Raw genomic sequence first — 43,376 nt, forward strand, 5'->3', positions numbered from 1 at the left:
CCCCCTGTTTAAACGTCGGATCGGATTCCACCAGCGCATCAAACTGCTCATCAAGTTCCCGCAGGCGCGCCAGCCACCGGGTGAAGATTTCCGTCGCATCCGGCACCACAATGGCATCCGGTACGTCCAGTTCTGACAGGTTGATCACGTCATAGCTGCTTGCCATAAATCGTTATGTCTCCCGTTCTGACAGGTAAATTGGTTTCCTTGTTGATCCCCTCGATATCCAGTACACAGCCGGACTTCCCTTCAGGAAAGGAAACAAGCACACGGGTTACCTTCAGCCGCGTCTCCCACCGGGCCAGTGCGGTCGCAGACGCGGCGATTATTTGTAGACGGGTCATATCATCCCGTGGGTTATCCACCAGCGAAAACAGATCACTGCCATAGTCACGGACAAGAACCCGGCTCCCGATGGGCGTGGTCAGTATGTCGCTGACGGACTGGCGCAAATGGGCGACGCCGGACAGGCGTTTTCCGGTCCGGTTGTTTACACCGTTCATGATTAAATTCCGTTGCTGATTCGCCGGATGGCGGGAGGGTTAACCGAAGTAGGACGGGCCTGTTTTGTCCTGCTTTTCTGATTTTTTCGAAGCCGCTGCGGGTTTACGAATGTCCACGACAAGGTTGTAGGTGTAGCTGAATCCTGCTGACGTCAGAGAAAAGACCAGAGACTCAACCACCCAGGCCCGATCCTCACGGGAGCCAAAACCGGAAGTCGTCACACCTGCCTCTGCTGTCAGCGGAACATGTTTGGGGCGACATGGCCCCGTGAGCGTCATTTTCTGCTCGTTACGTTTCGCCTGGGTTTTCCTGGAGTTTGCCTGTTGCTCGGCAGTGGTTTTCTCCGACTGGGTATAGGGATTGATCATCGCCGGGCCATCATGTTCAACCGTGGAGGTCTTTGTCGTACCATCCTCCTCGTCGTAATAACGCACACCGATTTTCTCTTTGGCTTTTCCTCCGCTCCCCGTAGCTTTCCCCGTCGAACTCCCCCGCTCACCTTCACTGTAGGACCAGTTTGATACTTCATCCGGTGTGATGGTTATCCCGCCAGTCTGTTTCCCTGAAGCCGTTACCGTGGCTCCCTGCTGCAAAAAAAGCCAGTAACCGCCTGATGGTTTGCTCACTGCATTGTAGTCACGTGCAAGCCTTGCGAGCAGGTTGGCATCAGATTCCGCCACCTGATCGATGTGGCTGATATGAATATCTTTCAGTGCGTCGGCCACGCGGGGAATAAGCCCGTTGTCGGTGGCCACGGTTTTGACAATATCGGCAAGGCGAAGGTTATCCCAGCTCCGTGTCTTCTGGCTTGTCACGTCTCCGGGTTGTTTCTGTGCATTCATCGGCGCGGCGGTCGCATACAGCTCGATACGCCTTGGCGGGCCACCGCTCGAGACGCCACTGACAACAAACCAGCCTTTATCGATCAGTTGTTCATTGAATCCCAGAGCGACCTGAAGCCGGGCACCTTTGGTGGGAAGCGCCAGCGTTTCAGAGATGAGACTGATTTTCAGTTCATCTGCTTTTGCTGTTGCCCCACCATAATCCGTCAGGGTCAGTTCACTCAGGCACTCTTGCAGCACCCGGGTTATATCTTTCCCTTCGGCCTGTATGCTGAATGCCGGCGCATATTCCGGCCTTGCTGTCTGATCTGCCATATTAATCCCATAAACTAAATGGCGATTCCGCAACGGGCATCACCAGATCCGGCAATGTGATGTACAAGCCGGAAGGATACACAGCCCCCTGCTCCGCCAGCCCCTGATTGGCCTCCAGAACCTGAGTCACTGAGTCTGAAAGATTTTCAGTACCGTAATGCACGGCGCAAATCGCATCCAGTACGTCCCCGTCACGGGTTTGATAGATCGTCGGCATAGTGTTTCAGCGTCATCGTCCAGTTTTTATTTCGGTGACCGCCACCCGGTAAAAACTTACTCGTCGTGTCTGAAAAGTCGGTCACCACCCACCACCCACCACCCCAGCACATCACCTTCTCCGCTGACAAGCTGCTGGGGTTTAGCCTGATCGGCAAGATCAAGTAAATCATTCACCCCTTCCACGCCTTTACGGAAAAAGGCGTGAGACTGCCCTTCAAGCCTGACAGTACGCCCGGGCTTTCCGGTGTACTGAAGAAGGTCCTGTTTGCCAATGCGTTCCTGTTCACTCCAGCGCCAGCTGGCCTCACGGGTGAGCTGATGATAAGCCGTTGTATCAATCGAAAAGGCAAAATTCCCCAGCATCATCATGACGCGGGCTTCCTGCCCACCCCGTAATGCGCTGGTACTGCGCTGACCGGAATCTTCAAAGATCGGGATAATTTCACTCACCAGAGAAGTCCCCCATCCAGAAGGCTGTTATCACCATTAAAGGCAGAATTGTTTTTCGTCACCGTTGTCACTTCATCTGCAATGGCTTTCTCATCCTGTCCCGGCGCGGCATTAATTTCGAATCGGTATTCGAATTTTCGGTTGTCTGTGACCTGCCTGGATGGTGGCTGTTTATCCAGATTGTCCATACGCTGAAGCAAGGTATCCCAGTACCCGATATCTCCCCCCGACGAATCAGAGGGTGGTTGCACTGAACGCCCCTTGTTCCTCTGTAGCGCTGTATTCCAGTTTAAAAGCGTATCGCCGCCTTCCGGTGTCAGGTATTTATCAAGCGATTTATTAAATGCCTCTTCATCATCACTAAAAAAGCCCCGCGTTGAGGCGTATGACTTTTTAACATCGTCAGCGAGGTCTGGATTGTCCTTCAGTTGCTGCTCAAACCATTCTCCCTGCCCTTTGCGTCCCGCAGTCATTCTGGCGAAATCCACCGACCCAGTCATAGCCAGTGACTTCAGCACATCCTTTTGATCGCTCCTGTCATCTGGCAACAGCCAGGACAGCTTTTTAGCCAGGGCGTAAATAATTTTGCCGACAAAAACCACCCCCTGCCCGAAAGACAGAACGCCGGGATAGAGATCGTTTCGCAGAAAAGTCACAATGCGCCTGACACCACCACCTTTGAACCAGTCGGCAAGATCATCCGTCAGGCGCCTGATATCAGGCGCCAGTTCATTTCCCAGTTGGCCGGAAATTTCTGCGACCGCAGAAGAGAAAACAGTGCGGAGATTATTGATAGCCTGATTACCCGCAACTGCCCCATCAGCGCCCTCTTTGGTCACAAGGTTGTAGCGCCGCTGTTCGTCCATCAGGTCGCGGTAGCTCCGGCCAGACTGCTTGATAAGCATCAGCAGTTTGCTCGCTTCCCCGCCAAAAAGAGAATCCAGTGCGAAGGAAGCTTTTGACTCATCCTGAAGGCTGAGCGCCCGTTCAACAATTTTGTCGAATTGCGCCATATCACTGAGCCCGGCAAAATCACCTGCTTTGAACCCGAGCGTTTCAAAGGCATCCTGCAGCGAGCTCTGCTTACCGTTCTGTTTATACTCCCCGGATTTGTGCAGATACTCTTCAAAGAGATCGCCAATGTTTTCCGCATTCATGTCGTACTGCTTCGCCAGAGAATCCCAGGCATTAAACGTGGCCACGTCCACGCCGTAACTTTTTGCCACATTCGTGCGGGTTGCCGTTTCAGCATTGGTGGCAGCTGGCGCTATCAGTGTGCCAAGTGCTGAAGCCACCACGCCGCCACCGCCAATAGCCAGCCCGGATCCAAACATCCCGCCCACCTGCCCGGCGATCCCCAGACCGCGCCGGAAAAGGCCTTTACCGGCACCTTTGAACGCCTGAATGCGTTGTGATTTTTGCATCTGCACATTCAGTTTCTGTTGCTCAGCCTCCGTTTTGCGGATTTCCCTGGAAACATCGGTATAGCGGCGCTTCAAATCGCCTAGGCTTTCACCGGCCAGTTTGGCGCGTTTGATTTCTGCTGCCAGTTTGGTCTGGTCTTTTGTCAGTCGCTCAGACTGCTTTCCGACATCTTTCAGGCTTTTTTGCAGACCATCTGCAGATCGTTTCCATGAATTATCCAGGTTTCCGCCAAAGGTAATGACGGCCTTAAGGTTCTGGCTTATTGCGCCCACGGTTCATCGTCTCCAGTTCGTCGGTCAAAAAAACAGAGAAAGTGCTGAACGGCATATCGAGGTATTCCGCCATCGGGAAATGCAGCTGCCGCCCCAGAAATCTTATTGCCCGGAGGAGTCCGCCTTCGGTCGCTTCGCGGGCGGGAGCATAAAAACGTTAAAGGCATCCGTGAGCTGTGCATAATCTGCTGCTGTCATCAGCCAGAGATCCTGTTCACTGAGATTGCACAGCAGCGCAATCATGCGGGCTTCTTTCTCTTCTTCGTTGCCGCGGTCTTTGGCATGAGTGATGCGATCTCGAACCAGCGGTTCACGCATGGTGACCTCATCGATCACGACCCCGTTATCAAGTGATACAGGGGAATACAGTTTTATAACGCGGGTTTCACCAGGAAAGCTCATAGGGTGCTCCATATAAAAACGGCCCGCAGGCCGTTACAGTAGTGGGATAACAGTGAAATCAGAGACGCACTTTGGCAGCCAGACCTGAAAGGACATCAACGCCATTCACCCGGCGGGCGAAACGCTCTGTATCAATGGCAAACAGTTCTCGCCCGTCCAGTGACTGACGGTAGTAGCTGACAGCAATATCAACCGTCACGGCATTTTCGGAAAGCGTGTCCTTCCCCCGCGCATCCGGCGTGACGGTCTGTACAAACCCCTCAATTTCCTCAACCGTACCGCGCGCAGTGCCGTTACCGAGATAGCCCTGATAAGCCGTAAAGCGTGAACGGCTGCCACTGACAAAACCGAAGCTGGCCAGCATGTCCGTATCTATCCCATAAAATTTAACCTGACAGGTCAGTGCTTCCATGCCGTCATCAACCGGGGTGGGCGCATCCTGTGCGCCGGTACGCATATCCGTTTTAACAATTGCCAGAGACGGCGGCGTAAATTCATGCGCCCCCTGAATACGGATCCCCTGCCGGAAGAAGGTCCAGACGCGTAGTGTGTTTTTATCGCTCATGCTGCAAGCATCTCCTCAAGCGCATAGTTATTGTTCACCCGGACGCGCAGGCTGATAAGTTCAGTCGGCGATTTCGGACCAAAGTCATAGTTGATGTACAGGACACCCGACGCCATGGTTTCCGCTGTGTTCAGTTCTTCATCCAGCCAGGCCCGCCCACCGAATATGGCGCCAAGACCGACCAGTTGCCGCATATAGGCATTGATGGTGCCGATAATGTCATCCGCATTTTCCCGGTCTAGTGGACGGTCAACATACTCCAGCATGGTTTCCTGAATGCTGTCCTCAATAACATCAGCAGTACGGCGGACAGATTCAAAACGCCATTGAGGATTGGTTGCACACAGGCGGTTCCCCCAGTGTTTAAACCCCGCCCGGCGGATAATGGTGGACACGTTCTGCATGTTGAGCAGGTTTGCATCGCAGTTCTCATCCCCGAGGATAAATTCATCGATCTGCTCAACACCGAGGATGTTGTTGATGTCCTGGTTCGACTTGCTCCACCACCAGCCTTTTTCAAAGTCAATGCGGGCGCGTAATCCGGCAGCAAACGCAGAGTATGGGCGATAAACCAGCTGGCCATCTGCATCACTCGCCTGGACCCGCGGGCGCAACAGTTCAGTTCGTGCGCCATAGGACTGGCGACGCTGTACCACTTCCTGCAGCGTCGCACCGGAGGCGCAGTCAACATATGCGACGGCGCGCAATTTCCCGGCCACGGTTTCCAGCCCCTTACCAACCGCATCGTCCTCACTGAAACCCGGTGCAATCACAATACGCGGCTGGTACGTCGTAACAGATTTCGCTGATGACAGGGTGCCGATCCCCTTCAGTACCGCCGCGCGTCGTTTTGCCTCATCGTTTTCATCCGCAACACGCACCACCACCGTCAGCGCATTACGCTGATCGTTAATATCAGTCAGTGCCTGTTTAAGCGTACCTTTTTCACCCAGGCGGGATAACAGCGTGGTGCCGACAACCGCAACCGGCGTATTGAGTGGAAAGGGTTCATCTTCACCCCCCGCTAATTGCAGGCTGAAGGGCTGGACAATCCCGTCACCGCGCCCGCTCGCGCTGACTTTTGCGCCATCAACACCACCGACAGCCTCTGCAACGTCTCCGGGTTTAGCCGTGATAACACCGTGCTCATCACAACCCAGCGTGATGTTCAGTGTCAGCGATTCAGGATCCCAGCTTGCTGACGTCACAACCGCAGCAGGATTTTCGGCTGCCGGCTGTCCGGCCAGCGCAGCGACATTGATGACATTGCCTTGCCGCCCCTTAATGGTTGCAGTGAAGTCGATAACGTTATCGAGAATGGGTGTACCGGATGATCCCGATGCGGCGGTTCCGCCCGACGCATCCGGTGCCGTTCCTACCAGGCCGATAATGGCTGTCTGGATCGTGGTAACCGCCACCGTACCCGAGGTGAGTTCAATAGTTTCAACGCCATGTAACTGAGACATGCTTTTTCTCCAGGCATAAAAAAAACCTGCCGCAGCAGGTCACATTTTCTGATTGGGTTTATCGGTGAGCCCACCGCTGTCGCCGGGGTGATCGTGGTTGTTAAATACTTCACGTATCTTGCTCATACTGCCGGATTTATCCGTTATCTCCTTTGACGCGCCGATATTTCCTGCAACCAACGTGTCAGCATTAATCTGGGTTTTGCCCTGGACCGTCAGGGTATCCGTAATTTCAACCGGACCATCCAGCGTACCTTTACCGACAATTTTGTAGGTTCCACCATCAGCCAGCGTAATCGTCAGGGCATGCGCTTCCCTGTCATAACGGATCTCAGTCCCGTCGCTGTAACGGGTAATGTGCTCGCTGTCGCTTCCTTCCGGCACCGGCAGCTTTCCCGTATTCCAGCCGGGAAACACCCGTCCGTTGTTGAGTTCTCCGGCTTCGGACAGGACCGTAACCGCATCCCCCACGGCATATGGATTTGAATCAGCGCGGTTTGTTCCGGAAAACCCCTGGCACAACGGCAGCCAGGTTGTGATGATATCCCCCAAATCCACCCGGCATTTAGGGATACTATCGTGCCTGACGGAGTGAATAACACCGCGCCGGACAAGGTTCGCCAGTCTGCGCTGCAGGTCGCCTGCTATCTCACTCATCGGGCGGTGCCTCCCAGATAAGCTGATAGTCATCCACGTGATTTCGCCCCGTATCAGGTGCAACACCCAGCCAGGCCTTCTGCAGGGGCATGCCAGTATGTGCAAAGGGATCAGCACCAAATGCAGCCGCCTGGGTGAATGAAATACGCCAGACCAGATAATCATCCATTCGCGGATCAAACTCATCACGTTCAGCCGTGGTGAATACCGCAGGCTCAATATGGCCCAGACCAAACTGCTGTCCGTCAATCCATTGGGTGATATCGGCCGCAGCGGTTCTGACAAAAATTTCAGGCTGGCTCACACCCGATCCGGCGGCATCCACCACCACGAAGAGATCACAGGTTAAATTAACGCTCAGTTGTCCCTCATTTCCTCCTCCCTGTTCCCAGCTGTTAATCGAGAAATACACCGCGGGTGTGGTCAGCCCCGAAAAGCGGGGAACATTTCGTTCCGGATACGCACCGGCATCACGCACCCATCCGATTTTTTTTAATGCCTCAGTCACAGCATCATGATACCGCCCCAGCAACAGTGGCTCGGCCATCGTTCGTTACCTCAGACAGAAATACGGGCCTTTACGCGCCCGCGAATGTCGGTTTCAAAGTGATGCATAAAAATCTCCATCGCCTGGGCAAATGCGTTGTCCTCGACGTAGTTCAGCATCGGTTCGTAGATATCCATTTCTGCTTCGCGTGTCCGGCGGGTCAGGGGATCACGAATAACCACCGTCCGGCGATTATCCCGTTTTGAACGGGACACCTCCCCGTTTTCAAACGACCGTTCGCTCAGCAGATTACCTTTCGGGGAAAATCCGGCGTTTTCGGCCTGGCGGCGCGCTTTAATAAAACGCCCCGTGTTGCGGTCACGCCGGGTATGGTGCGGTCGCAGCCGCCCGTTGATTCGTCCTTTAAGGTCTTTCACCTTAATGGCATTCAGCCCGAACCAGAGCCGGAAATTATCCAGCTGCGATCCCCTGTCCAGACGAAAAGACAGCAAACGGCGCCGGACCAGATCCATACTGCGTGGGGCCAGACCGTCTTTCAGATCCGCCATCGCTTTCTTTCGCAGCGTGGCGGCAGTACGCCTGAGCGCGCGCGAGTATGCTGCACGGAACTGTTTTTGCGTCGCACCAATACTGTCCGCAATTCGCCAGATAACATCCACATCAATATCGACGGGTAAATCCCGCCGCAGTCGAGACTCCCGCGCCATATCAGCTCCATTTATCGATCTGAGGCTGTGTTTTTCCGGGTTCCCCATATGCCAGCGTGACGCGGGTCCGCCCTTCTTCATCCGCGCCGATATGTGTCACCCGGTAAGGGATGGTGTTGATCACCACACCGTCATGTTTTTCGAGACCGGAAATATCCGCAGTCATTGCACTGAACGCCGGGGAATGGTTCTGAATTTCCCCGCCGCCCGGTACACCCGACAGCGCATCCGGTGATTCAAAAATCACGGTCACCAGACGCGGGCCTTCACCCGTTTGCAGGCATGCAGGCACTTCTTCGGCAAACGCCCGGTTAATCCGGGCATCTGCTTTAGCCAAACGTTCCCGGAACCGGCTCATCAGAACCCCAGGCGGACGGCAACATCAGCATCATCCGCCTCAGCTGCTCCCCAGGCGGAACCGACAACCGGATTTGGCGTTGCATCATCGCCTTTTGCCACCGTCAGCTTGCCGCCAGCCAAATACAGTTTCTGGCCTGCCGAAATTTCTTCTGCCGCTTTAGGCAACACAAAAACACCGGCCATATGCAGTGTTCCCCACTCGCCAGCAGGAATATCGCTGTGTGCCACCCCGGCAATTCCGCCGACCGCCACCAGCGCACCGGATGAAACGGCATCAACACCCGCATTGTGATAATCCAGTGTGGTACCGTCCTGCTGATAGTTCTTCGCCATGTTTTTTCTCCATAAAAGGAAAAGGCGACCAGCGCCGCCTTCAGGGATAAAAAAACCGCCAGGCGGCGGTCATTATTTTTTGGTGACTTTAACCAGCCCGCGCCAGTCGAGCGGAGCCACCCCCGCATCAATGCGCACCTTGAATGCGGCGCCGTCCACAGTGAAGCCCTGCTGCTGTTCCAGATATGGCGTGTCGATACCGTCGAGATACGCCACTTCAATGGTGTCGCGCCCCTGCGCAGCGGTCAGGTAATAATCGGTCGGGCTGCTGTCATCCAGGCGGGCCTCAGAAGCCACGGTCACAAAGTTCTGGATCGGGTTAACGATCCCGCTGTTCGCGTCTGCACCCGGTACACTGGCGGATTTAATCAGCTGATTTGCCCGTGACTCAATTGCCACTGGCGTCAGCATGTAGGCCGGACGAATATTCAGACGGCGATCGCCGGATTTTTGCAGCAACATTGCCTTACGCGCAGTATCCAGCCCTTCAATAGTCAGATCGGCTGTAACAAGGTTGCCGTGATCGGCGTGGAACAACGGCTTACCGTCCGACATTTTCGGGTTGCTGGTCAGTACCGCCCAGACCAGATCGCCGACAGTGGCTCGCGCAGCAAGCCCCATTGCCTGAGGGATACGCGTCAGCATATCCAGGTCGTCGTTGATAATAGTCTGGCGGTCAATGCTGAAAAGCTCACCATAGGTGGCCAGTGCAATAGGCTCACCACGATCTTTAATGGTGACATATTTATATTCCGCCCCGGCGCGAACCTTACGCAGCGATGCCAGTGATTCCAGGCCAACGCGGTGCGCGGTTTTGAAATCGGTCAGTGTGCCTTTACGGGTCCACTGTTCGAATGTTTCGCTGGCCTCATCCCAGCCAAGCAATGCCGCCTTATGCGCCACATCCATCAGGATATTGCCGAAATCGCTGCTGCTGTGGGTGAACGCCAGCCCAACCATCGCCTGTGCTGTACCGACACCAGAAATACCGATACCACGATCCACCAGCGAGGCGCGGGCCAGTTCGCGCAGGGTATACCCGTTGTAGGCGTTATCTTTTTCCGCCTGCGCATAGCCCGCACGGTTCATTACCGCCGCACGAATGGAATCACCAACAATGTTCCCGTTACCCGCATGGATGTGAACTGCACCCGGTCCAGCACTCGGGGTAGTCCCTGCCGCCAGCACATTGAGCAATTTGGTGCGAGCCTGTTCCGCTGAGCAGGAAATATCCGTGATGCATTCTGCTTTCAGCGAGCCGAAAGCAGGAAACGCATCAAACACAGCGGAAACTGCGCTGACTCGTTCAGTATTCGCCGCCTGCATCTGCTGCTGGAGCTGGGCGGCCAGCGCGGTAATGTCGATATTTCCTGCCAGCGGTTGCTGGGTGGGTTGCTGTGCCGGTGGGTTATTTGCGGCCTGCGGCGCCGGGTTTTGTGCGGGCTGCGGCTGACTGACAGGAGCTTCGGCACGCGGCCCAAAAAGGTTGTTAATCTGTTCTGGCATATTCTGGTAATCCTTCAGTTTATTTTGATTCACACAGGCCGCGGCCTGCAGTTCTGGTTCAAGCGTGTCAGCGAAACCTTTTTCCACCGCCTCCGCGCCAGTAAGCCAGGTTTCAGCTTTCAGCATCGCCTCCAGTTCTTCCTGCCCCAGCCCGGTCTTGTTCATGTAGGCACTGAGCATCAGCGCTTCATTACGATCAAGCCAGGCAGCGTAGTCACGCATATCATCGGAATCCCCGGCGATCCCACCCCACGGCTTATGCACCATCAGCCAGGCATTCTCAGGCATATGCACCGTGGCACCGGGCAGGCAGACAATCATTGAAGCCATACTGGCAGCCACGCCGTCCACCCAGATATCCAGCTTCGCCTTCAGACGGGACAGGGTGTTAAAGATGGCAAATCCCTGCATCACATCGCCGCCCGGACTGTGGATATGCAGATCGACGGCGCTGGCCTCAAACACTCCGGCCTCCTTACAGTCGGAGACAAACTGCTGAGCGGTAATCCCCCAGCCGCCGATCACGTCATAGAGAAATATTTCCACACGCCCGGCAGCCAGGGCGCGTATCTCATACCAGCACTGACCGTTTGCGGCATCGATACCAGCCACACTGGCGCGGGGATTAATCATCGTCCCGCGACGGGGCGGGCTTATCATTTGCTGCATCAGGGAGCACTCCTTTATCGTTGGCGGGGTCTGAGTCGAACACCAGCCCGTTTTCTCGGTTGAATTGGGTTTCCCGGAGACGCTGACGTTTCACCTCCTGCGGATTCTTGCCACGTGCACGCGTCCATTCGGCTTCTGTACCTGCCCCTCCACGGACTATCGCCTTCCAGGCAGCCGCCTCTTTTCCTGGATCAATCCATGGCATGACTGGCCCAAGATAGAGCGCGTTGTACAGGGATTTTTTGTCGACATCTTTGGGGATGGTAACGCCGCTGAGCAACGCCATTGCCAGCCAGTTTCGGTATACAGGACGGCTTTGCTGCCCAACAAACCACTGCTGCAGCACGTTGTAACCTTCAAAACTCTCTACCAGCTCCTGCCGCTGTGAACTGTAGGTACCGTTGTAATCCCGCGCGATACTGGAATAACTGCCACGAGTCCCCGCAGCCACAGCGCGCATCTGACCGTTCCTGAACTCATACAGATGAACATTCGGGCGATTCGACTCAACCATGCCCAGATCCTCGCCTGGTTTTAGCTCGTCATAAATCATCCCCGGCGCAATATCGTAATGGCGCTGCCCACCTGGTGTTGAAAACTCAGTTTCTGTATCAAGAGACTGAGCATCCCCACGTTTGATATAGAAACCCAGAGCCGCCGCAATACGTGCCGCCACGCGCTCACTCTCTTCATAATCCTTAATATCGGAGAGCCGGGTGATCACGCCATGGATGAGGCTGATCCCCCTTAGCTGGTGAAGCCGTTTACGCATAGCCAGGTGCAGCATGCTGTCAGCCGAAATAGTTTTTAAATCAGCATTGAGTCCGGCAAAACTGGCTGGATGGTTCTTATAAACTCTGTAGCCCGTCGGTCGCCCCCAGGCATTGACAATAATCCCCTGGCGGATCTGCTGCCCGGAGGTACTGTTCAGGTTAAACGGCACAAAGTCCGCTTCCAGCAGTTCAAGAGAAAACGGTACCTGGGTTGAATGCTGCAACCCGGCTACATTTCCCCGCACCATCTGTGTAAACACCTCGCCATCACGCAGTGCTGAACGTAACAAAAGCCGCTCAGCTTCCGGTCGGGTAAACATCCCGGTCACTTCCGGGCGAACCGACCATTCCGCCCAGAGCGCGGATAGCTGGCCAGCAAACTCAGAGTGGAGATTACCCTCAAGATCAAGCGGCTGCGGTTCAACGTGGATCCCGTGAGCACCGATACCCCGATCCTCCATCTTGTCAAAAAGACCAATCACCAGATCATGGTTTTCATCCAGCCAGCGGGCCTGCTCTCGTAACGAAGTACCGGCTGCAAATACAGCGGTGTCCGCCGACCGGGATTCACGTTTCCCCTTGTGCAGACGAGTCGGATTTGCTGCCTCATAGGCTCTGAGTCTGAGTCGGTTTTGTGCGCGTGATGCTGCCCACCCGGGCGATATTGCGCCCAGTGCCTTTTCAAAAAATCCCATGATTTGCCTTACAGAAAGTTAGCGAGTTTGAACGAGCCGCTGCGGTTTGAGACAGCGCGCCAGCGCCTTTCCCAATATTCAAGCTCGTCACGCAGGGCTTTTGGGTCATGGTTGGTAATTGCCCGGCCATTAACCCCCGTGAATGACACGCTTTTACCGTCCAGAGAATCCCGGTAAGCCTGGCGCACAGTTACCAGCATCTGCTGAATTTCTGATTTCGTCACAGCCAGCCTCCGTTGTCACTGACACCCAGCCAGCCACCAGAAAGCGGGCTGGGCTGTTCAGTTACAGAAACAGGAGACGAACGTACAGGTACCGTTTTTTTCACAGCAATCTCCCTGGGGCGATCCCCGTCTATGATGTTTGAATTACTCTCCTGAGCGGCAGCCCAAGTCGGGGGCTGTTCCCAGTCCCGGATTTTTTCATAACCACGCAGGACAGCGACGGCATGGGCATAACAGAAAAGGTCAAAGGCTTCGTTATTACCTTTTCCGGGTTTGCGCCATTTTCCGTCCGTACCGCGTTCTTCGTAGGTCAGTTCTTCGTAGAACCACTCCCCCAGCCAGTCAGGAAAATGGATATACCCGGCACCGGGTGTTTCACGCTCAAGGTTGTTACTGAGCTGATCTTTCAGCAGGTCTGTCTGCAACAGATATACCGGAACCTCACCACGCGCATCCGCCCGGCGATCGCTTCGGCCTGTGTTGTCAGGGTGCGTTTTGGTAATGATTTTCTGGCGTCGGGTGCTGTCACCTTTTATCAGGTAAACCCGTTTACCCAGTCCGTCACGACGACACTGGCGCCAGAATTTATAGGCGTTATCCGTTACCCCATCTTCCCCGCCGCTGTCGACAGCCATTGCAAGAATGGGCATCCGCCGTGAAGGGTCTGACTGCAATGCATAGGTTTTTTCGAGGACATCCGTGATGAGCAGTTGCCAGTCTTCCGGATAGGATCCGGGATGCACCTGCTGTGCCTCACCATTTTCATCACAACGCAGGGACTGGCGGATGTTATAGCGGTCCACCAGCCAGCGTTCGCCGTTTTCACCGTACCCGATGATCTGGACGACAAAACGGCGCTTCTTCCCACCCTGCACATCCACCGACGCCAGAAGAAAACGGACTTTCGGCGGCACAAGTCGTTTGCCATAATCTTCTGCCCGCAGCATCAACACGTCAGCACGTCGCTGCTCACTGGCTGCACGGGGAAGATAAGGAAGCCCCCAGTCAGTATTAATTACGGTCTTGAGCGTTTCTTCGCTTCCGGTGGCCTCATAGTCCTGTTCCGCCGTCAGTAATTTGTAGACCAGTTGCGCCCATGTCTGGTATGCCGCCGCTGGTCCCTCCATCCAGAACGAGGCAATGCGCGAGCGTCGGGCTTCTCCGGTGATGTTGCCCTCACGGTCGATAGTTTGTCCCTCTCTCAACCAGACACCCTTTCCGTTCAGTTCCCGCTTCCTGTCGGCGGTAATCATGCCGCTACAATGCGGACAATCAATATGCGCCGCTTCACTGGCCTTTACCGGGTCAGACGTTTCCCGGTAGCCTGTCATCGCTTCCATGGCTGGTTGAAAGTATTCCCCGCAATGTGGACATGGCCAGTACCAGCGGCGACGATCGCCGCGGTTATATAAAGACAGGATCCCGGTCGTGGGAGGGGCTTCGTGAGGTGACTTTCTCCGCCACTTCGTATTGGTGATTTCCCTGCCCGGTGAACTCTCGACCAGCGTCATCCCCGCCGACATAAAGGTGGTGGTACGTTTTGAAGCAAGCGAAAATCCATCCCCTTCCCCGTCGATATCTTCCGGGAAGCGATCGTAATCCGTCAGCGCCACACACTTAAAATCTGAGGATGACATGATGTTGATAGACGGCCAGCCTATCTTCAGGTAGTTCCCGGCAAGGAAAGTCCGGTCATGCACGTTGTTGTCATTGCGTGAGGGACTCAGCCGGCATGCCACCTCCGGGCTGACACGAAATGTTCGGGCCAGACGTTTTTTGGAGTGTTCGCGCGCTTTCTCTTCCGTCATCTGAATGATGAGCATGTCAGACGGATCGCAGACAACGTTGTACACCACCCAGCCATCAATCAGACCAATGGTTTTACCCGTTCGGGCAGGGCCAACAAAAATGACAGCATCATATTCTCGTGATGCCAGGCAGTTCATCGGCTCCACAACATAAGGGGCTAGATTAGGATCCCACTCAACGGAGTTACCCACGCCGACCGGAACACGCATATATTTATGTACGGCTTCGGCTACAGGCATTCGACGCGGTGCTCTGATGATCCCGGCAGTGTTTTTTCTTAGCTCCGCCGCCGTGGCCTGTCGCATGGCTTACTCCTCTTCTGGCGAACTGTCCTCCTGTTCCGGCGTATCTGCCTGCTCAACCTTCAGGGCTATCTGATCCCGCAGGTCATCGATGACTTTTTGCACCCGAACGACAGCTGCGGGCGTCATCGCACAATCACGTTCAAGAATATCCGGCAGCGTTTCCAGCACCTGAACGACGGCTTTTGCCATCGATGAAAATTCTCGGGTCACTGTCGATGCCGGGATTAACTCACCTGTTTCCTGCTGGAATTTAAGCCTCTCGCGTTCAGACTGAAACCATGCCTTACGATCCGGCGGCAACATCTTATCGATATCCACCAGCTCGGGTGCCGTGGTACGGCCCAGCAGTTCCCGAAGAATATCCACGACAGAATAAAGCTTGAGACGAGAATTACTGCCAGGAGCAGGCTCAATGTTATTCAGCTTGCTGGAAATCGTCTGACGATGAAGATCGGTCACCGCTGCCAGCTGATTGATATTGAGGCGAAGGTTTTTCAGTTCGTTATCCATGATGATGAACAATATTTAACCATTTCGACATCGTGAATAATTTCACGACCGAAATATCAACAAGTTAAGGGAATGATGATGATGCCGATAAAATGCAAAAAACTAGCCGTTTTCCGCGTGTCCTCGCCCCCTCGGTGTTCAGAATCGCCAGGAGGACCCGCACAAATGATAGTAATTATCAATTGATAAGGTATAAAAAAGGCCGCTAAATGCGGCCCATTGTCGTTAGTTCTGCTGATGTTTTTTCAGTAGCTGTTCTTTCTTTTCCCGATAGCTATCTGCCTCTGAAATAATCTGTTCGGCAGTCTTTCCATTCAATATTACTAAACGCATTTTATCGGAAGAATAACTGCCATCGTTATTAATGATGGCCTGAGTATCGTAATAACTTAAAGTATCCAGAATTGCTGATTTAAGTTCTTCTTTCTTTGCATCAGAAAGTGACTCAATAACCTTCTCGCCAGAGTAACGCAAAGACTCCTGGCTTGAACCATCAAACTTTGGCGAGTTATCACAACCGGCAACGAGCAATGATAATGTTAACGCAATTACATATCTGATTTTCATTTGGTGACCTCATCCCTAACGGTAGGAGAAGCCTAACGAATAATCACGATGTATCATATAGTATTATCGCAGGCACTCAGTGAATGCCTGCTGTAATGCTCTATGAGTTGGGTTCGTTAAATGATATGTTTCCAAATATAACCATAAGGAGATGAAATGTTTAATTTTCTCAAAACACTCAATAGACTCATCAATCAACAAACCACCCAAGAAGTACCGCAGGAACATTCAACCGAGCAGCTTCTTCAGTGGGCTACTGGGTGCATGTTAGAAGGTTTGCCGGACGAGTTTTATGAAGCGAGAATTTTCTGTTTCCGCAACATTGACAATGAAGGACGTACCGCAATTGCTTCAATACATGACGTCAAGTTAACCATGGAAAGCGAATACACTCCTTTCTCTCCTCCCGATGATCTTTACGCCACACATTGCATAGAGAAAATTCTTGTTGGAAATAACTGGAGCCAAGCAACTATAACTTTCAACCCAGAAACGACAACATTCACATGGCAATAACTATCTCTGCTTTGGCGAGGCTTTGGTGTTTTCAATTTCCCGTATTCCGGCAAGTTGGTTGTTCCCCTTCTCAATGATGGCCAGCAACGGCTCAATCCAGAGAACCACCTGACAATACGTCATTGAGCTGGCGGCAAAGGCACTATCAGCGGCTGCGTTAGCGTCCCCGGAATCGGCGTGCATTGCGCTGGTACGTAAACGGTTCGCGTAGTTGAGCAACCCACTAGAGACATCAGCAGGAACAGGCAGATCACAGGTTTTTTCACGTCGTAGAATCTCCCGATATTCGATAACTGTCTTTTCGGTGCCAGCATCTATCAACAAGTTAAGACGGTTGGCGTTGTCCGCTATCTGGTTAAACCGGTTGAAGCTCAAAGCCTGCGTGGTTATTACCGTCGCCTGTAGTGCGTTGTCGCTGCGCAGTACCCGGTTATCACTCTCGGACGTGGCCAGTACCGCATTGCTGCGTACTAGCAGAACAGAGAGCACCGCAATGATGGTTACGACGACCACCAGCAGGATCACGACAATCGTAATTTGTTGATCTTCATCAGAATACGCCCGAAACTGACACCGGAATGCCAGGGTTAAGCAGTCCAAATCCATCATCCAGCTTTTGTTGTTTTTCGCCCCACAGGCAAACCTCACGCTCAATCTCGCGGCGGGTGATTAATCCTTTCCACTGCTTACCACCGGCATATGTCCAGCGCCGCAGTTGCTCGCATGCGCCTTTCGAATCACCCTGGTTGATTTTTCGTGAGGTGTTTAGGCTCGATTGAGCCATATCACGGTTAAATAGCAAAGGAATCTTAACAGGAGCAATTACATTGATGGAGTGGATAAACGCTTTGATGAACCATTTCGCGCTTCATCCATTCCGTCTGTGGGTGCTTCTTTTTGTTATCGCGTTCACAAAATCTACGTTCCTCATTTCAGCGGTATTCCCGCCAGCATCTGTTATGGTGGCCACTGTAATTTCAGTCGGCAAGACGACGCTTTCACCATGGGAAGCAGGAATTGCGATCATGATTGGCGCATGGTGCGGGACAATCGTTAATTACCATCTTGGTATAATGGCGGGACATCTACCTTGGCTTGCACGCATAACGTCGCGTCATGTCGATACAATAGTACGGGTTCGCCGTCAGTTGCAAAATAGTTCTGTGTCGATACTTTTCACTTCACGCTTTATTGCCGTGCTACGTTATATTGTGCCCATGTTGGCTGGAATGTTGCGGCTTCATCCAGCGAAAGTGTATGCAGTCAGTTTGATCTCCGCGGCGAGTTGGTCAGCCCTTTATGTTGGAGGTTTTAGTCTCGTATTGCCTCTTTTAAGCTAAACCGATCATACATACCTTTCTGTCGCTGTAGTTCTTTCATCTCGTTATAGATGCAATGCGCGTTACTTAGGTTCTCTACGTTCAAGACCTGACTCCTTCAAGCAGTTAGCCTGTACTGATTTGTTGTGCGCCAGAATGTCCCGCTTCGTCTGCTTATCCAGCACGGCAATATCGTGCTCAGTGAGGTAGATGATGCTTACCCAGTCACAGGCCGTGTCCGTTACTTCAGGTTTTGCGGGTAAATCTTTCGCGCAACTCGCGGTCAACATCGTCATCAGGAAGATGATTAACAGTCTGCTGTACATCCCTGGCTCCTTTTGTTGTTTCTACCCGGCGTTCGGCTACCGCTTCAGTAGCTGCTGCACGTTCTTCAGTGCGCTGCTGGTCCGCTTTTGTTTCGGCGATACTTGTACCGCGTGATTTACCCAGACCAAAAGCACCTGCTATTGCAGCCAGCACAGCAACGGCCAGGCCGATAATCATTTCAAGTCCCATAGTGACCTCATACCAGTGCGGCTTTTGCTTTGGAGTAACGTTCACGGCGGTCGTTAATGCCGTTCTGCCCGCCGTTAATAATCTGCGTTACACGTTCCACATCACCCGAATACATCAGGCAACCGCGTAACGTGAAGTACCACGCCGCCGAACGAGCTGCATGTCGCTCTTGCGTTAGCAGTTCCGGCGTACTGACAAGATCAAGCTTCAGTGCTGCACCGCATTTGGTGTAGTTCTCACGACCAGTGATTTGAAGCAGTCCACGACCGCGATATTTCCAGCCGTCACCCTGGCTGTTATTCCCCATGCGGTCACCGTAAACCAGATTGGCTATTTGCGGCTGGTGAGCGACCTGCTTACCATCGACACGCCCCAGCATTTCGCACTGATACGGCGTCAGACGCTTACCAAAGGTTTTCTTCAGCCCCTCAACCGAGTAGTTGAAGCTTTCTACCAGCGAGGTAAAGCCATTGGATTCGTGCCCGACTTGTGCAATGAACATGGCTTGATCATTAACCGCTGTAATTCCAAACTCTTTCATTGCCGCATCAATATGCGGAAACCAGCGTGCAGCCCCCCCGGCGCTGATACCAGCCGCCTGCTGAAATTGTGATTTGTTCATATGTGTACCGGATTAAACCACTATTAATGGTAGGGATTAGAATTCACCTAAGATGATGAAATTCAATTTAATTTAAGTCACAATGAGACTTAAGATAAATCCTAATGGTTTCATCTTCTTTGCGGGTTGTGGCGATGTCGTTGCGACTCGCTTTTTTATTTGTGAACAGCATCAATGAGTCGCGCTACGTTACCTCTGACGGCGGCCAGCACAGACAGGAAAATAATGTTGGCCCCAATAGTGGCCCACGATGAGTAAGGGTAGATACCGCACAGATACGCCAGCGGTACGGCACTATAAATGACCGTAAGCAGCCAGGCTAAGCGAGATATCCAAGGTCGATGCCGGGAATCACCGCGACGGTAAAACATCAGGGTCAACACTACCCCAGCGCAAAGCAGCGCATTGATTGTTGCCGATGGGTCATTTAGTACCACCTGAACCTCCCCGGCGCGTTATCAGCGCCACCAGCGAGCCGACATCCTGATTATTCAGGAACGTCAGGATTTTGACGGCTAAAGCAGAAACGATTACGGCGCCAATGGCATCCAGTGGTTTATCACTGTATCCGGTCGCCTGAGCCAGCTTTGAACCCACCAGCCCGGAACAAAGGATCCCTGCGATATACGACACCAGAAAATACGCCAGCCGACGTGTTGCGCTCAGGTCAGCAGCCGTTGCAATGTAAAATACCGCTCCGGCAAATGCGCCAAACACCACGCCGTAATCGGTTCCGGACAGGAATCCATAGACACTGGCACCCGTCAGGACACCACCAGCCAGCCCAGTACCGGAAATCGGATCGGACATTTAGCCCCCTCTTAATTGCTGTGAGTCCTCTCAGGAATGAGGGGAAATAGGTTCAGGCTTCACGGGCTAGATTTATCAACAAAGCACGTAGCGGATGATTCCCGTGAGCCTGAAATGAAAAAGGCCGCCATGCGGCAGCCTCGAAGTAAGTACGGTTGTTTACATTGGTGGAGTGATTGGGCCTTGTAGCACTTCAGCTTCACCGTTATGGCAAATGTCATCGCCTCTGGTTAGATGCCAGACTCCGGTCACCGTCCTGCCGGTTTCAATGTCTTCAAATTCTTCAGGAGTGAAGTACGCCACCTGTACAACACCGACATACTGAATCCAGTAATAACCTTCTTGCATATACGCACCCATCCCATCCTAGTTACTGAGCAGTATATGCATTGGACAATGCCGCTGGCGTTAGAAATTCTACATGTTGAATTAAGCAGCAAACTCGTAGCGTCAGCCTTTAAGCGCAGTACGCTCAATTCTGCGTGCTCACCTTATTGCTGTGAGTCCTCTCAGAACGAGGGGAATAAAAAAGGCCGCCCTAAGGCAGCCTATAAAATTTTTGTTTGAATTCACCACAATGACGGATTGCGTTTATTGTGATGAGGTTCTATGTAGACAACGTACTCATGAGAGGAATCAGCGGCCCGAGTAACTGGAATCTGACACCCGGTGCTCATATTGATGAACTCAGTTCCCTCAGGAACCATCACCGAACCTACATTTGCATTTTTGTAGAATGCAGTAAGTTTGATAGACCTAGTTTTCTGGTTTTGCATATTACAGCTCCTTGTAAGGCGGCATCACTTCTTGTGACAAAGATCACATTATCAAGGGTACGTTTTTTAATCAATAAAAACCCGCTCAGTGCCGGATTCTTATGTTTTAAGTCCGTGTCTAAGTGACCACTCTTAGCAGGTTACGATACTTTTTGCGTACGCGGTAACGTTTTTGTAAGATTGACAATATTGTGAGCTAATTCGTTGAGGGAACATATGTTTGGCCGAATTTCTTTGACTACAAAATCCTTGTCTTCTTTGCAGCTTGACACCAGCAACCCAAGACTTCTTGGTTATAAAAAACAAGGAAAGTTACAAACTGAAAAAGAAATAATTACATTAATGATGACACGTTACGGTATACGTGAATTAGTAAATTCCATTCTATCTAACGGGTTTTATCCAGATGAGGTTCTGTATGCAATACCGAATAAAGAACACCCTAGCAAAAGAATCATTGTCGAAGGAAACAGAAGGTTAACTGCCTGTAAAGTAATACAAAAACCAAGTTTACTTAAAGATACTCCTTTTTCATATCTCATCACAAAAATTGAACGCCACCCTAATTATAACCTCGCAGTAGAGACAATAAAAAAATTACATCTTATTGAACTGGGTAGCCGTTCTGAGGCCAGAACATATATCGCATCTAAACACACTAAAGAGTCTATTAAGAAGTGGAGTGTTTACACCCAAGGTGCATACTATATTGACTTGCTATTAGAATTTCAGGACATTAATGCATTAAGAGCATCAATTAATAATAGCGTTGCCGCAACCAGGATTAAAGGTGTTATCTTATTCACACGATTAACAGATCAAATTCTAACACTACCTACCTTATCAACGGAAGAAAAAGAAAATCTACTTAATGATATTGATAACATTAAGACAGAAGCAGTCTTTCGATTGATTCAAAGAAAAGATTTTAGGCGCAACATCGCAAAAATCAACCTTAGTTCAGAAGGCGACATCATTGTAAAAAACATTAGCAACACTGCTTACAATCATGTTCTCGCAAGATTAGCTAGAGATGCTAATTTCACAAAGAAATTATCTACACGTCAAGAAAATGACAAAGACATTTCCGCTTATTTAGAAGAATTAAGGGAAATCAAATATCAATTTACCTCACCGGAAGATGTTTACTTAACGGATGACAATGAAAACGATGAGGCGACATTTGATATTTCAAATGAGGATGAGAATGATGAAACAGACTCAAATGAACAGGAACCCCAAAATGATGATACTATACCTTTACCCCTACCACCAACAATAAAAATAGTTAAGAAAAAACAATCGGTTTCACCATTAAAAAAAACAACACCTTTGACTAACATTCATAATAAAATCGATGATTTAATATCAGAAGCACGAACACTGAATTGTTTTAAATACAAACACAGCGCAATATTATTAAGTAGAACATTATTACAAGTTACCATGTCACATATTATAAAATCATCTGATTTGCATGGCCATTATATGGCTGAGGCAAATCGTAAACATGCCTACCTCGAACTGGATAATTTACTTGGCTATTTTTCTAACAATTTGAAAGGTATCTTTCCGAATGAAAGTGATGAAAGTATGTACAAGCTCATTCGTTCTGAGCTGAATAGTTACAAAGACACTGGAAAGACGATAGCTAACCTCGTCACGCACAATGACATACATCCGCTTACTTTACAGGAAGTTACGCACGCGCAAGTTAAATTACAATCTCTGATGGATTATTTTTTAGGCAATATTATCAGTGGCCATCGAGCCGCTTAGTATGTATAATCAGTAATATTAAAATGTTTGAGGTTTTTAGTATGCTCACTTATGACTCTAGCCAATTGAATTTATTAAAGAAAAGAACTTTTAGTTCACAATTGGGCATACCTCATATTTCTCAAGATGTTTCTCCGCTCAGATATCCAGGCGGCAAGGCAAAGCTATCAAGATTCATAGCTTTATTTATCGTATCTAACAAACTTAACGGCTGTACATTAGTCGAACCTTTTTGTGGAGGAGCGGGCGGCACCTTACCACTTTTGCTATCGGGGTTAATAGATAAACTAATCTTAAATGATTTGAACCCTTGTGTCGCATCATTTTGGCGCTGTTTAGTTAATAACCCAAGTTCATTAATAAACTTAGTCGAATCAGAGAAAGTAGACATTGAAGCGTGGCATCACTGGAGAAATATTTATTTTAATCCAGAAAGTCACACAGATATTGAGAAAGGGTTTGCAGCATTTTTCCTTAACCGGACTAATCGTTCAGGAATGCTGCATGCGGGGCCAATTGGAGGGCGTGAACAATCACATGAAAAATACACCATTGATTGTAGATTCAATAGACCAGCATTAATAAAACGTATTGAAATAATCTCTCAATATTCAAAAAAAATAAAAGTTACGGAGCAGGATGCCTGTGATTCACTAAACAGAAAAACAGTAGATGATTTAATTTATGCTGATCCTCCATATGTACAAGAGGGGAAAAATATATACAATAAATTCTGTTTTACAGATGATGATCATACTCGCTTTGCGAAAAAAATAAAAAGAAGCAAAGCACATTGGCTCTTATCGTATGATGATCATCCGTTAATACATAGACTTTATTCATCAACTGGGATAAACATTGTGGAATTATCCTATGCGATAAATAAAGCTAGAATCGGTAGAGAACTTCTGATTGCATCTGCAAATTCCCGGCAACCTGTTTTAAGGGTACATGAAGATACAGATGCGCAGATTTATGGTCATTCTGTGGTATAAGAACTATTGCTCTTATACCGTTTTCAATATCATACAGTGTACCCCATTGATAAACCCCAATGCTGTTTGCATATCTTTTCTTACCGTCCCATCTGAACATTTTCTTTTTTTTGCAATCACCCTTAACGAAATACCCACAACAAAGTGGGCAATGACCAACTCATATTCATCTGGCTTGTACTTGCGTAATCTAGATACACAGCCATCAATTAAAATACCTTCATCATCGTTACATTGAAGTCGTGACTTTTTGCCATGTGGAAGTAATCCTTTAAATCCTGCAGCAATTGGTTGCCAGTCCACACCGCTACTGTCAGCTGCAGCCCATGCTCCCCAACGATCCATCACTTCATACATATCACGCATCAAACATCTCCTTACGCCAGAACACCAAGCCCATAAGCTCGGTCCAGCACTTTCATTATCATTACCGGCTGAGGAACATATTTTTGCTCAAACTTCACCGGGTCGTTATGTAGTTGCGTATGGCACTGACGGCACAAAGGGATCGCAAAAATATCATGCGCCTTCGTTGCCATCCCTCCATGCCCCCAGCCGATTAAATGGTGTGGGTCATCTGATGGTTTGCCGCAGCATTCGCAGGGCTGTGTTTTAACCCATTCCAGATATCGGGGGGCCGTCCAGCGGATCCGCTTTGGGCGTTTCATATAGGTTTGCGGGGACTCAAGATCGACCAGAACACCAACTACAGGTTTGAGCGCAGGCACCTGCGCTGATGGCATGTTTACGGTAAACGTGCTGGCTTTGGCTGTAATGATGCTGGTGGCGGTTACACCCGTTTCGATATCGCATTCACGCATGACTGACTGATGTTCCTCCGAAGGAATACGAAGCGCCCGACCGGCTACTGATTCGGGAATTGCGTCGGTAACCCCCATACGTACCGCCCACCAGCAAAGTTCCGCCAGCGACAGTTCTCTGGACGGATCCTGATTCAGCGCCACCATGATGCTGTTGATAATCCAGTTAATAACATTACGTCTCGCCAGCTCTGCAAGTTGCTCGCTGTAGTGGTCACGCAGATGGCTATCACAATGCCCACACAGAAGAACCGATCCGGGTTCATGATGTAGGATGGTTAACTCATGATAATGGTAATCACTGTGTGGCCACTGGCAGCAGTTACCGCCATAACGCATAAGCCAGTAATCAAGACCACCTAACCCACCAGCAGCCTTTGTAACCTTTTCGTCCAGGAAGAACGGTCGCAGGGACTCGTCACACGCAAGCGGCTGGCGAACGTCAGGAACGCGGTCTGCAGGCAAACGCTCCATACCTGCTGGCTGGCTTTCCACCAGCACGCGTTCACAACTGAATAATGACATCAGCTCACTGCCCGGCTTGAGCAGCACAATTCCAAGCTCACGTGCAACCACGGGTTTTAGCAGCGCCCTCATTCTGCTATCTCCCCGATAATTATTTGTCCCTTCTCTCCCCATAATTTAGTGACACGTGAATCCCAGATGTGAGCGTCATCTTCGTAGATGGCATCCATCAGGGCTTTCATCATGTTGTCGAAATCAGGTTTAGCCTGGTGTGGTTTACCGTTTAACTCAGCCCGTTTCTTTTTGCTCCAACTCGCCGGCATCGGAAGAATAAAGGTGACATGCGAACCGCTTTCCGGCAGATCAACACTCTGCAGACGTACTTCATCACAGAAAGCCCGGTAACGCAGAACCTCAGGGCGATTTTTCCATTTGTCAGCGCGCGTCATTCTGGGCTTACCCATTGGGGTGATATCGTAGACTTTCACATTCACCTCCATGTCCGTTGTTGCCAGGTTCTGTCCTGACACGGAGGCTTAGATACCTCTGGCAAGAACGCGCTGATCGTCCAATGAACGAAGTCATTATCCAGACTACGCACGGTCTTAATCTGCTTTGCGTGATAGCGGGCTTCCAGTTCGTCAGCCTGCTCAGTGGTGAGTTGGGTATGTTGAAACCAGCTTTTCTTCATAACGCACCTCTGGATGCGGCAAAAAGAAAATCGCTGGCGTTGGTTAACGTCAGTACGTGGGATTTCTTGAATTGATCTTGCGCCATGGGGCTTTCTCCTGTGGCGCAGCAGGTATAGGTTGTTCAGGCCTATGACGGGAGTGTAACAGAATTCTGGGTAACGCGATAACCAGCCCTTTCCAGCATCTGAGTAAACAACGTCGGTGTACCAATAATTTCATTATCCTGAAGAGGCATGAAAGACACCATGCTACCGCGACGGTACATCAGGGCGCGCTCACACTCAGGAAATGATTGCAGCCTGGCAACGATGACTCCATCGTGACATCTGATGACTGCGTAGCCTTTTTTGGGCAATTCTAATTTTTCTTTCACTTAAACTCCCCCATGCAAACGGGATCAAAGTAACACCCAAAATAATTTTTAAAACCAGTCGTCAGCACTTTCCCAAGTTTTCTGGAGGATTGATTCAATTTTCTTTTTGTCGTCCTGGTCACCGCCAAAAATACTTAACCCATCGGCACCTGCACTGCGTATGCTCAGGCTGCAGTTCTCATACTGGTTTCCCAACCTCATAAGCAACTTTTTCTCCAGCGCAGGTACCGCACCCTTAGGAAGTTCTTTAGTGCGATCAATGGTTAATTCAACTTTCATAATGGCCCCCATTGCACATACTGTATTTTTATACAGTATACCTATAAGCCCAAATGATCAACGATTTAAGAGCACAAATTGTTAATTTATTGTCAGGAGCTAAAGATAGAAACCTCCCATATCGAATTGATATTAGCGATGTTTTATTAAGCATCTAACAAGTTCTACTGAGAACGCTCCGACAGTTAAGCTCCTACAAAACCTCCGTGGCTGATGGGAGTTCAGTGCACAACCACCGTATAGGCTAAGTGATAGTGATAGTGATACACGCATTCTGACTAATCTCTAGAGAGGCTTAATCAGTTTTCCAGAGATCTTTTTAACAACACCATCAAAGTTCGATTAAAATTAATCAAACCACGATCCATCGACTACTTCATTACACATTTGTTAGCGATTTAATGATTGCAACAGTCAATTATTTTTTATCATTTCATGCTGAACTAGCTGCAATTATCTGAATCATGATATTTACTTGCATAAATTAATGCATTACTATAGAGACAAAATTTTAATAAGTGAAATTTTTTATTATTTTCTTTCGCTAGAAGTATTTTTTATATCACAAATCATTCAATCGGAATAATCATGGAAAATTATCTAAGAAGGGTTTCAATCACAAGTCTATTTGAAAGAAACAATAATTACTCAATTGACTTTATTGAAGGTGCAAACTGTTTATATGGCGATAATGGAACAGGAAAAACCTCCATTATAAATCTAATAGTCAGCAGTTTAAACTGTGATCTAGGAAAACTTAAAACATTACCTTTTGAGTCGGTTACATTGTATACCGCAAAGACAGGTCAAGTAAGACCCAAAAAGTTCATGCGAGTTGAAAAAAACGCTCCATTTTTCGAAGGACACAAATTCCAGCCCGGTATAATAAAAATAGAAATAATTTCTGATATGGATTCTGTTGAAATACCTTTCTTTGGAAATGGGAGTTTACCTACTCCTTGGGATGAAACTGAAAGTTCCATTTTAGCAAAAATAGAGATTTTAAAAGATAAAATAAAAACAGAATTAACATTAACGCACGTTCCATTGTTGAGGGTACATGATAGCGAAATATTTAGTGAAAATGGACATGATGAATATTTGCAAATGGCTCTTCGTAAAAAAAGAGTCAACCCTAAACAAATTTCTGAAATAATGGATCCAAGCTATAGAGTTATATCATCGATACAATCACAATTTACTGAAGAAGCTAATTTACGTCGAAAGGAGATAACTTCATACCTCGAAAATCTTAAATCCAGAATAATTGAAAAGGTCATGATTGATCAAAAATTAATTACGCAATCCAAAAAAGCATTAAATTCTATATCTAAAGTAATGAATAGCCCTGACAACAACATTGATGGAGAGAGCTATTTTCATAAACTAAAAGACGCTAACATCGACGTTCCTGAAGAAAAAGTAAAGGAACATTTCCAATTGTGGTCTGATCTTGGTGCAAAATGTCGTGCAGATTATAATGAGCTTAAAAAGTATAGCGTATCTAATAACGATAAAGATATAGAAGCACAACGTAAGGCGCATGATAAATTCAATAATACATATATGACACTATTCTCTATAACTAATATATATGATCGTTTTCTGTCTATTGTTGAAGATGTTGAAATCATGCAGAATCAAAAGGATCGAATTTGGAAAATATTCACAGATTATGAGAATGAAGTTAATTCATACTTTAATAATTCCAAGTCTTTTAATTTAACTGAAGATGGTGAATTCAAAATATACTCTAACAAAAGAAGAATAAAATTACCCGACCTTTCCTCTGGGGAGAAGCACATCATTACTATTCTTGGCAGAGCCACTTTATCAAATAAAGATGGGGCTGTTTTTGTTGCTGATGAGCCAGAGTTATCTCTGCATTTAGATTGGCAAAGAAAGATTTTAACATCCATAAAGAAATTATCACCGTTATCCCAAATAATAGTTGCCACTCACTCTCCTGCTATTTTTACAAAAGGAACTAACCAAATCAATTTAGAGGATTGCAAGTGATGGCTGGAATTCCTACTTATGATATAGAAGAAAATTTAAGAAGGATAGACATGCAACGCTCCTTGAAATTTGTTGTAGTTGAAGGAAGCGATGATGTTCCGATTTATGAAAACATTGTATCTTCCGTCACTGCGAACGGTGTCGATTTTGAAGTTATTCATTCAGGTGGGAAACCGCGAATTAAGACGTTTCTATCTGAAAACCCTAAAGCAAGAAATTGTATATTTATCATAGATCGCGACTTTGATATTTTTGATGACGAGTTTGAGAACTTGGTATATCTTGAGCGATATTCAATAGAAAACTTTTACTTTTGCGAAGATGTTTTAAAAGCTGTAGTGGCAATGTCTGTAAAAGTAAAACTTAATGTCGCTCATGAAATATTAGATTTGCAAAGTTTTATTGATTACAGTACTCCTATATTGCTAAGGCTATTCTTTGCAATATATTACTATCAGCAGGTAGAAGCAAAACGATTGTTTGAAAATAATCTTCCCGTTGAAAGTTGGAGCGAAGCCTTTATATGCCAAGATGACAATTGGAGAATATGCCCAAATAAGATTCAGACACTTATCTCTCGACTATATCCAAATGGATATGACGAAACCGTGGCTGAAAATTATTATAATGAACAATATACCTCTTCCGGGAAGGTTATAGAAGACTTTCCCGGAAAAATGCTCAAGGTAGCACTTCAGCGATACCTAAAGGATACAGTTATAAAACTAAACCCCAAATTTGGAAGTAAATTTAGCAACACTGATGTTACTTGTACATTACTGATGTCTAATTTACATCGTTCCCGAGATCTAAACAAAAATTTGGAACCAGTTTATAATTTCCTTTTAGGATAAATGCTCCCCCTCAACAACATAAAATGTTATTGAGGGGGAATTTCACTTATTTCCATTATTAACAGATCGTTTATGGTAAATATGTTAACTAAATTCAGATAATTGATTTAATGACATCGCAATAGAAAAATTTACCTTTCAAGAATAACAATCATCAATAAGCAAGTAAAAGGAATAACAAATCAAAATATAAATAAAAGACTAATATCATTACGGCATGATTTCAATTAACAATTCAGTCATTGATAGAGCTTGATTATAAAAATCAACAGTATATTATATAAAATAATATTTATTTAACCTAATTTAAGAAATCAAACACTGTAACAGATTTTAATGCTGGCATCCTCCCCACGATTTCAATAACCCGGCGCATAACTGCACTTCCCCGAAAATCTGCTGGTAACTCAATCAGAGGTTTACTCGAGCCGTAAGAAAAACGCTGGAGATCGAAATCAATCACAGCCTTTTGGTCCCTGAACAAACCAAGACGACCGTAACGAATGAGTTCGCCGCGTTCGGCTGCTACGCGGAAATACTTCTCAGCAGTCTGACGATGCAGCGACAACATCTGCGATGCCTCGCTAACGGTTAAGCGTCCACGGATTTTCACCTCTTCGATGATCACCCGGATAAGTGCCGCCTGCTCTTCTGGTGTGTTTGGCCTTGGCATGCTGATCACCTCCGGGCCATACGCAGGCATTCATTTCGTTGCTGCGCTATACGTGAAACTTCAGCTGAACTACGGGCAATGTCTAACATGTCGGTATATACCTTTGCCGCGCGCCGCCAGAGTCCTCGGGACTGCAGGTCTTTCGCCATTTTCTCCGCTAATTGCGTTTCAACCGGATCGCTTTTCTCTTCCATGAAGGGCAGTTTTACGTCAGGTAATTCTGCATCCGGAGCGATGTTATAAACATACTGAGTTCCGTTGTGAGTTCGCAGAACTGTGCCGCTAATAGTCAACGCGCGCAGAAACTTACCTGCGGTACCGGATGGAATATCCAGTGCTTCACATACGTCACGTAATATGCAGTTCGGGGTATGGCGCACCACTATCGCTACCCGGTCTTTCTGAGAGATTTCTATGGTCATTGGTCAATACTCGTTTTAGTTAATTAAACCTGCCGCTTTGCGGCGTTTGTATTCTTCCATCAGTATTTGCGCTGGCGTTGGTCCCGCCGGATGGTGCGGCGCCGCCAGTTGACGTCGAATTGGTGGCACACTTAGTCCATTACCAACATGCTTCGACCACTTCGTAAGTAACTTTTCCGCCAGTCGTTTCAGCTCCCCCTCTGTCATTTGTCGTTCTACACCGGTTCTGCGCATTTCGATGCAGATGTGATACAGCACTGGCTGAGGCCATGGATATTTATCGCTACCTGAATACCGATATGACTCATTGCGCCAGCGCCGGTATTCCGTCATAACCTGTTCCGACGTCAGTCCGAATGGATTAGCTCCACTCTCCGAAACCAGAGAAACAAACTCAGCAAGGTCAGGCGGCCATGTATTTCCCATTGCGCAGCGCTCCATGCACTGCTGACAGACCAGCCGAATTTGCTGTTCAGTCATCGAACCTATCTGGGCTATCCAGATAGGCGAAGGCTCCGCCCCGTTCTTCTGGGTCCATCGATTCGAATACACCTCCCCCATGACCTGCCACAGACGCCAGGCTGTTTCCGTCGCCATCAAGTCCATTCCTGCGGCGCCACTCTGCGTGGGCTGACTGAATTTGCTGAACTGCCCGGGATGCTGTTGGTTCTGATCCTGTTCCCACATGACTGTTACCTCCGGTTTCTGGTTTTACCTGCGTTCTCACCCGGGCTACATGTCGGGCAAATTTTTGTTCCCACTGGATTTGCGTAAAAACTTTCCCTTCCGACTCCCAGTACGCGGTGAATTCTGCGAGTTCAGTCAGAAGGTAATCTGGTTCAGGCAGGGAGATACCCCACGATGCGGCACGCTGTCGGAAGTCTCTGGAGGGAAGCCAGCTATCTGTCATGCTGAATTTCCCGATCGGTTCATCAACACCGTCCAGATATCGGGGCATGGCCGGGGATGGTAGTTCCTCCCCATTCGAATTTTTCATCGCGCCCGCGTTAAGAGAGGGGTTTAAGATCTGTTTACTGCTAACTGCTTTCTGGATACCTGATGGCAAAGGTTTAGCCAAAGACTTAGCCTTATCCTTAGGCAAGGCGAAAGCCTTATCAAAAGCCATCCCCATAGCGTCAGAAACCCCGTAGCAGGCGGCTTTGAGAGCTTCATATGCTTTATCTTTCAGTGAACATTCAGGCAGTAATTCAAACGATCTCGCCCATGATTTGATCACGTTCACTGATGCTGGCGGGTTATGTTTGACCGCATTAGGCAACCAAAAAACTCTGGCTTTAAGGTCGGCTTCCACCATACCTAACGCTATGGCTTCGCCTAAGGCTAAGTCGAAGGCTTCAACATCCCAGTTTAATTCTTCAGCCATAGCAGCCCTCCCCGCCTTATACAGGCCGGGGATGATCCCCGTGAATGGACCAGTTAGCAGGTAAATAAACAGACTCTGCCCACTTGGCGGGAGTGGTGATAAGGCTCGAAATTTCGGATCATCCCACATGGTGATCTTCACCTTCCGGTAAGGCTCGTTGCTAGCCTTACTCTTAGGCATGGCCTTAGCCAAAGGATTAGGCATACTTCACCCCGCGAGTTGCAGTAATAATGGTCATTGGTCAAAACTCGATTAAAACAATTGCGGCGCTACGGCGCTTAAACTCGCCAGTAGTGGTCCCGCCGCGTCAGCAGGTAGCATGTTGAACAATGCGATTGCCGCTTCACGAATTTCCTTCTCGAGCTTCTGTAACGGAGCGCCGATTAATTTGGCCTGGTGTGCCTCGCTGCATTCTTTGATAGCGCTGGCCACCAGCTCCGCTTCTGTGCTCGCATTACTTAACCCGTGCTTTCTGGCAATCTGAACTGGCATAGCAGCAATGATTGAACCTGACAGCTGCATAACGTAAGCCGTGTATTTTTCTGATCCCCCTTCGTTTTTCAGATACCGGAATAAATTCTGTTTATTAACAGTAATTTCGCGGCCATCTGCTTTAGCCCACTCTTCAGCCACCAGCTGAGCGATCCGTTCCTGTGCCTGTCCTGGTAATGTCGATTCCCATTCACGAACGGCGGCCAATATGGCACGGTGCTGAATGCCGTTACGGCGCAGGGGTTTAGATTGATTTTGCGATTTCACCGGAGCGGTTACTCGTGGTTTATTATGGGTATAAGCTACTGATTGCATCATTCAGACCTCGCTTTGTGGCGGAAATACACTATCAAGAGAGCAGGTGCGCCCTAACTCGTTAAGCTTCTCCACAATCAATCTGCATTCCGGTAGGCCTGGTTGGCGTGTTCCGTTCTCATAATTTGAGAGCCTTGACTGACGCCACCCGAATAATTTGGCTAATTGCTCTTGGGTTAAACCGAGCGCTTGCCGTTCTTTGGCGATGTTGTTCATCTTGTCCTCACATATAGTGTTTAGCTGAATTAAACACACAATGTGTTAGATAGTCAAGACGAAACGTTCTTTGAGCGTTAACACGTAACGTGGTAAAAATCAGGAATGAATATAAACACTGCAATTGCCGCCAGACTGAAGCAGCTACGCGAACAGAAAAATATGTCGCAATCTAAACTCGCAGAGTTATGTGGGTGGGCTCAGTCACGCATCGGGAACTATGAAGCAGGTCGCCGCAATGTTGGCGTTGACGACGCTATAACGATATCTAAAGCTCTCGGCATTAGCCCGGCTGAGCTAATGTTTGGTGATGATCACGCCGAATCATGGTTAACGCCAAGACATCGTAAGTTGATAACTCTTTTTGACCAGTTGCCGGAGTCTGAACAAGACAGAATGATCGATACCTTTCAATTACGGCTGAAAGAAATTGATGAGTATGTTGAGAAATACCTTCGGGGACGATTAAAGCCAACTGACGACTAAGCTACAATTTTAAGCGCTCTAACCAGCCTCCTTGGCTGGTTTTTTATGCCTTGCCCACTCCCTTTTCCCATATCGTTATCATCCTCACCACCTTAAACACATGCTGTGTTGACTTTTAAACACATTTAGAGTTTAAATATAAACACATTTTGAAAAACGTCATCGAGGCAGGACGCCCACGAAGTAGCTGCCGGCGGCATACGAATCACCGGATGAGATGACAAGTATTAACACGCAGCAGGTTCAACGTTCCGCCAGCCTGGCGACAAGGGCAACGCAAGAGGATAAATCCATGATCGATTTCGCACGTAAACCAGTGCGGTGTCAGGCCGTACATCTAAATCGCATTGAAGTAATCATTCGACTGATTTGCTACATGCTTGCCCAGAAGGGCGCCCCGTCTGCCGACCAACAGACTGCAGTTCGTTAATAACGAGTTTGACCAATGGCTGTTGCCAGTATCAGTAAGGAAGTGACTATGGAGTTTGGAATGAAACGCGTGGTGGCATCTGTTCAGGTCGTTGCCATCCTCAACAGGATTTACAACGGCAGCCCTGTTTCCATCGCATCTATCAGTAAGGAATCAAAGCTGTCTGTGTCTTACCTCGAGCAGATTTTCTCGAAACTGCGCACCAGTGAAATCGTCACCAGCCAGCGTGGCGCTGGTGGCGGGTACCACCTTAGCAAAGCAAACCCCAGCGTGGCTGACGTCGTTCGCGCCGTAACAAACACGCCTGATTCATTTGAACCCGTGCTGAATGCTCTGGAGTGGGTCCCCGTCGCGCATCTGGCGCAGGGAAAATCACCTACCCCATAAAGCACAAAACCCGCGCAAGGCGGGTTAAGTACCCGGTCAGCCGACCAAAGCTTTCCGGAACGAGTTTTGACCAATAACCACTACCTTAGGCGGCGATCATCAGCTGCCGGGTATCTTACAATCCAATGGAGCCCGAACGCAATGTTAACGTATGCGTATCTTATTAAAGCCAAAGCGAAAGCAACTGAGGCAAAAAACCTGTTTTGCTGGTTCTCTGCGAAATCAGATTCCCGTGCAGAGCGCGAAATCCTCAATATTCTCGAAGACAACGGTATTGCCGTCGGACGTGGCGCTGACTATCAATTACCTGTCCGCACCAACTGGTTTGTTGTTGACGATCTCCCAGAGGAAAACGCACTCGATGACACATGGTGCGATCGTTACGAACTGGCAGAAGACCAGCAAACATGGCAACCGAAACAGAAGCCTGATAATGAAAATCAGGGGGCTACCGGCCAGCAAAAACCTGAAACCGCCAGTACTAATGTACCCACCAGCGATGCACCAGCATTGCTCCGCCCCATATCTCGCCTGCGCCTGTCTCAGCGACTGATTGCGCACCTGGTCAATGACACTGAAGAGAAGGAAATCAGTGAAGCGCAGCACATCCAGATCGGACAAATGGAACTGGACGAAAATAATCTCTATGTACAAAACCTGTTACTGGCCGTTGCGAATGTGCCGGCTGTGAAAGAGCTTTCTGCTCATGTCGAGTGGAACCTGGCAAACGCAATAAAAGAAGTCTTCGATCGTGAGCTGGTCTATACCGTCTCTTCATTCGAGGAATTTATTACCGAATGGATTGCGGAACCGAAAGCGCGGACTCATACCGTGCAGGAGTGGGTTAACGATAAGAAAGCACGAATTGTGGGTGATGAACCCACCGTTCCACCTGTAACGCCAGAACTCATTACCGTTGCGACTCTCCCGCTACGCCAGCGCCTTTTAGCTCAGTTTATTTCTGATGAATATGCTTACCATATTGATACTGAGCAGAAGAAAACCATTCAGGAACTTGAGCTGGATGTGGATAACAGCTACGTGCAAAACCTGCTACTTGCCGCCGAGAATGTAGAACCATTCAAAAAAGCGCCAGAGATCGATATCTGGAAAATTGTCAGCGCGCTGAAAACTATTTTCCCTGTTGATGGCAAACGAGTGGATCTCTCTACCGTCATTCATTTCTTTAAAACTTGGTTCAATACTGAACACATTGACCGTGGGTTGCTGGTTAAAGAGTGGTGTAAGGGCAATCGTGTGTCACAGATTCAGCGCACTGACACTGGAACGAACGCTGGTGGTGGCAATAAGACCGATCGCAATACCGATTATGCTCATACACTGGATACGCTCGACGTTGAGATTGCGCTGGCCACGCTTACAATGGATTTCGATATCTACAATATTCCGGGATCTATTCTCCGCCAGGCTAAAGAGATCATCGCAGCCAAAGACAGTCCATTCAAAGAATGGTCCGCAGCACTGCGAAAATGTTCTGGCATCCTCGATTACTCGCGCGCAGCTATTTTTGCATTAATACGAGGCGCTCATCCCTCTTATTACCTTTCTCCCGGGCGCTTATCCGGCTACATCAATGCAAATCTGGTCGAAAGCGATCATCAAAATCCCACCGATGAAACACTTGCTGCTGCGCGCCAGGTGAATAGCGCTGCTGTTGTCGCTGCTGTAGTTCAGGGGAAAGAGCCGCTAGAGAATCTGGAGAAACTGTCCACTGACTTTGCGACAGTGGGGGCATTGGCAGCAAAAGCCGCAAAACAGGAAACTTCAGAATTAATCAAACAACCTGAAGTAGCCAATCTCGGTAACGGCATATTTTCTGTCGATGGCCTGATGAATCCCCCTGCCAAATTAAACGAGGAAGCCACCAGCGATGTGCAGATGGAAGAAACTGACAACAACGAAATCAAAGCTAATCCTGAAGTGTCTCAGAGCGAAACAGCAGTTTTGCCAGTTAAAAGCGCTGATGCAACTGGTGACGCGTCAGCTTCCCTGAATAATGAACCCGTTCACCATATTAATACGGATCCCCTGAACGCTTTTTATACTCACCTGATGGTTGGTATGGAAACTATGGGCAACAGTCCTGATGCCCCAATAGTCTCTATCGGCGCTGTATTTTTTGATCCTTCAACTGGTAACACTGGAGCCGAGTTTTACCAGGTTGTCAGTCTAGAGTCATCGATGTCGTTTGGCATGAAACCGGATGCCTCGACAATTCAGTGGTGGTTAAAACAATCTCCGGAAGCCCGTTCTGCGATTCTTGTTGATGGAGCCATGGGGTTGCGCGAAGTCCTTGAGCTTCTGTCCGACTTTATTGCTGAAAATGCTGCTAACGGTAGTCACTCCGTTCAGGTATGGGGTAATGGCTGTTCGTTTGATAACGTCATTCTCCGCCGCGCGTATGTGTTAACAGAAACGCCCTTCGCTGTTCCGTTCTGGAATGACAGGGACGTAAGGACCATGGTTGAACTGGGTAAATCTGTCGGTATCAATCCGCGCTTCGACATCCCGTTTGAAGGTGATTTGCACAATGCACTTTCTGACGCCCGGCATCAGGTCAAATACGTCTCTGCAATCTGGAAACGTCTGACCGCAAACTGATTTTCTAATTTCACAATTTATGGTTCCTGCCTGGTATGTTTTTACAGGCAGGCCATCAGAGAGATGAGCTATGCACGAACTTACACTGTCTCCTCAGGAAATTGCAGAAATTACTGGCTATCAGCGCTACACCCACCAGCAGCGACAGCTGCGGTGTCACGGCATACCGTTCACCACTGATGGGCGGAACCGCCCAATTGTATTGCGCAGAAGTATTGATCCCGGAGTTTCTGAATTACCTAAGGTCGATGAATATGTTGCACTTGAGCCAAATTACGACGCAATCAATGGGCAGACCAAGAAAAGATCCTAAAGACAAGCACCTCCCGCCACGCGTAACTAAAAACCGTTATAGCTATGTGTGGAAGCCAAAAGGAACAAAACAAAGCGTAACTCTTGCACCTATTACCGGGACAAGTATGTCCCGGCTATGGGCGCGTTATGAGGAAGAGAAAGCTAAGCGTTCAGACGTAATGACATTTTCTAAATTATGGAAGTTATTCACCAGTAGCCCAGCTTTTGCTGAACTGGCTCCACGGACGCAGACTGATTACAGATCGTATGAAAAAAACCTGGTCCCAGTGTTCGGGAATATGCGAGCAGATGACATAAAAATTGAGATGGTCAGGATCTATATGGATAAACGTGGCCAGCGCAGCATTAACCAGGCAAACCAGGAACTCGGCGGAATGTCGCGTGTTTTCTCATGGGGATATGAACGAGGGTACGTGAAAGGAAATCCGTGCAAAGGAGTGCGCAAGTTCTCTTTAAAAGCCCGTGACGTGTACGTGACAGACGAAGAATATCAGGCAATTTATGAAGAGGCGGCACCAGCTCTCCGGGTTGGCATGGAGATATCTTACTTATGCGCAGCTCGCGTTTCCGATGTACTTTCTCTCAAATGGTCGCAAGTAAGCGAGGAAGGCATTTTTATCCAGCAGGGAAAGACCGGGACTAAACAAATAAAAGTCTGGACTGAACGGCTTCATAACGCCATCGAACTTGCAAAAACTCTGGGTGGGCGGGAAACGGTTATCTGTAGCAGCAAAAAAACTAAATACTCGAAAAGTGGGTTTAATGATCTGTGGGAAACGGCAAGGGAAGCAGCAGGAAAAAAACTAGATAGAAAACTGCCGTGTACTTTTCATGATCTCAAAGCCAAGGGAATATCTGATTACGAAGGCTCGAGTAAGGATAAACAACTATTCTCAGGTCACAAAACTGAAAGCCAGGTTGTGGTTTATGACAGAAAAGTGAAAATTTCTCCCACATTGGATCTTCCAGTCTTGGGCAAATCAGAAGATGATGATGGCGAGTTTTATACCAAGTGAATATACCAACACTATACCAAGTGTGACATGAGTCGTTGAAAGGAATTGAGCTAAGTGTTTGAATAGTGGCGGAGAGAGGGGGATTTGAACCCCCGGTAGAGTTGCCCCTACTCCGGTTTTCGAGACCGGTCCATTCAGCCGCTCTGGCATCTCTCCGTTCTGGTGGTTGCCATGATGCCAGGTAATTTGGCATTTTAACAGACCCAGTTCCGTCAATTTCGTTCAAGTGACGAGTTTGCGAGCAAAACGATGATTAAGTGGCCCTGGAAAGAGCAAGAAACAGCCCGGAATGATGACTGGCCCTGGGATGATGCCCTGGCAATTCCTCTTCTGGTGAATCTTACTGAACAAGAACAAGCCAGGCTTATTGCCCTGGCTGAGCGTTTTTTACAGCAAAAAAGATTGGTTGCGCTACAAGGATTTGAACTGGACGTACTGAAAAGTGCACGAATTGCTCTGCTTTTCTGTTTGCCAGTTCTGGAATTAGGCATCGAGTGGCTCGATGGTTTTCATGAAGTCCTTATTTACCCTGCCCCGTTTGTCGTGGATGACGAATGGGAAGATGATATTGGGCTGGTGCACAATCAACGGATTATTCAGTCAGGCCAAAGCTGGCAACAGGGTCCGGTGATCCTGAACTGGCTTGATATCCAGGATTCCTTCGATGCTTCCGGCTTTAATCTGATTATTCACGAAGTGGCACATAAACTTGATATGCGTAATGGCGATCGCGCCAGCGGCGTTCCGGCTATTCCGCTGAGGGAAATTGCGAACTGGGAGCATGATCTCCATGCCGCGATGAACAACATCCAGGATGAAATCGATCTGGTGGGTGAAACGGCCTGCAGTATAGATGCCTACGCAGCAACCGATCCTGCAGAATGCTTTGCGGTATTATCCGAGTATTTCTTCAGCGCCCCCGAGTTGTTTGCACCACGTTTTCCGGCATTGTGGCAACGTTTTTTCCAGTTCTATCGCCAGAACCCAATGCTTCGGTTGCGCGATAGCCAGGAAGAAGACCATTTTCGCTCATCAAATGTACATTAATACTGAATTTGAAGATTAATTAACCAATTGATATGACGTATTAATTTTACTGTTGACACGTCATGGTGAGGTCAGTAATATGCGCCTCGTTCACACGATTCCTCTGTAGTTCAGTCGGTAGAACGGCGGACTGTTAATCCGTATGTCACTGGTTCGAGTCCAGTCAGAGGAGCCATATTTAAGAAGCCTGCTTAGGAAACTAAGCAGGCTTTTTGCTTTATATCTGATAATCAATCATCACTTCATCAGGCTCCATCGCCTGGCGTTTAATCTCTTCCACAGATAAACCTGCGTTGCATAGCTCGATGAATCGCCAGACGTAATTGCGCTGCAACTGACCACGTTTGAGCCCCAGCCAAACGGTGTTCGCATCAAATAAATGCCGGGTATCAAGGCGGGTTAACGTCCCCTCCTCCTGCTCTCCGCTGGATTGCTCCGCCACCAGCCCTATTCCCAGCCCCAGCGCTACATACGTTTTAATCACATCCGAGTCCTGTGCACTGAGGATAATATCCGGCACCAACCCTTTACGCGCAAATGCCTCATCAATACGTGAGCGTCCCGTAATACCCTGTCGATAGGTAATGAGCGGCCAGTGAGCAATAGACTCAAGCGTAAGCGGGGAAGCCTTAACTAATGGATGATCGTGTGGAACGAGCAGGCTGTGCTGCCAACGAAACCAGGGAAACGCCACCAACAGCGGATCGCTGCTGAGTCGTTCACTGGCAATACCAATGTCTGCGCCGCCATTTTGCAGGAGAACGTCAATTTCTTGCGGCGTCCCCTGGATAAGCTCCAGGCGAACCTCCGGGAAGAGCTCACGAAATGCTTTGATCACCGCAGGCAGACTATAGCGTGCCTGCGTGTGCGTGGTCGCAATGGTCAGCACACCAGACGTGTCATTGGTAAACAGGTCCGCCACTCGGCGAACATTACTGGCTTCATTAAGAATACGCTCAGCGATCACCAGCAACGCCTTCCCCGGTTCGGTCATGCCAAGTAAACGTTTACCACGACGAATAAAAATTTCGATGCCAAGTTCATCTTCAAGTTCACGAATATGCCGACTTACCCCCGACTGCGAGGTATAAAGAATATTCGCGACTTCCGTCAGGTTGTAATCCTGACGGGCCGCCTCGCGGATTATTTTAAGTTGCTGGAAATTCACTTTTCGCTCCGGGTACATCAGACATTACACTATTGTTAAAGTCTGATGCCCGGCATAACAAATAATAAAAACCTGCATCTTATTCCTGGCTGGAATAAGGTCTAACTCACCAGCTGTAGTTCCCGATTTTCCAGAGCCGGACGGCTAACCAGCGACAACAGGATCTCTTTCACCGCCTGAGCCTGTGGTGTCAAACTGCCTCTGGCTGACATGTTAAGCGAGAGGGGCAGATTCATGGAGGGCGTTGTAATCCGCGCCATCCAGCCATTCGCTGCATGACATAATGCCCGGGCTGCCGATTCAGGTAAGACTGTCACCCCCATACCGCTGGCAATCGCGGCCGTTAGGGTGGAGATAGAATCAATTTCACCTATTACTTTGGCCGTTAAGCGGCGCAGTGAGAAGGCTTCGTCAACACGGAGGCGAACCGCACTGTAATCCCGTGGCAGAAACAAATTCATCTGCGCGACTGCCGTTAAATCGACACCAGGCCCAGGACATTCACGCGTCCCCACCAGGAAAAGATCCTCTTTGAGTAACGGTTGACTGGAAATACCCGCGATCGGCGAGCGCTCGTAGAGCACCGCCATATCTAATTGACCACTGAGCAGTTTATCGTTCAGCACCGCCCCGCTGTTTTCATGTAAATAGACCAGTACATCGGGCAGCTCGGCGCGAACGGTCTGTAATAACGGCATGGTAATTGATGATGCCGCAGTGCCTGGCGCCAGGCCAATAGAGACGTGTCCACTCAGGGTCTGCCCTACATTATTGACCGCAAGCTGCGCCTGCTCACACTGCCGTAATATCGTCCGGGCGTGCGTATACAGCACTTTCCCCGCTTCCGTCGGCGTCACCCCGCGTTTGGTGCGGATCAACAGCTGTTGATCCAGCTCCCCCTCCAGCGTAGCAACCTGCTGGCTCAGCGCGGGTTGAGCGATATGCAATACTTCCGCTGCCTGGGTCAGGCTACCAATATCGACGATTTTTACGAAGTATTTCAGTCGTCTGAAGTTCATTTTGCCTCCTGTCGGAATACCAGAACCCATGCTGGCAATCATGAAACTCAGGATTGCAAGATGCTTGCCAGTTTCATCTGTAGACGATTATTTAATGTTAAGCTCCCGTTAAGTAAGGGATGGCGCAGGAAAGTGATCGCTTCTACTGATTCCGCGTTTTTCCGGGCTGCCCCACAAGAGGTAGACCCGCACCAGAATGGGGCAAATGTCTAAAAAGCATGAAAGATCGCCGCTTTGTTGAATTTGTCAGCAAACGAACACACAATTTCATTTACCCCTTTGACAACCCCCATCGCCCCCGCTAATATGCGCCTCGTTCACACGATTCCTCTGTAGTTCAGTCGGTAGAACGGCGGACTGTTAATCCGTATGTCACTGGTTCGAGTCCAGTCAGAGGAGCCAAATTCTTGTTTTCAGGCGTGCTTAGAAGTCCCTATACGATTAGGTTTCAATAAGTTAGCGTGAAAATCTTTCCCGATGCGTATCTGGTTTTCCCTCCGCATCCGGCGAAATTGGTGGTCTGATTTGGGGTCATTTCAGTTCGATAATGGAGTGACCACCATATGTCCCTGTCCGACGCGAAAATCCGCAGCACTAAACCTTCTGATAAACCCTTTAAACTGGCTGATTCCCATGGCCTGTATTTGCTTGTCAATCCGGTCGGCTCCCGTCTCTGGTATCTCAAGTATCGCTTCAGCCGGAAAGAATCCCGTATTGCGTTGGGTGCCTACCCGCTGGTTTCGCTTTCCGACGCTCGTCAACAGCGCGACGGCATCCGTAAGCTTCTGGCACAGAACATCAACCCCGCACAGCAGCGCATGGCTGAAAAAGCCGCCGCGTCACCGGAAAAATGCTTTGAAGCCGTTGCGGTGGCATGGCACAAAACCAACAAAAAATGGTCAGCTGACTATGCAGAGCGCATCCTTGCCAGTATGAAAAATCATATCTTTCCGGCAATCGGTCATCTGCCCGTCACGATGCTGAAAACGCAGCATTTTACTTCATTACTGCGGGTTATTGAGGATAAAGGCTTTCTCGAAGTCGCGTCCCGAACCCGGCAGCAGCTTTGCAACATCATGCGTTACGCCGTTCAGCAGGGACTCACCGAAAACAACCCGGCACAGCATCTGGAAGGCGTCACCGCACCGCCGGTTAAAAATCACTATCCCGCTCTGCCACTGGAGCGGTTGCCCGAACTGCTGGAACGTATTGGTGATTATCAACAGGGACGGCAGTTAACAAGGCTGGCGGTGGTGCTGACCCTGCATCTGTTTATCCGTTCCAGCGAGCTGCGCTTCGCCCGCTGGAGTGAGATTGATTTCAGACACAAAATCTGGACCATCCCCGCCACCCGCGAAACGATTGAGAAAGTTCGCTTTTCCGGGCGTGGCGCAAAAATGCGCACCCCGCATATTGTCCCGCTTTCCCGACAGGCCATCGCCATTCTGAAGCAGATACACGAAATTTCCGGCCATCTGGAACTGGTGTTTCCCGGTGACCATAACCCGTACAAACCGATGAGTGAAAATACCGTTAACCGGGCGCTGCGCTTAATGGGCTATGACACAAAAGCGGATGTCTGCGGGCATGGTTTCCGGGCAATGGCCTGTAGCGCACTGGTGGAATCTGAACTCTGGTCGCGGGATGCAGTGGAACGGCAGATGAGCCATCAGGAGCGCAACAGCGTTCGGGCGGCGTATATCCACCGCGCCGAACACCTCGACGCCCGTAAAGCCATGATGCAGTGGTGGTCGGATTATCTGGATTCGAGCCGCGAAGGGTACATTGCGCCGTATATTTATGCGCGGCAGCATAAAGCGGCCTGAACCAGCGGCAATGTAATTTGTTGAAAATGAAAACGCAGATCCTGATGGATTCGGATCTGCGTTTTTGCATCAAAAGGTTTTACCTTCGTCTTTTTTGCTATTAATCGGAAAGCATACAAAATTATTCTACGCAGAATAATTTTGCACGAAAATCTATCAATACATCAACAATCAATAGGTGCATGTCGAATTATTCACGGTAAATAATTTCTGGCGATCGCTGCCAGACAGCCTGCACCAGGACCGGTTAATCAGCACGCCATAACTGCACCAGTTCACTGCCACCATTTATCTGCACCAGCCTGTCGTCGCCTGTATACAGCAGGACTGCACCAGATATCGCCGGATATATCGATCTGCGCCAGCTTTAACCTTTTAAGCCCTTTGGCCTTTTCCGGTCTGGCGCTGTTACCCTTAGTCGCCCCTTACCCTTTCCGGCCTTTTTCCTTTGGCTGGCGCAGGTTGGCATGGCAACATCCTGATGCGGCACCAGAATCTTGTACAAAAATCACCCAAAAATATTTGGCCCCAAATAATTTTGGCCAAAAAACAACCACGTAGATTTTAATCGGCCATACCTCTCGGATATGTTGTTATTGAGAGGAAATCGTACAAAAAATTTCTACGTAGAAATTTTTT

Annotated in this window: 54 protein-coding genes, 3 tRNA genes and 2 pseudogenes; 17 read left to right on the forward strand and 42 right to left on the reverse strand. The window is 49.0% G+C overall.

What is annotated here, in order from left to right; translation table 11 throughout:
• From EHN13_RS24395 to EHN13_RS20980, 20 genes and pseudogenes are all read right to left on the reverse strand, one after another.
• Positions 1–166, reverse strand: a pseudogene (locus tag EHN13_RS24395) (baseplate assembly protein); the annotation flags it as partial.
• A complete protein-coding gene (locus EHN13_RS20890) occupies positions 150–503 on the reverse strand; it encodes a GPW/gp25 family protein (protein ID WP_101743195.1) in 354 nt (117 codons plus the stop codon). The pseudogene EHN13_RS24395 and the gene EHN13_RS20890, both read right to left, overlap by 17 nt.
• Before the next feature lie 39 nt (positions 504–542).
• On the reverse strand, positions 543–1,661 hold the full coding sequence (locus EHN13_RS20895) for a contractile injection system protein, VgrG/Pvc8 family (protein WP_086523766.1): 1,119 nt from the start codon (positions 1,659–1,661) through the stop codon (positions 543–545).
• 1 nt (position 1,662) lies between these two features.
• The gene (locus EHN13_RS20900; RefSeq protein ID WP_086523767.1) at positions 1,663–1,878 is read right to left on the reverse strand and encodes a tail protein X; all 216 of its coding nucleotides are present in this window, start codon (positions 1,876–1,878) and stop codon (positions 1,663–1,665) included.
• 56 nt (positions 1,879–1,934) lie between these two features.
• Positions 1,935–2,330: a phage tail protein gene (locus EHN13_RS20905; RefSeq protein WP_232034685.1), complete on the reverse strand. Its 396-nt coding sequence runs from the start codon at positions 2,328–2,330 to the stop codon at positions 1,935–1,937.
• Entirely contained in the window at positions 2,327–4,027 is a 1,701-nt protein-coding gene (locus EHN13_RS20910; protein WP_124022012.1) for a hypothetical protein, read from the reverse strand. The genes EHN13_RS20905 and EHN13_RS20910 overlap by 4 nt, the downstream gene beginning before the upstream one ends.
• A 102-nt stretch (positions 4,028–4,129) precedes the next feature.
• Complete coding sequence (locus EHN13_RS20915; protein ID WP_124022013.1) at positions 4,130–4,429, reverse strand: phage tail assembly protein; 300 nt, start codon at positions 4,427–4,429, stop codon at positions 4,130–4,132.
• Positions 4,430–4,487: 58 nt separating this feature from the next.
• Complete coding sequence (locus tag EHN13_RS20920) at positions 4,488–4,994, reverse strand: phage major tail tube protein (RefSeq protein WP_086523770.1); 507 nt, start codon at positions 4,992–4,994, stop codon at positions 4,488–4,490.
• Entirely contained in the window at positions 4,991–6,460 is a 1,470-nt protein-coding gene (locus EHN13_RS20925) for a phage tail sheath C-terminal domain-containing protein (RefSeq protein WP_124022014.1), read from the reverse strand. Before EHN13_RS20925 ends, EHN13_RS20920 begins: the two co-directional genes overlap by 4 nt.
• Positions 6,461–6,499: 39 nt before the next feature.
• Positions 6,500–7,117 carry a phage baseplate assembly protein V gene (locus EHN13_RS20930; protein ID WP_101743202.1) on the reverse strand — a complete coding sequence of 206 codons (618 nt, stop codon included), beginning with the start codon at positions 7,115–7,117 and terminating at the stop codon, positions 6,500–6,502.
• Complete coding sequence (locus EHN13_RS20935) at positions 7,110–7,664, reverse strand: hypothetical protein (protein WP_124022015.1); 555 nt, start codon at positions 7,662–7,664, stop codon at positions 7,110–7,112. Before EHN13_RS20935 ends, EHN13_RS20930 begins: the two co-directional genes overlap by 8 nt.
• An 11-nt stretch (positions 7,665–7,675) precedes the next feature.
• Complete coding sequence (locus tag EHN13_RS20940; RefSeq protein WP_116360792.1) at positions 7,676–8,332, reverse strand: hypothetical protein; 657 nt, start codon at positions 8,330–8,332, stop codon at positions 7,676–7,678.
• Between the two features lies 1 nt (position 8,333).
• Complete coding sequence (locus EHN13_RS20945; protein WP_040230736.1) at positions 8,334–8,690, reverse strand: head-tail joining protein; 357 nt, start codon at positions 8,688–8,690, stop codon at positions 8,334–8,336.
• Positions 8,690–9,025 carry a capsid cement protein gene (locus EHN13_RS20950; RefSeq protein ID WP_032943858.1) on the reverse strand — a complete coding sequence of 112 codons (336 nt, stop codon included), beginning with the start codon at positions 9,023–9,025 and terminating at the stop codon, positions 8,690–8,692. The genes EHN13_RS20945 and EHN13_RS20950 overlap by 1 nt, the downstream gene beginning before the upstream one ends.
• A gap of 72 nt (positions 9,026–9,097) precedes the next feature.
• On the reverse strand, positions 9,098–11,200 hold the full coding sequence (locus EHN13_RS20955; RefSeq protein WP_124022016.1) for a ClpP-like prohead protease/major capsid protein fusion protein: 2,103 nt from the start codon (positions 11,198–11,200) through the stop codon (positions 9,098–9,100).
• Positions 11,157–12,668: a phage portal protein gene (locus EHN13_RS20960; RefSeq protein WP_124022017.1), complete on the reverse strand. Its 1,512-nt coding sequence runs from the start codon at positions 12,666–12,668 to the stop codon at positions 11,157–11,159. Before EHN13_RS20960 ends, EHN13_RS20955 begins: the two co-directional genes overlap by 44 nt.
• 8 nt (positions 12,669–12,676) lie before the next feature.
• Positions 12,677–12,892 carry a hypothetical protein gene (locus tag EHN13_RS20965; protein WP_053389961.1) on the reverse strand — a complete coding sequence of 72 codons (216 nt, stop codon included), beginning with the start codon at positions 12,890–12,892 and terminating at the stop codon, positions 12,677–12,679.
• On the reverse strand, positions 12,889–15,006 hold the full coding sequence (locus EHN13_RS20970) for a phage terminase large subunit family protein (protein WP_101743207.1): 2,118 nt from the start codon (positions 15,004–15,006) through the stop codon (positions 12,889–12,891). The genes EHN13_RS20965 and EHN13_RS20970 overlap by 4 nt, the downstream gene beginning before the upstream one ends.
• A 3-nt stretch (positions 15,007–15,009) precedes the next feature.
• Positions 15,010–15,516, reverse strand: coding sequence for a DUF1441 family protein (locus EHN13_RS20975; protein WP_115644301.1), 507 nt, complete (start codon positions 15,514–15,516; stop codon positions 15,010–15,012).
• 225 nt (positions 15,517–15,741) lie between these two features.
• Positions 15,742–16,083 carry a DUF6694 family lipoprotein gene (locus tag EHN13_RS20980; protein ID WP_124022018.1) on the reverse strand — a complete coding sequence of 114 codons (342 nt, stop codon included), beginning with the start codon at positions 16,081–16,083 and terminating at the stop codon, positions 15,742–15,744.
• Positions 16,084–16,239: 156 nt separating this feature from the next.
• On the opposite strand from EHN13_RS20980, the gene EHN13_RS20985 reads away from it, so the two are divergent.
• Positions 16,240–16,599 carry a hypothetical protein gene (locus EHN13_RS20985; protein ID WP_124022019.1) on the forward strand — a complete coding sequence of 120 codons (360 nt, stop codon included), beginning with the start codon at positions 16,240–16,242 and terminating at the stop codon, positions 16,597–16,599.
• Here the strand turns inward: EHN13_RS20985 and EHN13_RS20990 are convergent, their stop codons facing one another.
• Positions 16,600–17,130 (reverse strand): hypothetical protein, encoded by a 531-nt coding sequence (locus EHN13_RS20990; protein WP_197724102.1) that lies wholly within the window; start codon positions 17,128–17,130, stop codon positions 16,600–16,602. It abuts the gene before it with no gap.
• Positions 17,131–17,149: 19 nt separating this feature from the next.
• Positions 17,150–17,425: pseudogene (locus EHN13_RS20995) on the reverse strand (glycoside hydrolase family protein); the annotation flags it as partial.
• 1 nt (position 17,426) lies between these two features.
• Here EHN13_RS20995 and EHN13_RS21000 point away from each other — a divergent pair.
• Complete coding sequence (locus EHN13_RS21000; RefSeq protein ID WP_167469978.1) at positions 17,427–17,939, forward strand: DedA family protein; 513 nt, start codon at positions 17,427–17,429, stop codon at positions 17,937–17,939.
• A gap of 62 nt (positions 17,940–18,001) precedes the next feature.
• Here EHN13_RS21000 and EHN13_RS21005 read toward each other — a convergent pair whose 3' ends face one another.
• The 6 genes from EHN13_RS21005 to EHN13_RS21030 all read right to left on the reverse strand — a co-directional run bounded on the left by EHN13_RS21005 (position 18,002) and on the right by EHN13_RS21030 (position 20,214).
• Positions 18,002–18,208 (reverse strand): hypothetical protein, encoded by a 207-nt coding sequence (locus EHN13_RS21005; protein WP_124022041.1) that lies wholly within the window; start codon positions 18,206–18,208, stop codon positions 18,002–18,004.
• A complete protein-coding gene (locus tag EHN13_RS21010) occupies positions 18,165–18,434 on the reverse strand; it encodes a hypothetical protein (protein ID WP_124022021.1) in 270 nt (89 codons plus the stop codon). The genes EHN13_RS21005 and EHN13_RS21010 overlap by 44 nt, the downstream gene beginning before the upstream one ends.
• A gap of 7 nt (positions 18,435–18,441) precedes the next feature.
• A complete protein-coding gene (locus tag EHN13_RS21015) occupies positions 18,442–19,056 on the reverse strand; it encodes a glycoside hydrolase family 19 protein (RefSeq protein ID WP_124022022.1) in 615 nt (204 codons plus the stop codon).
• A 155-nt stretch (positions 19,057–19,211) separates the two neighbouring features.
• Positions 19,212–19,493, reverse strand: coding sequence for a phage holin family protein (locus EHN13_RS21020; RefSeq protein WP_116360802.1), 282 nt, complete (start codon positions 19,491–19,493; stop codon positions 19,212–19,214).
• Positions 19,480–19,866: a phage holin family protein gene (locus EHN13_RS21025; protein ID WP_124022023.1), complete on the reverse strand. Its 387-nt coding sequence runs from the start codon at positions 19,864–19,866 to the stop codon at positions 19,480–19,482. Before EHN13_RS21025 ends, EHN13_RS21020 begins: the two co-directional genes overlap by 14 nt.
• Before the next feature lie 159 nt (positions 19,867–20,025).
• Positions 20,026–20,214 carry a hypothetical protein gene (locus tag EHN13_RS21030; RefSeq protein ID WP_124022042.1) on the reverse strand — a complete coding sequence of 63 codons (189 nt, stop codon included), beginning with the start codon at positions 20,212–20,214 and terminating at the stop codon, positions 20,026–20,028.
• 644 nt (positions 20,215–20,858) lie between these two features.
• On the opposite strand from EHN13_RS21030, the gene EHN13_RS21035 reads away from it, so the two are divergent.
• Together EHN13_RS21035 and EHN13_RS21040 are read left to right on the forward strand one after the other, a co-directional pair.
• Entirely contained in the window at positions 20,859–22,421 is a 1,563-nt protein-coding gene (locus tag EHN13_RS21035; RefSeq protein WP_124022024.1) for a hypothetical protein, read from the forward strand.
• 41 nt (positions 22,422–22,462) lie between these two features.
• A complete protein-coding gene (locus EHN13_RS21040) occupies positions 22,463–23,416 on the forward strand; it encodes a DNA adenine methylase (protein WP_167469977.1) in 954 nt (317 codons plus the stop codon).
• A 12-nt stretch (positions 23,417–23,428) separates the two neighbouring features.
• Here EHN13_RS21040 and EHN13_RS21045 read toward each other — a convergent pair whose 3' ends face one another.
• The 3 genes from EHN13_RS21045 to EHN13_RS21055 are packed head-to-tail and all read right to left on the reverse strand — an operon-like array spanning position 23,429 to position 25,190.
• On the reverse strand, positions 23,429–23,782 hold the full coding sequence (locus EHN13_RS21045) for an antiterminator Q family protein (RefSeq protein ID WP_124022026.1): 354 nt from the start codon (positions 23,780–23,782) through the stop codon (positions 23,429–23,431).
• An 11-nt stretch (positions 23,783–23,793) separates the two neighbouring features.
• On the reverse strand, positions 23,794–24,834 hold the full coding sequence (locus EHN13_RS21050; RefSeq protein WP_124022027.1) for a DUF968 domain-containing protein: 1,041 nt from the start codon (positions 24,832–24,834) through the stop codon (positions 23,794–23,796).
• Complete coding sequence (locus tag EHN13_RS21055) at positions 24,831–25,190, reverse strand: RusA family crossover junction endodeoxyribonuclease (protein WP_124022028.1); 360 nt, start codon at positions 25,188–25,190, stop codon at positions 24,831–24,833. Before EHN13_RS21055 ends, EHN13_RS21050 begins: the two co-directional genes overlap by 4 nt.
• A gap of 83 nt (positions 25,191–25,273) precedes the next feature.
• On the opposite strand from EHN13_RS21055, the gene EHN13_RS24610 reads away from it, so the two are divergent.
• Entirely contained in the window at positions 25,274–25,468 is a 195-nt protein-coding gene (locus EHN13_RS24610) for a hypothetical protein (RefSeq protein WP_167469976.1), read from the forward strand.
• A 53-nt stretch (positions 25,469–25,521) separates the two neighbouring features.
• Here the strand turns inward: EHN13_RS24610 and EHN13_RS21065 are convergent, their stop codons facing one another.
• Together EHN13_RS21065 and EHN13_RS21070 are read right to left on the reverse strand one after the other, a co-directional pair.
• Positions 25,522–25,767: a hypothetical protein gene (locus EHN13_RS21065; protein ID WP_124022030.1), complete on the reverse strand. Its 246-nt coding sequence runs from the start codon at positions 25,765–25,767 to the stop codon at positions 25,522–25,524.
• A gap of 48 nt (positions 25,768–25,815) precedes the next feature.
• Positions 25,816–26,046, reverse strand: coding sequence for a DinI family protein (locus EHN13_RS21070; RefSeq protein ID WP_124022031.1), 231 nt, complete (start codon positions 26,044–26,046; stop codon positions 25,816–25,818).
• A 588-nt stretch (positions 26,047–26,634) separates the two neighbouring features.
• Between EHN13_RS21070 and EHN13_RS21075 the strand changes: the two genes are divergently transcribed.
• Both EHN13_RS21075 and EHN13_RS21080 read left to right on the forward strand, forming a co-directional pair.
• The gene (locus tag EHN13_RS21075; protein WP_124022032.1) at positions 26,635–28,065 is read left to right on the forward strand and encodes an AAA family ATPase; all 1,431 of its coding nucleotides are present in this window, start codon (positions 26,635–26,637) and stop codon (positions 28,063–28,065) included.
• On the forward strand, positions 28,065–28,919 hold the full coding sequence (locus EHN13_RS21080; RefSeq protein WP_124022033.1) for a DUF4435 domain-containing protein: 855 nt from the start codon (positions 28,065–28,067) through the stop codon (positions 28,917–28,919). The genes EHN13_RS21075 and EHN13_RS21080 overlap by 1 nt, the downstream gene beginning before the upstream one ends.
• Before the next feature lie 301 nt (positions 28,920–29,220).
• Here the strand turns inward: EHN13_RS21080 and EHN13_RS21085 are convergent, their stop codons facing one another.
• The 6 genes from EHN13_RS21085 to EHN13_RS21110 all read right to left on the reverse strand — a co-directional run bounded on the left by EHN13_RS21085 (position 29,221) and on the right by EHN13_RS21110 (position 32,421).
• Complete coding sequence (locus tag EHN13_RS21085) at positions 29,221–29,592, reverse strand: DUF977 family protein (RefSeq protein WP_124022034.1); 372 nt, start codon at positions 29,590–29,592, stop codon at positions 29,221–29,223.
• Between the two features lie 5 nt (positions 29,593–29,597).
• Positions 29,598–30,014, reverse strand: a complete 417-nt coding sequence (locus EHN13_RS21090) for a PerC family transcriptional regulator (RefSeq protein WP_040230714.1) — start codon at positions 30,012–30,014, stop codon at positions 29,598–29,600.
• 15 nt (positions 30,015–30,029) lie between these two features.
• Positions 30,030–30,575 carry a replication protein P gene (locus EHN13_RS21095; protein WP_082031712.1) on the reverse strand — a complete coding sequence of 182 codons (546 nt, stop codon included), beginning with the start codon at positions 30,573–30,575 and terminating at the stop codon, positions 30,030–30,032.
• Positions 30,487–31,398: a DnaT-like ssDNA-binding domain-containing protein gene (locus EHN13_RS24405; RefSeq protein WP_181900249.1), complete on the reverse strand. Its 912-nt coding sequence runs from the start codon at positions 31,396–31,398 to the stop codon at positions 30,487–30,489. Before EHN13_RS24405 ends, EHN13_RS21095 begins: the two co-directional genes overlap by 89 nt.
• Positions 31,399–31,650: 252 nt before the next feature.
• Positions 31,651–32,205, reverse strand: a complete 555-nt coding sequence (locus EHN13_RS21105) for a toxin YdaT family protein (RefSeq protein ID WP_124022043.1) — start codon at positions 32,203–32,205, stop codon at positions 31,651–31,653.
• A 3-nt stretch (positions 32,206–32,208) separates the two neighbouring features.
• Positions 32,209–32,421 (reverse strand): helix-turn-helix domain-containing protein, encoded by a 213-nt coding sequence (locus EHN13_RS21110; RefSeq protein WP_003832309.1) that lies wholly within the window; start codon positions 32,419–32,421, stop codon positions 32,209–32,211.
• A gap of 105 nt (positions 32,422–32,526) precedes the next feature.
• On the opposite strand from EHN13_RS21110, the gene EHN13_RS21115 reads away from it, so the two are divergent.
• The 6 genes from EHN13_RS21115 to EHN13_RS21140 all read left to right on the forward strand — a co-directional run bounded on the left by EHN13_RS21115 (position 32,527) and on the right by EHN13_RS21140 (position 37,677).
• Positions 32,527–32,907 carry a helix-turn-helix domain-containing protein gene (locus EHN13_RS21115; RefSeq protein WP_101742086.1) on the forward strand — a complete coding sequence of 127 codons (381 nt, stop codon included), beginning with the start codon at positions 32,527–32,529 and terminating at the stop codon, positions 32,905–32,907.
• 217 nt (positions 32,908–33,124) lie between these two features.
• Positions 33,125–33,337 (forward strand): hypothetical protein, encoded by a 213-nt coding sequence (locus EHN13_RS21120; RefSeq protein ID WP_124022036.1) that lies wholly within the window; start codon positions 33,125–33,127, stop codon positions 33,335–33,337.
• Between the two features lie 48 nt (positions 33,338–33,385).
• Positions 33,386–33,724 carry an RrF2 family transcriptional regulator gene (locus EHN13_RS21125; protein ID WP_232034684.1) on the forward strand — a complete coding sequence of 113 codons (339 nt, stop codon included), beginning with the start codon at positions 33,386–33,388 and terminating at the stop codon, positions 33,722–33,724.
• Positions 33,725–33,865: 141 nt separating this feature from the next.
• Complete coding sequence (locus tag EHN13_RS21130; protein ID WP_124022037.1) at positions 33,866–36,346, forward strand: 3'-5' exonuclease; 2,481 nt, start codon at positions 33,866–33,868, stop codon at positions 36,344–36,346.
• A gap of 70 nt (positions 36,347–36,416) precedes the next feature.
• The gene (locus EHN13_RS21135) at positions 36,417–36,659 is read left to right on the forward strand and encodes a DUF4224 domain-containing protein (protein ID WP_071667664.1); all 243 of its coding nucleotides are present in this window, start codon (positions 36,417–36,419) and stop codon (positions 36,657–36,659) included.
• Positions 36,634–37,677, forward strand: a complete 1,044-nt coding sequence (locus EHN13_RS21140) for a tyrosine-type recombinase/integrase (RefSeq protein ID WP_052463722.1) — start codon at positions 36,634–36,636, stop codon at positions 37,675–37,677. Before EHN13_RS21135 ends, EHN13_RS21140 begins: the two co-directional genes overlap by 26 nt.
• 66 nt (positions 37,678–37,743) lie before the next feature.
• On the opposite strand, the gene EHN13_RS21145 is transcribed toward EHN13_RS21140, so the two are convergent.
• Positions 37,744–37,833: transfer RNA gene (locus EHN13_RS21145), tRNA-Ser, on the reverse strand.
• Between the two features lie 93 nt (positions 37,834–37,926).
• On the opposite strand from EHN13_RS21145, the gene mtfA reads away from it, so the two are divergent.
• Complete coding sequence (mtfA, locus tag EHN13_RS21150; protein ID WP_048211295.1) at positions 37,927–38,724, forward strand: DgsA anti-repressor MtfA; 798 nt, start codon at positions 37,927–37,929, stop codon at positions 38,722–38,724.
• A gap of 99 nt (positions 38,725–38,823) precedes the next feature.
• Positions 38,824–38,899: transfer RNA gene (locus EHN13_RS21155), tRNA-Asn, on the forward strand.
• 42 nt (positions 38,900–38,941) lie between these two features.
• Here EHN13_RS21155 and cbl read toward each other — a convergent pair.
• Positions 38,942–39,892 carry an HTH-type transcriptional regulator Cbl gene (cbl, locus tag EHN13_RS21160; RefSeq protein WP_124022038.1) on the reverse strand — a complete coding sequence of 317 codons (951 nt, stop codon included), beginning with the start codon at positions 39,890–39,892 and terminating at the stop codon, positions 38,942–38,944.
• 101 nt (positions 39,893–39,993) lie between these two features.
• Positions 39,994–40,911, reverse strand: a complete 918-nt coding sequence (nac, locus tag EHN13_RS21165; protein ID WP_048211293.1) for a nitrogen assimilation transcriptional regulator NAC — start codon at positions 40,909–40,911, stop codon at positions 39,994–39,996.
• A gap of 326 nt (positions 40,912–41,237) precedes the next feature.
• Here nac and EHN13_RS21170 point away from each other — a divergent pair.
• Positions 41,238–41,313, forward strand: a tRNA-Asn gene (locus EHN13_RS21170).
• 161 nt (positions 41,314–41,474) lie between these two features.
• Complete coding sequence (locus tag EHN13_RS21175) at positions 41,475–42,737, forward strand: tyrosine-type recombinase/integrase (RefSeq protein WP_124022039.1); 1,263 nt, start codon at positions 41,475–41,477, stop codon at positions 42,735–42,737.
• The last annotated feature ends 639 nt before the right edge of the window (positions 42,738–43,376 follow it).

The organism is Citrobacter youngae, from assembly GCF_003818115.1.
In the GTDB taxonomy this organism is placed as follows: Bacteria; Pseudomonadota; Gammaproteobacteria; order Enterobacterales; family Enterobacteriaceae; genus Citrobacter; species Citrobacter youngae.

Excerpts from the sequence above, each read along its gene's own strand:
- EHN13_RS21115 (WP_101742086.1), top strand. The coding sequence starts at position 32,527 with ATGAATATAAACACTGCAATTGCCGCCAGACTGAAGCAGCTACGCGAA.
- EHN13_RS21135 (WP_071667664.1), top strand. The coding sequence starts at position 36,417 with ATGCACGAACTTACACTGTCTCCTCAGGAAATTGCAGAAATTACTGGC.
- EHN13_RS20920 (WP_086523770.1), bottom strand. The coding sequence starts at position 4,994 with ATGAGCGATAAAAACACACTACGCGTCTGGACCTTCTTCCGGCAGGGG.
- EHN13_RS24610 (WP_167469976.1), top strand. The coding sequence starts at position 25,274 with ATGAACGAAGTCATTATCCAGACTACGCACGGTCTTAATCTGCTTTGC.
- EHN13_RS20975 (WP_115644301.1), bottom strand. The coding sequence starts at position 15,516 with ATGGATAACGAACTGAAAAACCTTCGCCTCAATATCAATCAGCTGGCA.
- EHN13_RS21025 (WP_124022023.1), bottom strand. The coding sequence starts at position 19,866 with ATGTCCGATCCGATTTCCGGTACTGGGCTGGCTGGTGGTGTCCTGACG.
- EHN13_RS21095 (WP_082031712.1), bottom strand. The coding sequence starts at position 30,575 with ATGGGGGAGGTGTATTCGAATCGATGGACCCAGAAGAACGGGGCGGAG.
- EHN13_RS20960 (WP_124022017.1), bottom strand. The coding sequence starts at position 12,668 with ATGGGATTTTTTGAAAAGGCACTGGGCGCAATATCGCCCGGGTGGGCA.
- EHN13_RS21090 (WP_040230714.1), bottom strand. The coding sequence starts at position 30,014 with ATGACCATAGAAATCTCTCAGAAAGACCGGGTAGCGATAGTGGTGCGC.
- EHN13_RS21125 (WP_232034684.1), top strand. The coding sequence starts at position 33,386 with ATGGAGTTTGGAATGAAACGCGTGGTGGCATCTGTTCAGGTCGTTGCC.
- EHN13_RS21105 (WP_124022043.1), bottom strand. The coding sequence starts at position 32,205 with ATGCAATCAGTAGCTTATACCCATAATAAACCACGAGTAACCGCTCCG.
- EHN13_RS21130 (WP_124022037.1), top strand. The coding sequence starts at position 33,866 with ATGTTAACGTATGCGTATCTTATTAAAGCCAAAGCGAAAGCAACTGAG.
- EHN13_RS20895 (WP_086523766.1), bottom strand. The coding sequence starts at position 1,661 with ATGGCAGATCAGACAGCAAGGCCGGAATATGCGCCGGCATTCAGCATA.
- EHN13_RS21030 (WP_124022042.1), bottom strand. The coding sequence starts at position 20,214 with ATGCAAGAAGGTTATTACTGGATTCAGTATGTCGGTGTTGTACAGGTG.
- nac (WP_048211293.1), bottom strand. The coding sequence starts at position 40,911 with ATGAACTTCAGACGACTGAAATACTTCGTAAAAATCGTCGATATTGGT.
- EHN13_RS20900 (WP_086523767.1), bottom strand. The coding sequence starts at position 1,878 with ATGCCGACGATCTATCAAACCCGTGACGGGGACGTACTGGATGCGATT.
- EHN13_RS21175 (WP_124022039.1), top strand. The coding sequence starts at position 41,475 with ATGTCCCTGTCCGACGCGAAAATCCGCAGCACTAAACCTTCTGATAAA.
- EHN13_RS20930 (WP_101743202.1), bottom strand. The coding sequence starts at position 7,117 with ATGAGTGAGATAGCAGGCGACCTGCAGCGCAGACTGGCGAACCTTGTC.
- EHN13_RS20925 (WP_124022014.1), bottom strand. The coding sequence starts at position 6,460 with ATGTCTCAGTTACATGGCGTTGAAACTATTGAACTCACCTCGGGTACG.
- EHN13_RS21140 (WP_052463722.1), top strand. The coding sequence starts at position 36,634 with ATGGGCAGACCAAGAAAAGATCCTAAAGACAAGCACCTCCCGCCACGC.
- EHN13_RS20915 (WP_124022013.1), bottom strand. The coding sequence starts at position 4,429 with ATGAGCTTTCCTGGTGAAACCCGCGTTATAAAACTGTATTCCCCTGTA.
- EHN13_RS20970 (WP_101743207.1), bottom strand. The coding sequence starts at position 15,006 with ATGCGACAGGCCACGGCGGCGGAGCTAAGAAAAAACACTGCCGGGATC.
- EHN13_RS20940 (WP_116360792.1), bottom strand. The coding sequence starts at position 8,332 with ATGGCGCGGGAGTCTCGACTGCGGCGGGATTTACCCGTCGATATTGAT.
- EHN13_RS20890 (WP_101743195.1), bottom strand. The coding sequence starts at position 503 with ATGAACGGTGTAAACAACCGGACCGGAAAACGCCTGTCCGGCGTCGCC.
- EHN13_RS21035 (WP_124022024.1), top strand. The coding sequence starts at position 20,859 with ATGTTTGGCCGAATTTCTTTGACTACAAAATCCTTGTCTTCTTTGCAG.
- EHN13_RS20980 (WP_124022018.1), bottom strand. The coding sequence starts at position 16,083 with ATGAAAATCAGATATGTAATTGCGTTAACATTATCATTGCTCGTTGCC.
- EHN13_RS20945 (WP_040230736.1), bottom strand. The coding sequence starts at position 8,690 with ATGAGCCGGTTCCGGGAACGTTTGGCTAAAGCAGATGCCCGGATTAAC.
- EHN13_RS24405 (WP_181900249.1), bottom strand. The coding sequence starts at position 31,398 with ATGGCTGAAGAATTAAACTGGGATGTTGAAGCCTTCGACTTAGCCTTA.
- EHN13_RS21070 (WP_124022031.1), bottom strand. The coding sequence starts at position 26,046 with ATGAAAGTTGAATTAACCATTGATCGCACTAAAGAACTTCCTAAGGGT.
- EHN13_RS20950 (WP_032943858.1), bottom strand. The coding sequence starts at position 9,025 with ATGGCGAAGAACTATCAGCAGGACGGTACCACACTGGATTATCACAAT.
- mtfA (WP_048211295.1), top strand. The coding sequence starts at position 37,927 with ATGATTAAGTGGCCCTGGAAAGAGCAAGAAACAGCCCGGAATGATGAC.
- EHN13_RS20955 (WP_124022016.1), bottom strand. The coding sequence starts at position 11,200 with ATGCAGCAAATGATAAGCCCGCCCCGTCGCGGGACGATGATTAATCCC.
- EHN13_RS21010 (WP_124022021.1), bottom strand. The coding sequence starts at position 18,434 with ATGGGACTTGAAATGATTATCGGCCTGGCCGTTGCTGTGCTGGCTGCA.
- EHN13_RS21075 (WP_124022032.1), top strand. The coding sequence starts at position 26,635 with ATGGAAAATTATCTAAGAAGGGTTTCAATCACAAGTCTATTTGAAAGA.
- EHN13_RS21080 (WP_124022033.1), top strand. The coding sequence starts at position 28,065 with ATGGCTGGAATTCCTACTTATGATATAGAAGAAAATTTAAGAAGGATA.
- EHN13_RS21015 (WP_124022022.1), bottom strand. The coding sequence starts at position 19,056 with ATGAACAAATCACAATTTCAGCAGGCGGCTGGTATCAGCGCCGGGGGG.
- EHN13_RS20985 (WP_124022019.1), top strand. The coding sequence starts at position 16,240 with ATGTTTAATTTTCTCAAAACACTCAATAGACTCATCAATCAACAAACC.
- EHN13_RS21110 (WP_003832309.1), bottom strand. The coding sequence starts at position 32,421 with ATGAACAACATCGCCAAAGAACGGCAAGCGCTCGGTTTAACCCAAGAG.
- EHN13_RS21050 (WP_124022027.1), bottom strand. The coding sequence starts at position 24,834 with ATGAGGGCGCTGCTAAAACCCGTGGTTGCACGTGAGCTTGGAATTGTG.
- EHN13_RS21045 (WP_124022026.1), bottom strand. The coding sequence starts at position 23,782 with ATGCGTGATATGTATGAAGTGATGGATCGTTGGGGAGCATGGGCTGCA.
- EHN13_RS21085 (WP_124022034.1), bottom strand. The coding sequence starts at position 29,592 with ATGCCAAGGCCAAACACACCAGAAGAGCAGGCGGCACTTATCCGGGTG.
- EHN13_RS21040 (WP_167469977.1), top strand. The coding sequence starts at position 22,463 with ATGCTCACTTATGACTCTAGCCAATTGAATTTATTAAAGAAAAGAACT.
- EHN13_RS21005 (WP_124022041.1), bottom strand. The coding sequence starts at position 18,208 with ATGTTGACCGCGAGTTGCGCGAAAGATTTACCCGCAAAACCTGAAGTA.
- EHN13_RS21120 (WP_124022036.1), top strand. The coding sequence starts at position 33,125 with ATGACAAGTATTAACACGCAGCAGGTTCAACGTTCCGCCAGCCTGGCG.
- EHN13_RS20935 (WP_124022015.1), bottom strand. The coding sequence starts at position 7,664 with ATGGCCGAGCCACTGTTGCTGGGGCGGTATCATGATGCTGTGACTGAG.